Consider the following 47,399-nt stretch of genomic DNA (forward strand, 5'->3'; position numbering starts at 1 on the left):
TTCGCTAAATTGAGAGCGAGTAACTCTAACTTAAAAAGAACAATAGCTTTCACAGAAGCAGAAAGAGCTGACTTGAGTTAAGAAACACTTCTAGCGTTTTAGATTTTTATTCTTTATTCCGTTAGTGTTGCTTTTTTATTTCTTTTGTTTTTAAGTTGTTCTAGTTTGGGGTGTTGTGGGGTTTGTGTTTAGATTTTTAAAACCGATCTAAAAGAAAACTTTTTTCATCAAGTTTCTTTTTTAAAAAAACCTAAAAATTTCTTAAACACTTCTTTAGGATCGAATGCATCACACACCTTGCACCCATACATGCCAATTAAAATCACAAGCCAGCTCACATACACCCAGCTCATCAAAAACCACAAAATAGAAACGCTCCCATAAAGCTCATGGTAAGTGCGGTTATACAACACATAATAAGTGAAAGCCCATTTTAACATATGCCAAGAAACGCTCGTAAAAAACACCCACAAAAACACCCAAAAATAATGTTTAAACACCTTATTCGTGGGAATGGTAAAAAGGATCAAAAAAAACGCGTAAGTGCCTATCCATCTTAAAACATGCAACAAATTTGAATCTTTATCTTCAAAAAACACTTGGATCTTAATGTCAAAAAACACCACCAAAGGCAGAGCGAATAAAAACACTAAAGTCGTGCCAAACCCCCAAAATAAAAAGATTTCTTTACCCTTAAAATGCGCATAATCTCTGGGCTTTGCATCAAAAATTTTTGATGCGATGGAGCGGTAGTTTTCACAAAAAAGCACCAACGCCACCACAATGGACACCTCTTCAAGCGTGCCTAAGGTCATGTCTGTTTTTTTAAAATTTTCTAAAAAATCCTTAATCGCACCAATGAGTTTAGGAGCGTTAGGGAAAATCAAGGCTTCCATTTCACCGCTGTGCGCTTGCAAGTAATGAGACACAAAAAGACTAAACACAAACAACAAAATAGGCGATAAAGACAAAATCGTATAAAAACTCAAGCTGGAAGCGTAGTAAAACAATTCGCTCAAGCCTAAAAAGGCGTTTTGAAAGTGCTTGGGGAAAATCATTATAAGAAGGCGAAAAAACCCTCTAACGCTTTTAAAAAGTTCTCTCATTAATGACAGCTTGTCGCCATTGTCAAGCCATAAGAGAGCAGTTTTTCTATATCTTTTTTAGGGGCTTTGCCTTTGGTGGTCAAATAGTCCCCTAGCACCACCGCATTGATGCCGTATTCAAAAAGCTTGGCTTCCTGTTTGTCGTTATCTTTAAACACCACTTCACGCCCCCCAGCCACCATAAGCCTAGCGTTAGGCAAAAACTCTTTAGCCAAAAGCACGCATTCTAGGGCTTCATCCGCGCTTAAAGTCTCTGCCTCAATGGGCAATACCGGGTTTTTAATGAAAAAATTAATCGGCGTGGTGTGCGGGGAGAGCGAAGCTAACGCCCTAAGCATTTCAATTCGATCTTCCCAGCTCTCATTAAGCCCAAAAATCCCCCCGCTGCACAAGCCTAACCCCGCCCTTAAAGCGTTTTCGCATGTGATAAACCTTTCTTCCCATGTGTGCGTGGAACAAATCTTAGGGAAGAAATTTTGCGAAGTCTCTAAATTATGGTTATAGCTGTGGATGCCCGCATCTCTTAAAAACTCTAATTGCTCCAAATCCGCGCGCCCGCAGCATGCGATTAGATGCAAGCCCAATTCTTCTTTGTTGATGGCTTTAGCTAATTTGGCGATGTATTCGCATTTTTCATCGTCTAATTCGCGCCCTGAAGTAACCAGACAAAACCCTAAAGCCCCTAATTTCCTTAACGCTCTAGCCTCTTGTAAAACCACTTTTTCATCTTTAAATTTATAGCGCTTGATCGCTCCTTGGTGGTGTGAGCTTTGCGTGCAATAAGCGCAATCTTCCTTACAATCCCCACTGCGCACATTGGAAATAGAACATAAAAAAATCTCTTGCATAAAAATTCCTTTGTTTTAAAAAAGTTGGTTTTTTTAGACTGATTATAGCAAAGAAAAAGAATCGCTTTTGATTTTAAGGGCTTTATCCCATTAAATATTAAAACTAAAACTTTGTTTGATTTTAATTCAAGCTCGCGCCTCTAAAATCAATCTCAAAACTTTACGCTATAATTTCTTCACTTTTTCATTAAGGGATTTCATGCAAGATTCATTCATTCAAAGTTACCCCCCCCCCCCCCCCAATCAGCCATAAAAAATCATGCGTTAAATAACGCGCCCAATAATGAAGAAAATAATAAAGAAATAGATCTACCCACCCACATCACCAGTAATTTAAAAAAAGAGCTTAGAGATTACCAAAATCAAGCGATACACAATTATTTAGAAAAACGCCAATTTAACCCAACTCAAAAGCATTTCATGTTTGAAATGGCGACCGGTAGCGGTAAGACTTTAGTGATGGCGGGTTTGATTTTAGAATGCTACAAGCAAGGCTATCAAAACTTTATCTTTTTTGTGAACAGCACCAGCATTTTAGAAAAAACGAAATTGAATTTTACAGACAGCGTTTCATCAAAATACCTTTTTAGCGAGAATATCAATATCAATGATGAAAATATAGAAATTAAAAGCATCAATAATTTAAACGAGAGCCACAACAACGCTATCAACATTTATTTTAGCACCATTCAAGGCTTGTTTTCATTATTCACTAGAGCTAAAGAAAACGCTATCACCATAGAGGATTTAAAAGATCAAAAATTAGTTTTTTTAGCGGATGAAGCGCACCATTTAAACACAGAGACTAAAAAGAAATTAAATGATAGTGAGGCTAGCGAAAAACGCAACTGGGAAAGCGTGGTGAAATTAGCCCTAGAACAAAATAAAGACAATTTATTGCTGGAATTTAGCGCCACTATCCCTAAAGAAAAAAGCGTTAAAGAAAAATATGAAAACTTAAAGGCGATCACTTACACCTTAAAACAATTTAGCGAAGATAAATTTTGCAAAAACATCTACTCCCTTTCCTATGAAAACAAAGAATTAGAAACGCACTTTTTAGGGGCATGCGTTTCCAGTTTGTATAAAGAACTATTAGCCCAACACCACAATATTGAAAACTTTAAACCCTGTATTTTGTTTAAAAGCGAAAGGATTGAAGAGAGTAAAAAAATCAAGAGCGCTTCAACGCCTTTTTAGAAAATTTAAGCCCTTTAGATTTAGAAAATTTTTTCAATTACAGCCGCAACGATTTTTTTAAAGCCGCTAAAAACTTTTTTGATGAGAAAAATTACACCGCTAACCTTGTGGCATTCTTGCAAACGAAATTCAAAAAAAGCACCCAGATTAACACCAACAACGAAAAAGAATTAGAAAAAGGCATGCTTTTATTGAACTCCCTAGAAGACAGAGACAACCCTAAAAGAGTGATTTTTAGCGTGGATAAGCTCAATGAAGGTTGGGATGTGTTGAATTTGTTTGACATTGTCAGGCTTAAAAATAAAGCGAATCAAAAAGACACCATTAAAGACGCCCAGCTCATAGGGCGAGGAGCGAGATACTACCCCTTTAGCTATAACGATTTCAAGCCAAGCCGCATAGAGTTTTACCAACGCAAATTTGATCTTTCTAACCCCTTAAGCGCATTAGAGAGGTTAGACTACCATGCCATTTATAACAGCGAATTTATCGCTAAATTAAAAGAAGAATTACGAGAGTTAGGATTAGGATTTGTAAATGAAAAACAGACTATCCCTTTAACGCCCACCAAGCGTTTCAAATGCTACTATGCAAGCAATACAAAAGACAAGAATAAAAACCTATTCAATAAAGACTATTCAGGCCCTGTTGAAGCCACACTCCAAAGTTTGCATGTCCCCTTATTTGGCTTTATTGTGCGTGAAAAGAAAGTGGATTTTAAAGAAGAAAATAAAGACGATAGAACTTATTTTATACCCCACACTTTAGACAAAATCCCCCTAAACTATTTTTTAAAAGCCCTTAATTTAAAAAACCTGGATTTCAAAACGCTTAAAAAAGCCTTTAAAAAACATGCCTTTAACAATAAAGTGGGATTTATAGAGCGGTATGTCTCTTCATTACAAACAAACTTCCATAAAAGCCAAAAGTTTGACGACAACAAAACGCTTTTAAAACTCGCTGTTTATATCATTGAAAACTTAAAAGACACGCTTTTAAAAGAGCAAGATAAACCTAGCGTGAGCGCGTTAGAATTAAAAGAATTTGAAACGCATAATAAAAGCCTTAGCGCTAGCGAGTTGGAAAAAGACATTCCCTTTTATGAATGGCTGCTTTTTAAAGACATGCGAAAACTAGACAGCGATTTAGAAAGGGAGTTTTTAGGTTTTATCAACGACCATAAAGAGATTTTAGACAAGAAATTCAAAGAATGGTGCGTTTTAAGGAACGATCATTTCGCTGAATTAAAAGTTTTTTGCAATATAGAAGGCCCCTTTTACGCGCAAGGTTTTGAGCCGGATTTTATCCTTTTTGCCCAAACGCATGAAGATGAATTTTTAGGCTTCACTTGCTATATGGAAGCTAAAGGCGAACATTTAGAGCCTTCTAACGCTTGGAAAGAAGAATTTTTAGAAATGCTAGAAAACGCCACGCTTAAAAGCCATAACAAAAAACTCCATTTAAAAGGCTTGCCTTTTTTCACGCTCCATAATAGCGTAGTCAATGGCGAATTTCAAACCGCTTTCCATCAAACTTTTAAGGACAAAGAATGTTAAAAACCTCACTAAAAACCCTACTAGATGCTTTAATCAATCATTTCACTAAAGAACGATTAGTTACTTTAATCCTAACAGCTGATGAAAAGCTTTTAACTTTCATGCTTGAGCATGAAAACGCTAACGACTACAAAAACGCTTTTTTTAAAACGATCGCCAACACGCTTGTGTTTGATGAAAAAGCGCTATTAGAATGTTTAGAAATAAAAGAATTAGAAAAATCTTTCACAAGATTTAAAAATAAAATAGGCTTATTTTCGCAAGGGCGTCCTATCAAATCCAGCGGACTAGTGGTCTTGAATTTCCCTTTTAAAGACAATGTTTTACTCGGTAACGCTAAAGATAACAGCACCAAATCTAACGAGCTTTTTTACCATGAAATACTGCATAAAAAAGAAATTGACACGCTTTTAAGCCCGAAAGTGTTGTGCCGTTTTGAAATGCATGGACAAGGCGATCTAAAAAACGCTTTAAAAGATAAAAACACAAACTACCTTATCAAAGGGAATAACTTGATCGCTCTTCATTCTTTAAAAAAGAAATTCGCTAAACAAGTGAAATGCATCTACATTGACCCCCCTTATAATACCGGTAATGACAGCTTTAACTACAACGATAATTTTAACCACAGCTCATGGCTAGTGTTTATGAAAAACAGGCTTGAAGCGGCTAGGGAATTTTTAAGCGATGATGGGAGTATTTATATTAATTTAGATTATAATGAAGTGCATTATTGTAAGGTGTTAATGGACGAAATTTTTAAACGAGAAAATTTCAGAAGTGAAATTATATGGAGAATGGGTTTTTTATCGGGCTACAAAACGGCCGCAAAAAAATATATAAGAAACCATGATACAATTTTATTTTATTCTAAAAGTGATAATTATCTTTTTAATAAGACTTATATAGAAAATAAAGATTTTTTACAGCTATTAACAAAAAATGAAGTGTAAAATGCTTTTAAAAAATTTTCTTTTCCACAAGAAAAAGTAGATGATTTTTTAACTTTTATAAATCATGAAAATAGAGGTGAAAAATATCCATTAGAAGATACATGGAATAGTAATAAGTGGGATAAATTAAATTCAATTGCTATTGATAGTTCAGTTTCAAGAGTTGATGAAACTATAGTAATTGATGATGAAAATTTTAAAGGTCAAAAACCAGAAAGTTTAATTCAAAGAATCTTAGAGGTTTCTACCAACGAAAACGACCTTGTGTTGGACTTTTTTGCCGGGAGCGGGACGACTTGCGCGGTGGCACACAAAATGAAACGCCGCTACATTGGCATCGAGCAAATGGACTATATAGAAACGATCACTAAAGAAAGGTTAAAAAAAGTCATAGAGGGCGAGCAAGGGGGCATTTCTAAAAAATGCGGTTTTAAAGGGGGCGGGAGTTTTGTCTATGCTGAATTGAAAGAAGTGAATTTAGAAATTAAAAAACAAATCACTAACGCTAAAAGCGCGAGCGAATGCCTAAAAATCTTTAACGATCTTAATCTAAATGAGCGCATTTTAAAACGCGCCGATTGCAAGATTGGTGAAATTGATAGCGAAGAGTTCCACAATTTAGATTTAAACGAGCAAAAAAGGATTTGTTGCGCTTTTTTAGACTCTAACGAAGACTATTTAAACTTGGGTGATATTGACGAAGACGCATGGGAGATAGATGAGATCACTAAAAAATACAATGAAATTTTTTATTCTTAAGTTTAATCGTTCAACGCACGCCACTTAACGCATCAAAACGCTACGCCTATTTAGTGGGCAAAAATAAACAATATAGAATAAACAATATAGTTTAAAAGCTAGAGGAATTTAAAACGCTTGGGCTAAAAAATTTTTAGCTTTGTTTGACATAAGGATAACTAATCCGCTAACAGTAAGCATTCGCTCGCTATAAACTCGCTATAAAATAAAAAAGATCATTAAAAATAAACTATTAAAAATATTATTGTAGTATTCAAGCCAACCAACAAGGAGTAAAACATGAAAACCTTTAAAAACTGGCTCTGTTTTAGCCTGATCGCTATGAGTTGGCTCCAAGCGGACATGCTGGATAATTTCACTAAGGCCATTAACAGCTACACCACTAAAAAGCTTAATGAAATCAAGGATCAAGTCAATAGCGCTAACCCCGCTAAAAATCACAATCCCACTCATAACGCTAATGGCATGCTCACTAACATTGATTGTAAAGTCTTAAAAAATAACTTCTATTCGGTGTGTTATTCTAGCGAGTTGAAAAACCCTATTTATGGCGTGAGCGTGTTGTTTGGGGATTTAGTGGATAAAAATAATATTGAGAAACGCTATGAGTTTAAAACGGACACACGATTAGCCGAATACCAACAAGCCACGACACAAGATTACACAAGAAGCGGTTTTGATAGGGGCATTTTGTGGCGAATGACGCTTCTTTTGACTTTGCCTCTAACCCTTTAAGAGAGACTTACAGAATGACTAATATCACCCCTGAAGACAAAAACACCAACAGGCATTCTGTTTTATTGGTAGAAAAAGAGGGCCGTAATTTGGCCAGAAAATACCATCAAGTTTTAGTAGAAGAGCTCACCATCATCAAACAGGGTTATAGGACTTTCAGCTCTAAGAATATCGCTATCCCTAGCGGCTTTTGGTACCACTATGATACAAGCCTAACGGATAGCTATGAAAACGCTAAAAGCGAATGCTTTTATATCCCTAATGACAACCAAAACTATCCCTTACAAGAAATGAGAAGAGATTGTAAAGAATACGAGCGAGTTGAAAAGCAGGTGGTTTTTAAGAACAATAAAAACGCTGAGTTGAATGAATTGCCTAAGTATCTTAACAACGCTAAGAAGTATTAAAACCGCTCTTAAATACCCATAAAACACCAGTATTTTGGATAAAAGGTTTGAGAAAACAAATTTCTAAACGGCTTAAAACTGGTTTTTTATTAGAAGCGATAAAAGTTTTATGGGCGTTGGAGGAATGAGATGAAATTATGATTACAATTATGGCAAACACAACAATAGATCCGGATTTAAGATAATCTCTTATAGTTGTTTGCTGATTTGCTGGGTAAATCCATGCTATCTATCCATGCACCCCTAAAAACAACAATATACAAATTTTAAATTATTTTACATGAACTCCTGGAGTTTGTTCGCTTGCGCCATCCATTCTGCAAGGTTTTCATAATCGTTATTTTCTATCCAAGCCTTAGCTTGCGCGATTTCTTTTTCGCATTTTTCAATCGCTTCTAAGACATTGTCTCGGTTTTGTTTGAAAATATCTTTCCACATTAAAGGCGAGCTTTTAGACAAACGGCTCATATCCCTAAAACCCCCACCCGCTAAGGATAGAATCATCTCTGGGTCGTTTTGCTTTAAAACGCTATTGGCTAGAGCGTAGCTCAAAACATGGGGTAAATGGCTGATATAAGCCACATGGGTGTCATGCTCACTAGATTTCATTTTGATCAAGCGCGCTTTAATACCTAAAAAGATTTCTTTAGCGAGCTCTACTTGCTTGGTCCCTGAATCTTCTAAATCGCACAATATCACCAAAGCGTTTTCATACAGCCCCTTAACGCTCGCTTTAGGGCCATAAAACTCTGTCCCACACATGGGGTGCGCGGCGATGAAATTTTGACGAATGCTTTTAGGGATATTGTGAATGATTTGCGCTTTTGCCCCTCCTAAATCAATAATCGTTGCGCTTTTTTTAACGGGAGTCATTTTTTTCAAACATGCAATGATGCCCTCAACTGGAATGGCTAAAAAAATCACATCGCATTCTAAAATCTTTTCAAATCCCACGCACTCATCTACAAGCCCCAAAGTCAAAGCCAATTTAGCATGCAAAGCGTTATGATCATAGCCTATGATGCTTTTAAAACGCCCCCATTCTTGCAGGGCTAGCCCTAAACTCCCCCCCATAAGCCCTAAACCAACAATGCCTGCTTTCATGCCAACTTCTAAAGTAAGGTTTTTTCTAACACTTCAGCGATGTTTTTCACCGCAACGATGTTTAAATTCTCTCGCACTTCAGCAGGGATTTCATCTAAATCCCTTTCATAGTTTTTGACAGGAATGAGAGCGGTTTTAATGCCGGCTTTAAAAGCGGCGATCAACTTTTCTTTCAACCCTCCTATGGGTAAAACTTCCCCGCTTAAAGTCAATTCGCCCGTCATTGCCACTTCGCTTCTTGTAGCTCGGTCGCACAAAATGCTCGCCATCACGCTCGCCATAGCGATTCCAGCGCTTGGGCCGTCTTTAGGCGTAGCCCCTTCAGGGACATGCAAATGCAAATCATAAGCGTTATAAACTTTCAGCACTTTTTTCTTTTTCTTATTCTCTGCATCGGCCTCGCTAGGGATTTTAGGCGCTTTTAAGGTTTCGTTATCCAATAAGACTTTGACAACAGAAAAGGCAATAATAGCGGATTCTTTCATCACATCGCCTAAACTCCCGGTGAGTTTCAATTCCCCCTTGCCCCTGATCTTAACCGCCTCAATTTTAAGCACATCACCGCCCACTGGAGTCCATGCCAAACCATTGACGATACCGATTTTATTTTCTTCATCTATGGGGTCAATTTCAAACACCATGCGCTCTAAATACTCTTTAAGATTGCTAGGCGTGATAGAGACGCAGAAATCTTTGTTCTCGCCTTTTTTATCTTCGCTTTTTTGATCTTCGCCTTTTTTGGTCCGCCCTTTTTTGTGTGGGTTATCTTCTAGGTATTTTAAAGCCGCTTTACGCATAATCGTTGCGATTTGTCTTCGTAAATCCCTAACGCCCGCTTCTCTGGTGTATTTTTCAATAATGAGTTTCAAACACTCATGGCTAATATCCACTTCGCTAGGCTTTAAGGCGTGCTTTTCTAATTCTTGGGGGATGAGGTAGTTTTTAGCGATCTCTTCTTTTTCGCTAGGCGTGTAGCTGGATACGCTGATAAATTCCATTCTATCCCTTAAAGGGGCCGGGATTCTGTCAATATTATTGGCGGTAGCGATAAAAATCACTTGCGACAAATCAATGCTGAAATTCGCGTAATGATCCCTAAAAGCGATATTTTGCTCAGGGTCTAAAATCTCTAATAAAGCGCTCGCTGGATCGCCCCTAACGCTCCTATCCACCTTATCAATTTCATCTAAAACCATGACAGGATTCATCTTTTTAGCTTCAATAAGCCCTTGGACAATACGCCCGGGCATTGAGCCTATGTAAGTGCGTCTGTGCCCTCTTAGTTCATTCACATCTTCTAAGCCCCCTAAAGCGATCCGAACTAAAGGGCGCTCTATCGCTTTAGCGATGGAATTAGCCAAACTCGTTTTACCCACGCCAGGAGGCCCATAAAAGCATAAAATCGTGCCTTTAGCTTTGTCTTTTTTTTCTGGTTTTTTCTTGTGGCGCATTTCTAAAAGCTGCATGGTGGCAAAGTATTCTACAATGCGCTCTTTAGGCCTTTTTAAGGAATAATGATCGTTATCTAGTTGCTCTTTGACATGTTTAATGTCAAGCGCTTTTTTTTCATATTGCCCAAAAGGCACATCTAACATGGTTTCAATGTAATTTTGTAAAGTCGCGCTATCAGAGCTGTCCGCATGGGTTCGGCTTAATCGGTCAATTTGCTTTTTGATTTCCTTAAACGATTCTTCTTTTAAGAAAGGCTTGATGCTTTCTAGTTTTTGGTAGTATTGGTTTAAATCTTCATCTCGCTGTTTGTCTGTGCCAAGCTCTTTTTGGATTTGTTTGAGCTGCTCTTTTAAGAAATATTCCTTATTGGTTTGCTCCATTTTTTGATGGACTTTGGATTTGATTTCTTTTTGGAGTTTTTGGGTTTTAGTTTCTTCTATCACGATATCAATCAAATCCAACAAGCGCTGTTCGGTGTTGTTGTTGGCAAAAAGAGAATACGCTTGATCTTTTTTTAAATGCAAGGCCGCTGCGATTAAATCAGCGATGCGGTTAGGATCGTCGTTGTCTTCTAAGGCTTTGATCAGATCCGGAGGGAAGAGCGAGCTGACATTGGCTAGAGTGATCACCTTTTCTTTTAACACTTCCACGATCGCTTGAATGTTTTCTTTATCGTATTCTAAATATTCAATAGGGCTTATTTGAGCTTCTAAAAAGCCTTGCTCGTTTTCTTTGGCAGGCTCTAAAATACGCCCCTTAGCGATGCCATTAAAGAGCAATTTCACGCGCCCATTAGGCATGTTGGCTTCACGCATAATAGATCCAATCACCCCTACATCATAATAAGGGGCTTCATTATCGTTCAATTTGTCTTTTTGGCATGCAATAAAGACTAATGATTTATTGCTTTTAGCGTAAGCCACCGCCTTAATGCTCGCGTTATTTTGTAAGAAAATAGGGGCTATCATAAAGGGGTATAAAAAAGTGTCTTCTTCTACCAATAAAGGCAGAATTTTAGGAAAATCTTCAGTCATTTTTCATCTCTCTGTTATAAATTTGTATGGTTTTGAAATATCCTACCAATCAAAAATTAACACATACCAAGGCATGTGCGATGGTTTGGGTTTAGTCTCTTTTTCTAAAGTCTCATCTATTCTTTCTAAATAGCGTTTCACGCCCTCAGGCTTGTGGCGTTTTTTATAGACATTCGCAATCGCGCGATTGAGCTCATTTTGCCCTAAAATGAATTTGATTTGCATATATTCTACATAGGGGCGGTAACGGCTGTTAGGGTATTTTTCTATAAATTCGCCTAAACTCACAATAGCGTTAGAAATAAATTCCTGGTCTTTAGAATGGTTTTTGAAAGCGTAATAATGCGATTGCAGTTTCAAAAAGGTCAAATAATCCACATTGTCCTTAGTCCCAAAGCGCTTGATGTATTCATCAAAGTAAAAAGACGCTAAAACATACTCTTTCTTTTTCATGTGCGCTTGCCCTAAAGCCAGCATCGCTTCTGGGACAAGGGGGGAATTGATGTGTTCGCTCTGTAAAGAAGAATAATAATTGTCCGCCGTTTCTAAATTAGCAAAAAGGATTTCTCTCAAAATCCCTTGATACCAAAAAATCGCCGGTTTGTTGTATTCGTCTTTTTTTTTCTTTTTGTTCGCACAACCGGTGCCTATCACAATAATCGCCATTGCGATAAAAAGGAAAGTTTTAAAATGTTTTAAACGCATGCCACCTGTCTTATAAAATTAAATTTTTGAATAACTCATGGTTATTTTTTCTTTCTTATTCCCACCGAATAATGTCAGCACCATTTCTCCAAATCAAGCCCAACCGCACCAAAAAGGCACCACCCATCGCTAAAATGAGATTTACTAGGATTATTTTTCTTGATTTGTGGTTTTATTTTGCTCATTCCTCACTCCTTGTTGTATTTTATAATTCTTCAGTTAAACTTCCATCATGGTTAAGTTATTGGGATTATACCCAAAACTAGCAAAAATTGATTTTACCAAAATTGTTTGATATAATACAGAGTTTAGTTTAGAAATCATTGAGCGCTGGTTTTAAGGCGGTCTTTTATTCTTTAAGGAGAAGATTTTGTGCTTTTTTAAAGGGAATGCAATCGCCTATGATTTTTGATGTGAAAGCGCCTATATTAGGGTTTGAAACCATTCATAAAATGCACTTGCAAAAGGTTGATGAGATCTTTTTGCGTTTGAATAGCATAGAAGACAATTCTGTCGTGTCTTTCACGCTGGTGAATCCCTTTGCTTTAAGAAAATACGAATTTGAAGTGCCTACCCCCTTAAAAATCCTTTTAGAATTAGAGGGAGCCAAGAGCGTTTTGGTCGCTAATATCATGGTGGTTCAAACCCCCATTGAGCTTTCCACCGTGAATTATTTAGCCCCTTTAATTTTCAATTTGGACAAGCAGCTCATGGGGCAAGTGGTTTTGGATTCTAACAAATACCCACACTACCATTTAAGAGAGAATATTCTAAGCCACACGCATGAATGATGCATGAGCGGTGCATGGGTGGTGTTTGAATAAAGCGTTTCTTTAAACTTATGGCACAATGCATCGGTGTTTTTGCAAATGCAAGCGAGCGGTTTTCTTATGGTATAATAGCGGTTATTTTTTAGAATAACCAACGCTAAAAATGGCGCTTTAGTTGAATCCAAAACAAGGAGTTTATTTTATGGAACAAAGCCATCAAAACTTACAATCTCAATTTTTTATAGAGCATATCTTACAGATTTTACCTCACCGCTATCCCATGCTTTTAGTGGATAGAATTATAGAGTTACAAGCCAATCAAAAAATTGTCGCTTATAAGAATATCACTTTTAATGAAGACGTGTTTAACGGGCATTTCCCTAATAAGCCCATTTTCCCAGGCGTTTTGATCGTAGAGGGCATGGCGCAAAGCGGAGGGTTTTTGGCTTTCACTAGCTTGTGGGGGTTTGACCCTGAAATAGCCAAAACAAAAATCGTGTATTTCATGACGATTGATAAGGTTAAATTCCGCATTCCTGTAACCCCAGGCGACAGATTAGAATACCATTTAGAAGTCTTAAAGCATAAGGGCATGATCTGGCAAGTGGGCGGCACGGCTCAAGTGGATGGCAAAGTGGTCGCTGAAGCCGAATTAAAAGCCATGATCGCAGAGAGAGAATAAAAATGAGTAAGATTGCAAAAACAGCCATCATCTCTCCTAAAGCAGAGATTAATAAGGGCGTAGAGATTGGGGAATTTTGCGTGATTGGAGATGGCGTCAAACTAGATGATGGCGTGAAACTCCACAACAATGTAACCTTACAAGGGCATACTTTCATCGGGAAAAACACCGAAATTTTCCCTTTTGCCGTGCTAGGCACACAGCCTCAAGATTTAAAATACAAGGGCGAATACAGCGAACTGATTGTTGGAGAAGACAACCTTATTCGTGAATTTTGCATGATAAATCCCGGCACTGAAGGGGGGATTAAAAAAACCCTTATTGGGGATAAAAACCTGCTCATGGCTTATGTGCATGTCGCCCATGATTGCGTGATTGGAAGCCATTGTATTTTGGCTAATGGCGTAACTTTAGCAGGGCATATTGAAATAGGCGATTATGTCAATATTGGCGGTCTTACCGCAATCCATCAGTTTGTGCACATCGCTAAAGGGTGCATGATAGCCGGTAAGAGCGCTTTAGGCAAAGACGTGCCGCCTTATTGCACCGTAGAGGGCAATCGCGCTTTTATTAGGGGGTTAAACCGCCACCGGATGCGCCAATTATTAGAGAGTAAGGATATTGATTTTATTTATGCGCTTTATAAGAGGTTGTTCCGCCCTATCCCCTCTTTAAGAGAGAGTGCTAAATCAGAATTAGAAGAGCATGCCAATAACCCTTTTGTAAAAGAGATTTGCTCTTTTATTTTAGAGAGTTCTAGGGGCGTGGCGTATAAGTCAAGCGAATATTCTAGCGAAGAAAAACAAGAGGAATAACATGAATGAAACGCTTTATTGCAGTTTTTGCAAAAAACCAGAATCCAGAGATCCCAAAAAACGCCGCATTATTTTTGCGAGCAATCTCAATAAAGACGTGTGCGTGTGCGAATATTGTATAGATGTGATGCATGGGGAATTGCACAAATACGACAGAACGGATTCTTTATTGGCGCTCAAAAGAGACCGATTAAGAAGAATGGAATCTAGCGCTTATGAAGAAGAGTTTTTGCTCTCTCATATTCCAGCCCCTAAAGAGCTTAAGGCGGTTTTAGACAATTATGTGATAGGGCAAGAGCAGGCCAAAAAGGTTTTTTCCGTAGCCGTGTATAACCATTACAAACGCTTATCTTTTAAAGAAAAACTCAAAAAACAAGACAACCAAGACAGCAATGTGGAGTTGGAACATTTAGAAGAAGTGGAATTGAGCAAGTCTAATATTTTACTAATCGGCCCTACAGGATCAGGCAAAACTTTAATGGTGCAAACTCTAGCCAAGCATTTGGATATTCCTATCGCCATTAGCGATGCGACTAGCCTAACTGAAGCGGGTTATGTGGGCGAAGATGTGGAAAATATCCTTACAAGATTGTTGCAAGCGAGCGATTGGAATGTTCAAAAAGCCCAAAAAGGCATTGTGTTTATTGATGAGATTGATAAAATCAGCCGTTTGTCAGAAAACCGCTCTATCACTAGAGACGTTTCTGGCGAGGGCGTTCAGCAAGCGTTGTTGAAAATCGTTGAAGGCTCTTTAGTGAATATCCCCCCCAAAGGTGGCAGAAAGCACCCTGAGGGCAATTTCATTCAAATTGACACGAGCGATATTTTATTCATTTGCGCTGGAGCGTTTGACGGGTTAGCTGAAATCATTAAAAAACGCACCACGCAAAACGTGTTGGGTTTCACTCAAGAAAAGATGAGCAAAAAAGAGCAAGAAGCGATCTTGCATTTAGTCCAAACCCATGATTTAGTAACTTATGGGCTTATCCCTGAGCTTATCGGTCGTTTGCCGGTTTTAAGCACGCTAGATAGCATCAGTTTAGAAGCGATGGTAGATATTTTACAAAAACCTAAAAACGCTCTCATCAAGCAATACCAACAGCTTTTCAAAATGGATGAAGTGGATTTGATTTTTGAAGAAGAAGCGATTAAAGAAATCGCTAAACTCGCTTTAGAGCGAAAAACCGGGGCTAGGGGCTTAAGGGCGATCATTGAAGATTTTTGTTTGGATATTATGTTTGATTTACCCAAGCTTAAGGGATCGGAAGTGCGTATCACTAAAGATTGTGTTTTAAAACAGGCTGAACCTTTGATCATCGCTAAAACGCATTCTAAAATTCTTCCTTAAGGAACACGCTTATAAATTTAACGATAAAGGATTAGAAAGGGCATGATTTTTAGCAAATTGATCGGTTTGTTTTCGCATGATATTGCCATAGATTTAGGCACGGCTAACACGATCGTGTTGGTCAAAGGGCAGGGCATTATTATCAATGAGCCTTCTATTGTGGCGGTGCGCATGGGGTTGTTTGATTCTAAAGCTTATGATATTTTGGCAGTGGGGAGTGAGGCTAAAGAAATGCTAGGCAAAACCCCTAACAGCATCAGAGCGATTCGCCCCATGAAAGATGGCGTGATTGCCGATTATGACATTACCGCTAAAATGATCCGCTACTTTATTGAAAAAGCGCACAAACGAAAAACATGGATCCGCCCGCGCATCATGGTGTGCGTGCCTTATGGACTGACAAGCGTGGAAAGGAATGCGGTTAAAGAGAGCGCTTTAAGCGCTGGGGCTAGAGAAGTCTTTTTGATTGAAGAGCCTATGGCAGCCGCGATTGGAGCGGGCTTGCCGGTCAAAGAGCCGCAAGGGAGTTTGATTGTGGATATTGGCGGTGGCACGACTGAAATTGGCGTGATCAGCCTTGGGGGGTTAGTCATTTCTAAAAGCATTAGAGTGGCTGGGGATAAATTGGATCAAAGCATCGTGGAATACATCCGCAAGAAATTCAATTTATTGATAGGGGAGCGCACCGGCGAAGAGATTAAGATTGAAATCGGTTGCGCGATCAAATTAGATCCGCCTCTCACAATGGAAGTGTCAGGGAGGGATCAAGTGAGCGGGCTGTTGCACACGATTGAATTGAGCTCTGATGATGTGTTTGAAGCCATTAAAGATCAAGTGAGGGAAATCTCTAGTGCTTTAAGGAGCGTGCTTGAAGAAGTGAAGCCGGATTTAGCGAAAGACATTGTGCAAAATGGCGTGGTGCTTACCGGCGGTGGGGCTTTGATTAAGGGATTAGACAAGTATTTAAGCGATATGGTTAAACTCCCTGTGTATGTGGGCGATGAGCCTTTATTGGCGGTAGCCAAAGGCACAGGGGAAGCCATACAAGATTTGGATTTACTCAGCCGTGTGGGTTTTAGTGAATAATGCATGCGTTTTTATTTTAAATTCCTTTGGCTTTTAGGGATTTTTCTTATTTTTTATTTTTTAGACATTAAAGGCAGTTCTTCTTATATTAGCGACCGGATTAAAAACGCCTTGATGGGCGCTAAAAACAGCTTATTAGACAACATTCAAGCGTATTTTTTTCAAGCCCAAAACATTAAGGAATTTCAAAAAGAACGCTTGATTTTAGAAGCTTTAAAACTAGAAAACGCCGATTTGAAAGAGCGTTTGAATAGTATTTATCCTTTAGAAAATCCAAAAATGACTTATACCCCTACTTTCATGACTTCATTCATCAGTTTAGAAGACACGCACAGCATCTCTCTCCACCCTATTGCGGATTTAGAAGAAAATAAGATTTATGGCCTTGTCTCTCACAATCAAGCCATAGGCATTGCGGTGCTAGAAAAAGGGCGCTTGAACGGGTTTTTGAACGCTCACAAGCGGTGCGCTTATAGCGTGATGGTAGGCAAAAATCAAGTGCTAGGCTTCATAGGATCTAATTTTAGGCAAGAATTAATCGTGGATTTCATTGTCCCAAGCGCTGAAATCAACATAGGCGATCAAGTGCTAACGAGCGGGCTAGATGGGATTTTTGGAGCGGGGGTGTTTGTGGGTGAAGTTTCAAGCATTGAAGATCATTACACTTATAAAAGCGCGGTGTTGAAAAACGCTTTTTTAAGCGAAGCCAAACTTTTAAGGCATGTGTTTTTGAGCGATGTGAAAAACTAGCGCTCTGTTCAAGGCTAATTCAAGCGCCTTTTTAACCCCTTTCAATAAAATCAGGCTAATTGTTTTAGAAAAAAATCTTTTAATTCCCCTTCTTTAATCCAATCATTTCTATAACGCTCCCCCACACCATCCTTATTTCCATAAAATTTTAAAACCACTTTGATTTTGAAATGGGGATCGTCTTTAGGGTTAAAAATTTTATCTTTAAAAAGTTTATACGCATCTGCCTTATGTTCGTAATCAGTGTGTTTGCTCCCTTTAGGATCAATGAAGCAAATGATCTGCGTGCCACCTTTTTGTAGCCAAAAGATAAAATCAGGGAAAAATTTCCTTTCTGTAGCGCCGTTGTCTATATAAGGGATAAACAAATTGTCTAAATGCTCATCAATCTTGCTGAACGCCCAAAAATCATAGTTTTCTTGCAGCGTTTCTGTAATCTTTAACAACTCTTCTAAAAAATCGCTCTCGCTCTTTACTTTAACCACATGCTTAAGCCAATCGCAGTTTTTGGCTTTAATTAAAGGGGTGTAGTAATGCTCTTTGAGTTTTAACAGCTCTGCATCCTCTAGCTTAAATGTTTTGTTCTGTTTGTGTTTTTCTGTATCATAAGGATCGATCTCGCCTTGTGCGATTTTCATTCTTAGAGTTTCTTTATCCAAAGGCGCATACTCTTTCACTTCTTGGATGGTTTGAATCAATTTTTCTTTTTTATCCGCCTTAACTTTAACCCTTTTAAAATGCACGATTTTCTCGTTATCTAGGGCGTTAAACTCGTCTTTAGGCACTTTTTGATTGGGGTATAGCTTGCCTTTAATTTCAGAAATCATGTAATCTAAATCTTTATAATGCCAAGTTGATACCTTTTTAAAATGCGCTGTTTGTATCAAATCTTTTAACAGCGCGTAATCTTTAGGGTCATAAATTTCATGCTTTAAAATAAAATGCTTTTCACTCATTAAATGAAAATACTCTTTTAAATCCTTAAAATTTTTTTCGCTCATTTTAAACGAAGCGCTTGGAGAAATTTTAAGAGCGTTGGTTTGTTCTTTTCGGTAGCAAGGCACAAACAAGGCATGCTCTATGGGCGTTTTTTCTAATTTGATTTCACGCCAAGAACCTCTATTCTCGCCCCCACTTTCGCTCTCTTTTTGGAACTTTAAAATCGCTTCAAGGCTTGCATGGTTGGTGGGTATCACAAAAAGCGTTTCCAGCATTGCAGCGTTTGGTTTCAAGTTTTTTTTAATAGCTTCATCTATCTCTAAATACGCTAACCTTTGGCGTTGGTTTTTGACGCTTTCAATCCTTACGCCCCTGCCAAAAGATTGTTTCACCAACTTTTTAGCGTCATCATCAAGCCCTATATTTAAAAATAAAATCACGCTAGGCCTTGTGCTATCCCAGCCGGTGTCAAAAGTGCGAGACCCCACTAAAATATTGATACTGCTCTTATCAATCTGGCTGAAATAGCTCTCTTCTTTAAAGCTCAAATTCTTACTCACCACTTTCACGCTCTTTAATTTTTCATGGATCCATTCTGTAATATCGCCTATTCTAATCAAGCAAAAGACTTTATCGCTTGTGTTGAGCTTGAAAGCGATTTCTTGGTTGTTTTTAGGGTTAATAATGACTTCAATATGCCCGTTACCGGCATAAAAAACTTCTTCTTTTAAGCCTTTAAAATCCATATCGTTTAAACTTTCTTTAAAAACCTCAATTTTATAGTTTTGATCTTTGCCATCGCTAAAAAGGAATTCCGGTTTCTTTAATTCCTCTAATAAATCGTCTTTAGCCTTTAAAAAATCGCTTTCATCATCGTTTTCAATCACTCGCGCTAAAGTTTTAAAAAAGATTTCCGCATCGCTGTTTTCCACATTCACAGAATGCGTGAACACGAGCATTAAAGGGTCATGAAAATAGCCTTCTGTTTTATAGCGTTTTTGCATGCCTAAAAGCAATAACGCCTTTAAAAGAGCGATTTCTTTTTCCCTATCGTTTAAATCTTTCAATTCCTTAAAAGCGTTTAAGTTGTTTTTCTTCAACAAAACAGACTCTTTACCATAGCCAAGCTTCACCCACTCGCCCACGCTCAAATTATACACCGCAGTGATGAGATCGCTCTCTTCGGTGAAAGTGGCGCTAAAATTGAATAAAAACCCCTTTAAAGACAGCAGACTAAAAATCGCCTGCCTTTTGCTCTCAGTCTTGTTCCCCTTATGCGCTTCATCTAAAATCACATAATTTTCCCCATTATCCCAACAATCCTTATAATTTAAGAGGTTTTCCTTGCTTTCTTCATCATTCATTAAATCCGTGCGGTAATAAAAAAGAGCGATTTTTTGAAAAAAATCTTTTGAAGCGCGGTAAAAATCCTTATTCTTAACGCTTTTAAGGTTTTTGAAATCAATTTGTTTGGAATAGTCTTTATTGCGGTTGTATTTTTCAATTTCTTTTTCAAATTGCTTGATTAAATGCTCGTTCGCACTAAAAAACATGATATTTTTCTTAGGGATCAAACCCATTCCCATAGCCACGCTTAAAAGCTCTACCAGTTTGATGATGACAATCGTTTTACCGCTCCCTGTGGCCATGTAAAAGGCTAGGCGGTTGATAAAATTTTCAAAACGCACGCAACCATTTTCTACCTTAAAAGAGTTCTTCAACAAATCGTTGAGTTTCTTTTTAGCGAAATCGCAATTGGCGAATGAATAATGTTTTTGATAAAATGCGTAAAATTCTTTTTTATTTTCTTTGAAATCCCTAAAATAAGCAATAAGCATTCTAAAAGCGTTGATCAAAGCTTGCTGTTGGTAATCTAAAAGCTCCTTATTGCTATCAAAGCTTTTAAAGTCTAGCATTTCTAACGGATCGTTAATCTCGTTAATATTCAATTCCTCTTCAGCGAGTTTTTGAGCGACAAAAATTTCGTTATCGGTGGTTAAATCTTTTTTCTTTGCCATGATTTTCTCCTTACCAAATGAGCGCTTCTTTTAAGGCTTTTAAGATCTCTACTTCTTTATCATTCCCTTTAAATTTCACCACCTTTTCATTAAAAAACTCCACTCCAACGCCGTGTAAATTTTCCAAAGTCTCCTTAATATCCACGCCCATTTTTTCTAGCACTTCCACATTGAGCGTGTAAGAATGTTCTTTACGCTCCACGAAATCGCTGTATTGTTCATCATACGCTAAGGGTTTGTCGTTGTCTTCATATTTGATTTTCCTTAAAATCTCTTCATAGCTTTCCAATGCATAAACTTTGACTACCCCACCTCCATTAAATTCTTTAATTGCACCGCTTTTAAAACCGCCTATAACCTTTTTAAGGCGAGGCAAAATCACGCTCTCAAAATGCTCCCCCATTTCAACACCGATATACTTTCTCTTCAACTTGTGCGCCACCGTGCAAGTCGTCCCGCTCCCAGCGAAAAAGTCCAACACGAGATCGTTTTCTTTTGTGGAAATTTCTAAAATTCTTGAAATTAGGGCTTCGGGTTTGGGGGTGTCAAAAAGTTTTACATTATTAAAGAGAGCTAGCAATTGTTTTGTGGCGTCTTGATTATGTCCTACTTCTGTATATTTCCATATTGTTAAAGGTGTTGTGCCTTGCTTGACTTCACTTAAAAAGCGTTTCAAACTAGGAACATTGTCTCCATTTCTTCCAAAATAAATACGATTATCATCTACAAGTTTTTGAAAATTTTCTTTTGAAGTCATCCAACACCGCCCTTTTGGTGGCGTTACAACTTTTCCACTTGGTGTAGTGATAGGATAATCATAACTCGCCATATAAGTTTTTACCAAACAATCACTAGGTTTCCACGCACCCCTTTCATCGTTATCTAAATTTTTATAGCGTGCATTCATCTCGCTTGTGCGTGGTAATAAATTAGGCCGCCAAATTCCTTTATCTTTGGCATATAGTAAAATAAAATCGTGGTTATCAGAGAACCATTTCGCATCATTTTGTGGAGAATACTTTTTTTCCCAAATAATCGTGTTTACAAAGTTATCACCCCCCCCCATTAAACACTTCGTCCATTAAAGCTTTGCAATAAGCCTGTTCGTTGTCATCAATGCTCACAAACATCACGCCTTTATCATTCAATAAGGCATGCGCAAGCTCTAGGCGGTTTTCCATCATAGCGAGCCAACTGGAGCGCTTGAAATTATCCGCATAAACAAATTCATTGTTTTGCGTGTTGTAAGGCGGATCAATGTAAATGCAGTCTATTTTTTCTTTATAGCGGTTTTTAAGGGAGTTTAGGGCTTGGTAGTTTTCGCTTTTAATGAGCGTGCCGTTGATTTCATTTTCACTGAATAAGCTTTTAACCTCTTCTTCTAAATCTTTAAAATAAATAGTGTCTAGAGGCAAAAACTCGTTTTCTAAAAGATTGTCTGTGATTTTTAAATTCAAATCTTGCCATTCTTTAACTTGTTTGTGGTAGTTTGGGTGGTTTGTGATTTTATTCAAATCGTAGTTTTTGGCTTCTAATTGGTCTAGACTCACAATGAAATGCGAGTTTAACACAAAGCGGGGTTTGTTCCAAATCTTACAAAGTTCGTTTTCAAATTCGCTCACTAACACAATCACTTCTAAAGCCACTTCCTTAATGGTATTGATTTCATTAAGGCGTTTAACATCAAATGCAGTCATTTCTTTAAAAAGGTATTCAAACAGATACAAATCCAACTGCTCTTTTAAAAACCCTAGTGCGTTTTTATGGATAAAATAATCCATACTGCCTTGCTTTTTGAATTTCACAAACGCTTTTTTTAACACTTCTTCATCAAGTTTGACGCCTTGATTGAAACATTTTTTTATGATTTCATTCGTTTTTGTTTGAGTCCCCTTACTGCTAAGAGTAACGCTAAAGTTTAGGGTGTTAGTTTTTGTGTCTATATCTTTTAAATCAAAGACTAAATCCACTTTTTCATTATATTTTTTGCTCTCCAGTGAAGAAGTATCAAAGTTAAAAAGAATGTTTTCTAGTTCAAAGCAAAAATCCTTATAAATCGTTTCGCTTTTCACATAATAGAGATCTTTAGTTTTATAAAATAAGGCGGTATCTTTTTTAAGGGAGCATTTTTCATAATCGCTTTTGGTATAAAGGCTGTCATAAAGGGGCGTGTCGTTGAAATAAATCCCTCCATTAGCGCTGAAATAACGCTTGAAAAAGCTATAGAGTTTGTCAAACAATTCTTCTTTGAGATCGTTGTTGTTTTGGCATTTTGAATCAATGAGTTTTTTTAATTCTTGTTTTTTATGGTGGTAATACTGGCTTTTAGCTTTCATGAGGTTGATCATGCCGCTTTTGATTGCTTTAGGGCTAGGATTTAAAAGGCTTTCTTGCTGGTCTTCAATCTTAACGCCTATGAAAAGGTTTTCTAAAACTTCATAAAATTGCGCTTCGTTCGTTTTCATTATCACGCTCCTTAAAAATATGGAAAGTATTATAACAAAGCCCACCCATTAAGTGCTACAATACCCCCATGCAAAAAAAGATTTTTTTACTAGAAGATGATTACCTTTTAAGCGAGAGTATCAAGGAGTTTTTGGAGCATTTGGGCTATGAAGTGGTTTGCGCTTTTAATGGGAAAGAGGCTTATGAAAGGCTTTCGGTTGAACGCTTCAACCTCTTGCTTTTAGACGTGCAAGTGCCTGAAATGAATAGCTTGGAATTATTCAAGCGCATCAAAAACGATTTTTTAATCTCTACGCCTGTGATTTTTATCACCGCCTTGCAGGATAATACTACCTTAAAAAACGCTTTTAATTTAGGAGCGAGCGATTATTTGAAAAAGCCTTTTGATTTGGACGAATTAGAAGCGCGCATTAAAAGGTTTTTCAATGATGATCCCATAGAAATCATGCCTAACATTTTTTATCACCAACACTCTTTAAATATTAAAGGGAAAAAGGAAATCCTAGCGCCCAAAACCGCACAACTTTTAGAATACTTTTTAGAGCATAAAGGGCAAATCATCAGCTCTCAAGCGTTAGAAAACAACTTATGGGAGCAAGCGATTGATGATTCCACCTTACGCACTTACATTAAAGTGTTGCGCAAGCTTTTGGGGAAAAATTGCATAGAAACGCATAAGGGGGTGGGCTATCGCTTTAACCCACTATGAAAAAAAATCCCTCAAGCTCTTTTTGGGGACTTATTTAGGCTCTTCGTTTGTGTTAATGCTGGTGATTAGCGTTTTAGCGTTTAATTATGAAAAAAACGAAAAAATCAAAATGATACGCATGGACATGGACAAAATGGCTTCTAAGATCGCTAGTGAAGTGATTGCCCTACACATGCAAACGCATGGGGATTACCAAAACGCTTTAAACGCTCTCATATCACGCTATAAAGACGCTTCCATAGCCCTTTTTGATAGTAAAAAGCGTGTTTTATATTCTAATATCCCTGAAAGCGCAAATTTGATTAAGAACCATAAAGAAGCGGGCTTTTTTAGTTTTAAGGGGGAATATTACTTATTCAGCGATGAAACTTTCGCCCATTTAGGCGTGGCTAAAATGCTTTTTAAAAATTCTAAACCCCTTCATTTTTCTTCTTTGTATCGTAATATTGTTTTAGTGTTTGTCGTAGCGTTTTTATGCGTGATAGGGGTTTCTGTGTTTTTAGGGCGTTTGTTTTTAAAGCCCATTAGGAATGAAATCACGCGCATCGATCATTTTTTAAAAAACACCACGCATGAATTAAACACCCCCATGAGCGCTTTAGTCTTGTCTTTAAAAACCCTAGAAGACAGCCAACAACACCGCCGCATTAAAATCGCTATCCAGCGCATGAGTTTTTTATACCGCTCGCTCTCTTATTTAGTGATGCAAGATATTGAGCACGAATCCTTTGTGCTTTTGGACTTAAAAGCCTTAATTATTAAAGAAAACACGCTTTTTAGCGAGATGATAGACTACCACAAGCTGGAATTTAAAAGCGATCTAGTGGGAGTGGAATTGAAGGCTAAAGAACAGGATTTTATTTCGCTTTATAGCAATTTGCTCATGAATGCGATCAAATACAGCGTCATGCATGGGTATATCCACATAGAGCTAACGCACGGGTTTTTGAAAGTGAAAAATTTAGGGTATGAAATCCCTAAAGACAAGATTAAAGAATTAAGCGTTCGTTACGCGCGTTTCAATTCTAGCGTGTTGGGTTATGGTATAGGGTTGGATTTAGTGAAAAAAGTGTGTGAAAAGTATAAAATGCGTTTAGAAATTCATAGCGAACCCTCTTTAAAGGGATCGTTTCATGAAAATTCGTTCTGTATTCATTTTCAAGGATAAAAATGCTTTCAGTGTATGAAAAAGTGGATGCCCTAGACAAAAGGGCGCTTGAAGAATGGCTTTTAAGCGAAGACATTCTAATGGAAAACGCCGCTATGGCTTTAGAAAGGGCGGTTTTACAAAACGCTTCTTTAGGCGCTAAGGTCATTATCCTTTGTGGGAGTGGGGATAATGGGGGCGATGGCTATGCGTTAGCCAGGCGTTTAGTGGGGCGTTTTAGAACGCTAGTTTTTGAAATGAAATTAGCCAAAAGCCCCATGTGCCAATTGCAAAAAGAAAGGGCTAAAAAAGTGGGGGTAGTCATCAAAGCATGGGAAGACAATCATAAAGATTTGGAATGCGATGTTTTAATAGATTGCGTGGTAGGGAGTAACTTTAAAGGCGAATTAGAGCCGTTTTTAGACTTTGAAAGCCTTTCTCAAAAAGCGCGCTTTAAAATCGCTTGCGACATTCCTAGCGGGATCGATTCTAAAGGCAGGGTGGATAAGAGGGCGTTTAAAGCGGATACGACTATCAGCATGGGCGCTATCAAATCATGCTTATTAAGCGATAGGGCTAAAGACTATGTAGGGGAATTGAAAGTGGGGCATTTGGGGGTTTTTAATCAAGTTTATGAGATCCCAACAGAGACTTTTTTACTAGAAAAAAGCGATCTGAAACTGCCCTTAAGGGATAGAAAAAACGCTCATAAGGGCGATTATGGGCATGCGCATGTGCTTTTGGGTAAGCATAGTGGGGCGGGATTATTGAGCGCTTTAAGCGCGTTAAGTTTTGGATCTGGGGTGGTGAGCGTTCAAGCGTTAGAATGCGAGATAACTTCTAATAACAAGCCTTTAGAATTGGTTTTTTGTGAAAATTTCCCTAACCCATTAAGCGCGTTCGCTCTTGGCATGGGGTTAGAGGGTTTTCCAAAGGATTTTAACAAGTGGCTTGAATTAGCCCCATGCGTTTTAGATGCGGGCGTTTTTTACCATAAAGAGATATTGCAAGCTTTGGAAAAAGAAGTGATTTTAACCCCTCACCCTAAAGAGTTTTTATCGTTGTTAAAATCAGTGGGGATCAATATAAGCATGCTAGAATTATTAGACAATAAACTAGAAATCGCAAGGAATTTTTCTCAAAAATACCCCAGGGTGGTTTTGCTTTTAAAGGGGGCTAATACCCTAATCGCTCATCAAGGGCGAACTTTTATCAACAATTTAGGGAGCGTGGCTTTAGCCAAAGCAGGCAGTGGCGATGTGTTAGCGGGGCTGATTGTAAGCCTACTTTCTCAAAATTATACGCCTTTAGACGCCGCTATTAACGCAAGCCTAGCGCACGCCCTAGCGGGTTTGGAATTTAAGAATAATTACGCTTTAACGCCCTTAGATTTGATAGAAAAGATCAAACGACTATAAAAGGATAAAAATGGATCATTTAAAGCATTTGCAGCAATTGCAAAACATTGAAAGGATCGTGCTTTCAGGCATTGTGTTGGCCAACCATAAGATTGAAGAGGTTCATAGCGTTTTAGAGCCTAGCGATTTTTACTACCCGCCTAACGGCTTGTTTTTTGAAATCGCTTTAAAACTGCATGAAGAAAATTGCCCCATTGATGAGAATTTTATCCGCCAAAAAATGCCTAAAGACAAGCAAATCAAAGAAGAAGATCTGGTCGCTATTTTTGCAGCAAGCCCTATAGATAATATTGAAGCTTATGTTGAAGAGATTAAAAACGCTTCCATTAAACGAAAACTTTTTGGCTTGGCTAATACCATTAGAGAGCAAGCCCTAGAAAGCGCGCAAAAATCCAGCGATATTTTAGGCACTGTGGAGCGAGAAGTCTATGCGTTATTGAACGGCAGCACGATAGAGGGCTTTAGGGATATTAAAGAAGTGCTTGAAAGCACGATGGATCTTATTGTAGAAAACCAAAGAAAAGGGAGTTTGGAAGTTACTGGCATACCGACTGGCTTTACTCAATTGGATAATTATACGAGCGGTTTTAATAAAGGGAGTTTAGTCATTATAGGGGCAAGGCCGTCTATGGGTAAAACCAGTTTGATGATGAACATGGTCTTAAGCGCGCTCAATGACGATAGGGGGGTAGCGGTTTTTAGTTTAGAAATGTCTGCGGAACAACTCGCTTTAAGGGCACTATCGGATCTCACTTCTATTAATATGCATGATTTAGAGAGCGGGAGGCTTGATGATGATCAATGGGAAAATTTAGCCAAATGCTATGATCACCTTTCTTGCAAAAAACTCTTTTTCTACGATAAAAGTTATGTGAGGATAGAGCAAATCCGCTTGCAACTACGAAAGCTTAAATCCCAACACAAGGAATTGGGTATCGCTTTTATTGACTATTTGCAACTCATGTCAGGGAGTAAAGCCACTAAAGAACGCCATGAACAGATCGCTGAAATTTCAAGGGAGCTTAAAACTTTAGCTAGAGAATTAGAAATCCCTATCATAGCGTTAGTGCAACTCAACCGCAGCCTAGAAAACCGAGACGATAAACGGCCCATTCTTTCTGATATTAAAGACAGCGGAGGGATTGAACAAGACGCTGATATTGTTTTATTTTTGTATAGAGGTTATATCTATCAAATGAGGGCTGAAGACAACAAAATAGACAAGCTCAAAAAAGAAGGCAAAATTGAAGAGGCGCAAGAGTTGCACCTAAAAGTCAATGAAGAAAGGCGTATCCATAAGCAAAATGGCAGTATTGAAGAGGCTGAAATCATTGTGGCTAAAAACAGGAATGGGGCTACAGGAACGGTTTATACGCGCTTTAACGCTCCTTTCACACGCTATGAAGACATGCCCATGGATTCTCATTTAGAAGAAGGACAAGAAACTAAAATTGAAATGCCCATAACTTGAAAGATAAAACTTTTCAGGGGGCGTTTGAACTTCTTACAACCCCCAAAGAATACTTGTTGTGTGGGGTTATTTTAAGCCTTTTGTTAGCGTTCAATCTTTATTTAGAGTATTTGAATTACCAAAAGCTTGATTTTTCAAAACCTACAAGCCTGAACGCTCAAATCTTGTTGCAATACCCTAAAACTAAAGATCAAAAAACCTATTTTGTTTTAAAGCTCCAATCAAAGGGCATGATCTTTTACACCACCATTAAAGAGCCTTTAAAAAACCTCCAATACCGCTACGCGCAATTTTTTGGCAAAATCAAACCTTGCTCGTTCTTAGAGTCTTTAAGATCATGCTTTTTTCAAACTTATTCTTTTTCTTTAACACGAAAACAAGATCTCAAATCGCATTGGCGCCGTTTCATTGACAGCGCTCATTCAAGCGCTTTAGTGGGTAATTTATACCGAGCGTTGTTTATAGGGGATAGCTTGAATAAAGACTTAAGAGATAGGGCTAACGCGCTAGGGATCAACCACTTACTAGCCATTAGCGGATTCCATTTAGGGATTTTGAGCGCGAGCGTGTATTTTATTTTCTCTCTTTTTTATACCCCCTTACAAAAACGCTATTTCCCTTATAGGAACGCTTTTTATGATATAGGAGTTTTGGTGTGGGTTTTTTTGCTAGGGTATTTATTGCTATTAGATTTTTTACCCTCTTTTTTCAGGGCGTTTTTAATGGGCTTGTTAGGGTTTTTGGCATGCTTTTTTGGGGTAAGGCTTTTGAGTTTTAAACTTTTGATTTTAGCGTGCTGTATCGCTATAGCGTTACTCCCTAAATTGCTTTTTAGCGTGGGGTTTTTGCTTTCTGTTTGTGGGGTGTGGTATATCTTTTTGTTTTTAAAACACACTCAAGCCTTTTTTAAAACCTCTTCTTTTTTGGTGCGATCTTTTCAGGTCATAAGCTTAAGCGTGCTGGTGTTTTTGAACATGCTCATCATTGCGCATGCCTTTTTCCCTATGTTTTCGCCCTACCAACTCTTTAGCATTCCTTTAGGCTTGATTTTTATCGTGTTTTTCCCTTTGAGTTTGTTCTTGCATGCTGTGGGTTTGGGGTCTTTGTTGGATGGTATTTTAAACATGCCTTTAATGATCCCTACGATTTCGGTTTTTTCGCCTTTATGGCTTTTGGGGGTGCATTTATTTTTAACGATTCTAAGCACGCGTTTTTTTAAAGTTTATTTAAGCATGAATGTTTTAAGCGTGGGCTTTTTCTTGTATTGTTGCTATCAATATATTATAATGCCTAGTTTAATTGTAGGTTAGAAAAGTCATTTTATTAGGGATCAAATAATTGCTTAAAAAAATCACGCATAAAATCAAAGCTTTAAGCGAATTGGTCGCTTTGGAGCATACGATATTTTCTAGCATGTTTTTACTCATGGCTATGGTCATAAGCTCCTATCAAAAAAATCAAACGCTCTTTTTTGGGTTAGAAACCTTAATCCTTTGTTTTTTAGCCTTATTAGGGGCAAGAAACTTCGCTATGGGGTTTAACCGCCTAGTGGATAGAGATATTGATAAGGATAACCCAAGGACGAAAAACCGTCCGAGCGTGGATGGTAGGATCAGCGTTAAAGGCATGGTGGTTTTTAGCTTTTTAAACGCTCTTTTATTCGTGGTGGTGAGCTATTTCATTAACCCTTTAGCTTTCAGGCTTTCGTTCCCTTTTTTAATCATTTTAGGGGGGTATTCGTTCTTCAAGCGCTTTTCTTCTTTGGCGCATTTTATCGTGGGTTTGGCTTTGGGTTTAGCCCCCATTGCTGGGAGTGTGGCGGTTTTAGGGGATATTCCTTTATGGAATGTCTTTTTGGCTTTAGGGGTGATGTTATGGGTGGCTGGGTTTGATTTGCTCTATTCTTTACAGGATATGGAGTTTGATAAAGAAAGGGGCTTGTTTTCCATCCCTAGCCAATTAGGGGAAAAGTGGTGCTTGAATCTTTCAAGGCTCTCACACCTTGTAGCGCTTGTGTGCTGGCTTTGTTTTATCAAATGCTATCATGGGGGGCTTTTTGCGTATTTAGGATTAGGGGTTTCAGCCTTGATTTTACTCTATGAGCAGATCTTAGTGGCTAGGGATTATAAAAACATTCCTAAAGCCTTTTTTGTGAGCAATGGCTATTTGGGGGTGGTGTTTTTTATTTTTATTGTCCTTGATGTGGGATTTAAGCATGCATGAGTTGGTTTTAAGATCTCAAGCTTTAGGGTTTGAAACGCGCCTAGTCCAATGCGATTTATCGTTCTCTTATGAAAGGTTCATCTCTAAAACCACACGCTCTTTAGCGGTATTAGAAGAATTTGATTGGTTGGGTTCTGGCTTTGATTTTTCACGCTTGAATGTTGAAAATGACACTCTGGAATTACTCAAAGCGCTGTATTTTAAATTAGAAAAATTAGAGAGCCTGCTTTTAAAAGAAAATTTACTTGAATTAGAGCAAAAGGATCGCATCACCGCTTTAGGGCATGGGTTGATTTGTATCAAAAAATCAAGCCTGATAACGCCTCAAACTTATTACGGGCGTTGTGTGTTAGAGGGGAAAATCCTAGCCTTTTTTGGCGTGGCAAGGGATAAAAATTTTTTAGAAATCACTCGCATGCACGCCTTAGACATTAAGCGTTATGATTCTTTCATTGTCCATAGCGAAAGGAAAGGCTTGAAATTATGAACGGGAGCAATCATGTTATCTTCTAATGATTTGTTTATGGTCGTTTTAGGGGCGATTTTGTTGGTGTTGGTGTGCTTGGTGGGGTATTTGTATCTTAAAGAAAAAGAGTTTTACCATAAAATGAGGCGTTTAGAAAAAACCTTAGATGAATCCTATCAAGAAAATTATATCTATTCTAAGCACTTGAAAGAATTAGAGGGGCGTTTAGAAGGCCTTTCTTTAGAAAAAAGCGCTAAAGAGGATAGCTCATTGAGAACGACCCTTTCACACCTTTATAACCAGTTGCAAGAAATCCAAAAATCCATGGATAAAGAGCGCGATTATTTAGAAGAAAAAATCATTATTTTAGAAAACAAATTCAAAGACATGGGGCATTATGCCGCTAGCGATGAAATCAACGAAAAACAGGTTTTGAAAATGTATCAAGAAGGCTTTAGCGTGGATTCTATTTCTAAAGAACTTAAAGTGAGTAAGGGCGAGGTGGAGTTTGTATTGAACATGGCAGGGTTAAAATGATAGCTTTAAGCAACGCTCTTTCAAGACTTTTTGGCTCTGTCGCTGGCTATGAATTCCCTTCTTTTATCCAAAAAGGCATCAACGCCCTTTATGTTAAGATCTTTAAAATTGATTTGAGCGAGTTTGAGCCTTTAGAAAATTATAAGAGTTTGAACGCTCTTTTCACGCGCTCTTTAAAAAAAGAACGCCCCTTTGACAAAGCCCCTAACGCATGCATTGCACCTTGCGATGCTTTGATCACTGAATGCGCTTTTTTAGACAACGATAGCGCTTTACAAATTAAAGGCATGCCCTATAAAGCGCATGAATTAGTGGGTGAAATCAATCCCTTAAGCCCTTCTTTTTTCTATGTGAATTTTTACCTTTCGCCCAAAGATTACCACCACTACCACGCCCCTTGCGATTTAGAAATTTTAGAGGCTCGTTGCTTTGCGGGGAAACTACTGCCAGTCAATAAGCCCTCATTACACAAAAACAAAAATCTGTTTGTGGGCAATGAAAGAGTGGCGCTTGTTGCAAAAGACATTCAAGGCAATAGGTTGTATTTTATAGCGGTGGGAGCGTTAAATGTGGGTAAAATGCGTTTTAATTTTGATAAGAATATCCAAACTAACGCTAAAGCCCATTTCACGCAAACCTACTCTTACAACCCTCCAATTAAGGTTAAAAAGGGGGATAATTTAGGGAATTTTGAAATGGGCTCTACGATCGTTTTATTCATTCAAAACACCGCTTTTAAAGATTTGAAAGAAAAAAGCGTGAAGTTTGGGGAAAGTATAGGGGAATTTCATGCCAACTGATAACGATTTAAAAACTTCTATTTTGGAATTGTTGCGCGATTTAGACGCGCTTTTAGTGGCTCATTTTTATCAAAAAGATGAGATTGTAGAGTTAGCCCATTATACAGGCGATAGCCTGGAGTTAGCTAAAATCGCAAGTCAAAGCGATAAAAACCTCATCGTGTTTTGCGGGGTGCATTTTATGGGGGAGAGCGTGAAAGCCCTAGCCTTCAACAAACAAGTGATCATGCCCAAACTCTCATGCTGTTCTATGGCGAGAATGATTGATAGCCATTACTACGATAGAAGCGTTCATTTATTAAAAGAATACGGCGTTAAAGAGTTTTACCCTATCACTTATATCAATTCTAACGCTGAAGTGAAAGCCAAAGTCGCTAAAGATGGTGGCGTGGTTTGCACGAGTAGGAACGCTTCTAAAATCTTTAATCACGCTTTAAAACAAAATAAAAAAATCTTTTTTCTACCGGATAAATGCTTGGGTGAAAATCTAGCCCTAGAAAATGGCTTAAAAAGCACGATTTTAGGCGCAAATAGCAAAGAAGAAATTAAAAACGCTGATGTGGTTTGTTATAACGGCTTTTGTTCGGTGCATCAGCTTTTCAAATTAGAAGACATTGAATTTTACCGCCAAAAATACCCGGATATTTTAATCGCTGTCCATCCAGAATGCGAGCCTAGCGTGGTTCAAAATGCTGATTTTAGCGGATCAACGAGTCAAATCATAGAATTTGTAGAAAAGTTAAGCCCCCATCAAAAAGTCGCCATAGGCACTGAAAGCAATTTAGTCAATCGCTTGAAAGCCAAGCGCAACCATCAAAACACTTTCATTCTTTCTAGCACGCTCGCCCTTTGCCCTACCATGAATGAAACGACTTTAAAAGATTTGTTTGAAGTCTTAAAGGCTTATAAAAACCACAGGGCTTTTAATGCGATTGAATTAAAAGATGAGGTGGCGCATCTGGCCAAACTCGCTTTAACTAAAATGATGGAGTTATCCTAATGGAGATTAAAACCTTTTTAGAACGCGCTTTAAAAGAAGATTTAGGGCATGGGGATTTGTTTGAAAGGGTGTTAGAAAAAGACTTTAAAGCCACAGCCTTTGTTAGGGCTAAACAAGAGGGCGTGTTTTCAGGCGAAAAATACGCTTTAGAGTTGTTGGAAATGACTGGCATTGAATGCGTTAAAACCATTAAGGATAAAGAACGCTTCAAACCTAAAGGCACTTTAATGGAGATTAGGGGGGATTTTAGCATGCTTTTAAAGGTGGAGCGCACCCTTTTAAACCTTTTGCAACACAGCAGCGGGATCGCTACTTTAACGAGTCGTTTTGTGAAAGCTTTAAACTCCCATGAAGTGCGTTTGTTGGATACACGAAAAACCAGACCCCTTTTAAGGATCTTTGAAAAATATTCCGTGCTTAATGGGGGAGCGAGCAACCACCGCTTAGGGCTAGATGACGCTTTAATGCTTAAAGACACGCATTTAAAGCATGTCAAAGATCTCAAAAGCTTTTTAACGCATGCCAGAAAAAACTTGCCCTTCACGGCTAAAATTGAAATTGAATGCGAAAGCTTTGAAGAGGCCAAAAACGCCATGAATGCGGGAGCGGATATTGTGATGTGCGATAATTTGAGCGCTTTAGAGACTAAAGAAATTGCCGCTTATAGAGATTCGCATTATCCCTTTGTTTTATTGGAAGCGAGCGGGAACATTTCACTAGAGAGCGTCAACGCTTACGCCAAAAGCGGCGTGGATGCCATTAGTGTAGGGGCTTTAATCCATCAAGCCACTTTTATTGACATGCACATGAAAATGGCTTAAAGGCTTTAAAAGGGGTTATTAGCATGCTAAAAGAATATTTAGAAAGCATTAAAGATCTTACGCCTGAAAAGAATGAACTCGCACACCGCTCCTTTCTACAAAACTTGCTTAATCGGTTAAAAGACCATTTCAATAAAGAATTTAAGATTGAACATGAACCTAACAGAGACAAACAAGGGGGTCAGCCTGATTTTCGCATTTCTTTCCAAGGGCTTAACATTGGCTATATAGAAAATAAAAGGGTAGGGACTAATCTTAGCCAGCTCTTAAAAAGCGATCAAGTTCTTAAATATTTAGAATTAAACCCTAATCTCATGCTCACGGATTACCTTAATTTCGTGTGGGTAGGGAAAGATGAAAATAATGAGCCTTTAATTAAAAGAGAAATTTCTATCGCTAGCCTTGATGAACTCTCTAAACCCCTAAAACCCAAACCGCAAACCGAGCGCGATTTAATTGAATTGTTCAAAAGCTTTTTCAATCACGAAGCAGCGCCTATCGCTAACGCTAAAGATTTTGCAACGCGTTTAAGCACGCCCACCAGGTATTTAAAAGACGCTCTAATCACATACCAAAAAGACACGCAAGTTTCTAGCATTTTTAACAATTTTAAAGAATATCTTTATGAAGAATTGAGTTTTGAAGACTTTAGCGATGCGCTCGCTCAAACGCTCACCTACAGCCTTTTTCTGGCCAAGCTCAACCACCCTTTTGAAAAAATCAATTTGGATAATGTGAGAAGCTCCATTCCTGAAAATTTCGCTGTGATCAGAGAAATGGCGGACTTTTTAAAGAAGCTTGATGCAATCAAAAAAATCCAATGGCTTTTAAATGAAATTTTAAGCTCGATAAATCATGTTGATATGGATTCTATCCTTAAAGATTTGAATGACGATAAAGACCCTTATTTGCACTTTTATGAAACCTTTTTAAGCGCTTATGACCCTAAATTGCGAGAGAAAAAGGGCGTGTATTACACCCCAGATTCTGTGGTGAAATTCATCATTAACGCTTTGGATAGCCTGCTTAAAACGCATTTCAAAGACGCTCCCTTAGGCTTAAAAAGCACTTTAGATAACGAAAACATCAAGCTCTTAGATTTTGCCACCGGCACCGGCACTTTTTTATTGGAAGCGTTTAGAAAGGCGTTAGAAACGAAAAAAACAAGCGATGGAGGCACCTCCACTAAAGAGGACAAATACCAAAACCTCTTGAAGCAATTCTATGGGTTTGAATACTTGATCGCTCCTTATGCGATCGCTCATTTGAATCTCAGCCAAGCCTTTAAGGAGGAATTTAAAAAATCTCTCAAAGAAAACGACGCGCTTAAAATCATTTTAACCAACACCCTCATACAGCCTAGTGAGATCGTTGCTTATCGTGGGCTAAGCCCGATTTTTGAAAAAGAGCTTTCAAACGCCCAAGAAATTAAAAAAAATGAAAATATCCTTATCATCACCGGTAACCCCCCCTTATAGCGGGGCGAGCAGTAATGAGGGCCTGTTTGAATGGGAAGTGAAAGCCACTTACGGCATAGAGCCTAAGTTTCAAACCATAGAAATTGAAAAAAACATTAAACTCACCGATAAAATCCAAACGCTTTTAAACAACATTCAAAAACAAAAAGAAAGCGGCAGTAAAAACGCCCTAAAGGAACTTAAAAATCTCCATTCCAAATACAAACTGCAAAAGGAGAAAAACCCTAAATGGCTCTTAGACGATTACGTGAAATTCATGCGTTTCGCTCAAAACAAGATCGAATCATTAGGGCATGGCCTTTTTGGCTTTATCTCTAACAACGCCTTTTTAGACAACCCGACTTTTAGGGGGTTAAGGCGCTCTCTTTTAGAATGCTACGATGAGCTTTATATCTTAAATTTGCATGGAAATGCGAGGAAAAAGGAGGAAACCCCACAAGGCGCAAAAGATGAAAATGTTTTCAATATCATGCAAGGTGTGTCCATTAACCTCTTTGTCAAAAAGGCACAAGCCACCAAAAAAATCTGTTATTATGATGTGTATGGCGAAAGGGCTGAAAAATACGCTTTTTTAGCCCAAAACGATTTGAATAGTATTGAGTGGCTTGAGATTGCCCCAAGAGCGCCTTTTTACTTGCTCATACCCCAAGAAACGCCCTTGTTAGAGGAATACGAGCAAGGCTTTAGCGTCCAGGAGATGTTTCAAGTTGGAAGTGTGGGGATTGTTACAGGAAGAGACCATGTCGTTTTCCATAAAGACAAAGAAAGCTTATTAAAGCTTTTAAAAGATTTTTCAACCCTAGAACCCAGTGAATTACGCAGAAAGTATGATATTGGCGATGATAGTAGGGATTGGCGTTTAAACAATGCTATCAAAGAAGTTAAGACTAATATTAAGCGTTTAGAAGAATACATTGTTTCGTGCCAATACCGCCCCTTTGATTATCGTTGGACTTATTATACCGGTAAATCAAAGTCTTTTATCGCTTATCCACGAGGCGAAGTTTTTAAGCACATGTTACCCCCCACAACAAACCCTAAAACACCCCATCAAACGCGCAAAAATGTCGCACTAAACACCCCACGACAACTAAAAAACAACGATAAAAGTTGGACGCAATGCTTTATAAGCTCTCATATTAACGATCAAGGGTTAAGCTCTGGGGGCAATGGAGCTGGGGTTAATTACCCCCTTTATCAATTCAAACACCCCAACTACACCGAAAATTTTACGCCAGAGTTTAGAAGCTTCATAGACAAGCATTATAGCCACCATTTTGAGCCGCTAGAGGTTTTAGGCTATATCTATGTGCTATTGTATTCCCCAAATTACCGCAAGCGTTATGAAGACTTCCTTAAAATCGATTACCCTAAAATCCTTTTCACAAACAATAAAGATTTGTTCAGGGCTTTAAGCCTTTTAGGGGTTGAACTAATCGGCTTGCATGTCTTAAATAAAGAAAGCCTAAATTACAGCTTTGAAAAATTAAAAGACGCCACCATAGGCGAATCCTACTACAAAGAATCGCATGATTGTAACCCCATTATCAAAAAACCCACTCATAACGAATCAGAACAACGCCTTTATATCAACCATAGCGCTTATTTTAGTGGGGTGAGTGAGGAAATTTATCATTACATGATAGGGGGGTATGGCGTTTTAGACAAGTATTTAAAAAGCCACAAAGACGAGCCTTGCGACTTTGATCATGTAACAAACATCATTAAAGTCATTGCGCGCACGATTGAAATCCAAAAAACGCTGGGTATTTTGACGAGCGATTTGCCCCATTTAAAAGGGAATGACAAAGGGAATGACGACAGCAAAGCCTTAATACAAGAAATCTTGCAAAACCCCCCCCCCCCCCCCCCCCGTTTAATGCCAATATCGCTCTTATCTTATCGCGCCAAGCCAAAGCCATCGGAGATTTTGACTTTGATGCCGCATTCATCAGCACAAAAGCAAGCGACAACAATATCTACCGCAGAGGCGGAGGTTCAGCCTTCCCTTTATTCTGTATTACCTAATCTCGCTCTCATTTGCGATAGAGGCTCTAAAGTAAGCCCCATTTCTAATGTTTTTGTAACGGGCATGCTTTGTGATTTGCATGTGAACGGATCGGGGAGTTATGCGTTTTTGTTGTATCGTTTAAAATAGGTGGGGATAGATAGATTCTATCATTTGATGCATTTGATGAGAACAAAGCTAAAGATTAAACATTAAGATAGCCTTAAAACGCTTGTGTTAAAATGGCTAGAGTAGCAGATATAAAAGGTTAATTAATCATGGATTTTTTAAAAGAAAACTTAAACACTATCATAGAGGGGGATTGTTTAGAAAAGTTAAAAGATTTTCCTAACAGAAGCGTTGATTTTATCTTTGCTGACCCCCCATATTTTATGCAAACAGAGGGGGAATTGAAGCGTTTTGAAGGCACAAAATTTCAAGGCGTTGAGGATCATTGGGATAAATTTGGCTCTTTTAAAGAATACGATACCTTTTGTTTGGGTTGGTTAAAAGAATGCCAAAGGATTTTAAAAGATAATGGCAGTATTTGTGTGATAGGGAGTTTCCAAAATATTTTTAGAATTGGTTTTCATTTGCAAAATTTAGGGTTTTGGATACTCAATGATATTATTTGGCACAAGAGCAATCCGGTGCCTAATTTTGCTGGCAAGAGACTATGTAACGCCCATGAAACGCTTATTTGGTGCGCTAAACACAAAAACAGCAAAGTTACCTTTAATTATAAAACAATGAAGTATCTTAATAATGATAAACAAGAAAAATCGGTCTGGCAAATCCCTATTTGCATGGGTAACGAAAGATTAAAAAACGCGCAAGGCAAGAAAGTGCATTCCACGCAAAAACCAGAAGCGCTTTTAAAAAAAATCATTTTAAGCGCGACTAAGCCTAAAGATATTATTTTAGATCCCTTTTTTGGCACAGGCACAACAGGGGCTGTGGCTAAATCTATGAATAGGTATTTTATTGGCATTGAAAAAGATTCTTTTTATATCAAAGAAGCGGCAAAACGCCTGAATAACACTAGGGATAAAAGCGATTTTATCACTAATTTAGATTTAGAAACCAAACCCCCAAAAATCCCTATGAGTCTTTTAATTTCTAAACAATTATTAAAAATTGGAGATTTTTTATACTCATCTAACAAAGAAAAAATTTGTCAAGTTTTAGAAAACGGACAAGTGAGGGATAATGAAAATTATGAAACTTCTATTCATAAGATGAGCGCTAAATATTTGAATAAAACCAACCATAATGGCTGGAAATTTTTTTATGCGTATTACCAAAATCAATTTTTATTGCTAGATGAATTGCGCTATATCTGCCAAAAGGAGTTTTAATGGATTATCAAACCTTTAACGAGATTTTTAATCGTTTTGTCTTTGGAACATCTAAAGCGAAATTACTTGAAAATATTGCTGAAAACCCTGAACGCTATTTGGGGATTTTTAGACCCACTAAACCCAAAACAAAACTATTACAAAATTTATTGACTTCCCATGAGATTAAGTTTGGCGATGCGTTTGAATATTTAATAGAAGAGTATTTAAAAGAGCATAACTTTTCGCCTTTATCTAAAAAAATTCCTTATTATAATAAGGGTAAAGAAAAAATGGAATCTTTAGAATTAGATCAGTTTGCTAAAAAAGATAACACATATTATTTTATAGAACAAAAAATGCGAGATGACCATGACAGCACCAAAAAGAGAGGGCAAATAGATAACTTTGAAAGAAAATTAGAGGCTTTAATCCATCATTATGGCGAAAACATTCAAGGCTATTTTTACTTTATAGATGAGAGTTTGAATAAAAATCAAAATTATTATAAAGAAGAATTGCAAAAATTATCTGTTGGTTATGGCGTGCCTTTGAAATTGTGCTATGGTAAGGAGTTGTTTGAAAAACTTAATATCTTGCAAGTTTGGGCTGAGGTTTTAAACCATTTAGCGCGATGGCGTGAAACCTTACCTGATTTACCCAGTTTGAATTTTGATGAAAATCCTTTAGAGAGCTTTGAAGAAATCAAAGATTTAGCGCCAAGCGTTTATAGAAAACTTTTGGATAATGATGGAATTTTCAATCTTGTGTTAATCTTATTCCCAGAACAAAAAGTTTTAAAAATGTTAATAGAGTATTTTAAACAACAGAATAAAACGATTTATCAGCAATTAGCGTCAAAGTTAGAAGAAAAGTTATTGTCTTTGCGATAGAGGCTCTAAAGTAAGCCCCATTTCTAATGTTTTTGTAACGAACATGCTTTGTGATTTGCATGTGAATGGATCGGGGAGTTATGCGTTTTTGTTGTATCGTTTAGGCTCAAAATGAGTGAATGAATGGGCATATTATCTAAATTTTAGATAGAATAAACGCAAAAAATTGAATAAAACCTTAAAGGTGATTCTTTCTAATCTCAAAAATGGGTGGTGCTATTAACAATGACAAAACGACTTTTTAAAGGGTTGTTAGCGATTTCTCTTGCTGTGAGTTTACATGGTGGTGAAGTTAAGGAAAAAAAGCCGGTCAAGCCGGTTAAAGAAGATCCGCAAGAATTAGCGGCTAAAAGGGTGGAAGCGTTCAGTCGTTTCTCTAATGTGGTTTCAGAAATTGAAAAAAAGTATGTGGATAAAATCAGTATTTCTGAGATCATGACTAAAGCGATTGAAGGCTTGCTCTCTAATTTGGACGCGCATTCAGCGTATTTGAATGAAAAGAAGTTTAAGGAATTTCAAGCCCAAACCGAGGGCGAATTTGGGGGGCTTGGGATCACGGTGGGCATGCGCGATGGCGTTTTGACCGTTATTGCTCCCTTAGAAGGCACTCCCGCTTACAAGGCTGGGGTTAAAGCGGGCGATAATATTTTAAAAATCAATAACGAAAGCACGCTGAGCATGAGCATTGATGATGCAATCAATCTCATGCGTGGCAAGCCAAAGACCCCTATTCAGATCACCGTCGTAAGAAAAAACGAGCCAAAACCCTTGGTGTTTAACATTGTTAGAGACATCATCAAAGTCCCATCTGTCTATGTGAAAAAGATTGAAAAAACCCCTTATTTGTATGTGAGAGTCAATTCTTTTGATAAAAATGTTACCAAATCGGTTTTAGACGGCTTAAAAGCTAACCCTAAAACTAAAGGGATCGTGTTGGATTTAAGAGGTAATCCTGGAGGGTTGTTAAACCAAGCGGTGGGCTTGTCTAACTTATTCATTAAAGAGGGGGTTTTAGTCTCTCAAAAAGGCAAAAATAAAGAAGAAAATTTAGAATACAAGGCTAACGGCAGAGCCCCTTATACCAATTTGCCTGTTGCGGTGTTAGTCAATGGCGGTTCAGCGAGCGCGAGCGAGATCGTCGCAGGGGCACTGCAAGATCACAAACGGGCCGTGATTATCGGTGAAAAAACCTTTGGTAAGGGAAGCGTGCAGATACTGCTCCCTGTCAATAAAGACGAAGCCATTAAGATCACGACCGCACGCTACTATTTGCCGAGCGGGCGCACCATTCAAGCTAAGGGGATCACGCCTGATATTGTGATTTATCCAGGTAAAGTACCAGAAAATGAAAATAAATTCAGCTTGAAAGAAGCGGATCTAAAACACCATTTAGAGCAAGAGCTTAAAAAGATTGATGATAAAACCCCTAATTCCAAAGAGGCGGATAAAGACAAGAAAAATGAAGAGGAAAAAGAGGTTACTCCTAAAATGATCAATGATGATATCCAGCTAAAAACCGCTATTGACAGCTTGAAAACCTGGTCTATCGTTGATGAGAAAATGGATGAAAAAGCGCCTAAGAAGAAATAAAAACTCATGGGGTTTTTATTTGAAAAATCGTTAATGAGTTTTTTCGCTCATCCAATCAAAATCCTTAAAATCATCAGCTTGATTTTAAGCTTTTGGGTAAGCTTTTTGGTTGCTGAAAACACTTCTGAGTCAGAAGAAATCAAGGCTAAAGTGGTTTATGTGAAAATTCCTCGATTAGAAGATTTGGAAAACAACCCGGTTTATATCGGTCAAACTATAGGCGTAACTTATGATTTATTGCTGTTTGACGCTGAGTTTTTGGAAGCTAAAATCAAAGACGAGCTGGATAAAACCCAAATTGAGCTTTTAAGCAAAATGCCTAAATGGAAAAAGGTGGAAAAAGAGCTTTTCAGAGCGACTTATTATTACAAGATTAAGGGCATAAAAGCGAGCATTCCGCCTTTAGAAGTGAGCGCGTTTTCTAATAAAGACAAGTATATAGATTATTCCATAGCCCCAAAAGTTACTTTGCAGGTAACGGATTTATCTAAAAACCCTCGTTACGCGAATGTCATGGCTAAAGATTTACAAGTTGTGCAATACAAAACCAAAGATTATGACGATAAAAACAATATTTTGGTGGTGGAATTAGCGTTCAAAGAAGCCACTTGGGAAGATTTTCACATCAAAGAAGCGCTAAAACAAGGGTTTGATGACGCCTCTTTAAACCAAATCAAGGCTAAAGAAGGGAGCGTTTTTTATTATTGCGTGTTGCCTAAAACCATTCAAAACCTTTCTTTTGATTATTTTTCGCTTTCAAATAGGCAATTTAAAACCTTATCTTTTTCAACCATTCCCACTCAAGACACTACCGGTATTCAAAGCGATCTCATCCCTAAAAACAATTTTTTAGTCTTTTCTAATGTGGCGCTGCTCGCTTTGTGCGTGTTTTTCTTGGTGTTGTTTTTCATTTTTGGGCGCAAGCTCATTTTTTTAGGGCTTGGGATTTTGTGCTTAGGGTTTGTTTTGTATAACCTTTTATTCACGCAAAAATCAGCCCTTTTGCTCGCTCATAAAAAAATCCGCATTCTGCCCACGCAAAATTCCACCATTTTAGGGCTTTCTAAAAATGAAATGCCGATTAAAATCTTAGGTTCGCATGATGATTATTATAAAATCCTAACGCCGCATGAGCAAATAGGGTGGGTCAAAAAAGATGAAGTCAAATAGTTTAAGAGCGATTTATAGAGCTTTAGTGATCGCTATAGGTTTAGCCGTTATCATTGTTTTCAATTATTTTAACCGAAAAAACAATAACGCCCGCTCCAGCCGTAGGGCTTGTTCGTGCTTTTTTCCCCTTACCGGGGTTAATTTAGAAAAAATAGGCGCTTTTGATACGGACGCTAAACTCATTGTCTTAAACCACCAAAGCTTACTGGATATTATTTATTTAGAAGCCTACCACCCTAGCAATATTTGCTGGATCGCTAAAAAAGAGCTGGGCGAAATCCCCTTTTATGGGCATGCCTTAACGGATACGGGAATGATTTTAATTGACAGAGAGGATAAAAAGGGGATTGTGAGCCTTTTGAAAGCGTGTAAAGAAAAGCTAGATCAAAACCGCCCTTTAGTGATTTTCCCTGAAGGCACTAGAGGCAAAGGAGGAGAAAAATTCCTCCCTTTCAAGCAAGGGGCTAAAATCATCGCCGAAAAATTCCAGCTCAAAATCCAGCCCATGGTGTTAATCAATTCCATTAAAATCTTTAATTCCAAGCCCCTAGAAGCCTATAAAGCCCGCACCCGTCTAGTCATGCTAGAAAGCTATACGCCCAATTTTAGCTCGCCCACCTGGTATGAAGAATTACAAGAGCGCATGCAAAAAGAGTATTTAAAACACTACCATGAATTAAACGCATGAAGCTTTTTGACTGCGCTCCTTTAAGTTTGGCTTGGCGGGAGTTTTTGCAAAGCGAATTCAAAAAGCCTTATTTTTTAGAAATAGAAAAACGCTACTTAGAAGCCCTAAAAAGCCCTAAAACCATTTTCCCTAAAAGCTCTAATCTGTTTTATGCGCTCAATCTAACATCCCCTAGTGCGGTTAAAATCATCCTTTTAGGGCAAGATCCCTACCATTCCACCTACCTAAAAAATCAACAAGAATTGCCTGTGGCGATGGGCTTAAGCTTTAGCGTGGAAAAAAACGCCCCCATCCCCCCAAGCTTAAAAAATATTTTTAAAGAATTGCATGCGAATTTAGGCGTGCCTGTGCCTTGTTGTGGGGATTTGAGCGCATGGGCTAAAAGGGGCATGTTATTATTGAACGCCATTTTAAGCGTGGAAAAAAACCAAGCCGCTTCACACAAACGCATCGGTTGGGAAGCTTTTAGCGATCAAATATTGATGTGCCTTTTTGAAGCCAACGCTCCCTTGATCGTGGTGCTGTTAGGAAAGATCGCCCAAAAAAAGATCGCTCTAATCCCCAAAAACAAACACATCATCATCACGGCCCCTCACCCTAGCCCATTATCTAGGGGGTTTTTAGGGAGTGGGGTTTTTACAAGCATCCAAAACGCCCACAGAGAGATTTATCGTAAGGATTTTGATTTTAGTTTATGATTGATGCTTAATGAGACAGAACCCCTTAAGAATGCCTTTATTTAAGGGCATTTGTGATAAAATGGTGATTTTTAAATAAAGGGAAAACATGCCAATTAGAATCGCTATCAATGGGACTGGGCGCATCGGTTTGTGCGCTATAAGAGTTGCCAGTCAAAGAAAAGATGTAGAAATCGTTGCTATCAATTCTACCGCTGAAACAGAAACTCTTTTGCATTTGATACGCCATGATAGCGTGCATGGGCATTTTGAAGCCAAATTAAACGCTGATAGAACCCTAAATATCGGGCATAGTAAAAATATTTTAGTGTTGAGCGAACGAGACATTAACAAGCTTGATTTTTCTATCGCTAACGCAGAAATCATCATAGAATGCACCGGGAAATTCAATTCATTAGAAGCTTCAAGCGCTCATCTTAAAAACAGCGTGAAAAAAGTCATCATCTCCGCTCCCGCGCAAAACGCCCCCACCTTTGTCTATGGGGTGAATCACAAGAATTACCATAACGAAAGCGTGATTTCTAACGCCTCTTGCACGACTAACGCTAGCGCTCCTTTATTAAAAATCCTAGATGAAGCCTTTAAAGTAGAAAACGCGCTTTTAACCACCATCCACAGCTATACCAACGATCAAAACCTTTTAGACACCAAGCACAAAGACATCCGCCGCGCTAGAGCGGCTGGTTTAAACCTTATCCCCACAAGCACCGGCGTGAGCAAAGCCATTTCGCTAGTCTTACCGCATTTAGGCCCTAAGATCACAGGCCTTGCGATTAGAGTGCCTACCCCTAATGTGAGCTTAGTGGATCTGTCTTTAAACTTTAAAAAATCCGTGAGTAAAGCGAGCGTTCAGCATGTGCTTAAAGACGCTTGCAAGCATGCCTTTAAAGGGGTTGTGAGTGTTGATGAAGAAAGGCTTGTTTCAAGCGATTTTATTTCTTCGCCTTTTAGCACGATTGTGATTGATGATCAAATCATGACAATAGGCGAAAAAAATGCTAAAGTATTGGCATGGTATGATAATGAAATGGGTTATAGCGAGCGCTTGATAGACATGGTGCAATATATAGCGCAAAATTAAAAGAAAGGATTTTTCATGTTAGCTAAAATGTCGTTTATGCAAAATGTTAAAAACATTCAAGAAGTGGAAGTGGGCCATAAAAGGGTGCTTATTAGAGTGGATTTTAATGTGCCTTTAGATGAAAATTTGAATATTACCGATGACACGCGCATTAGAGAGAGCTTGCCTACTATCCAATTTTGTATTGACAATAAGGCTAGAGATATTATTTTAGTGAGCCATTTGGGCCGCCCTAAAGGGGTTGAAGAAAAATTGAGCTTAAAGCCCTTTTTGAAACGCCTTGAAAGGCTCTTAAACCATGAAGTGGTTTTTTCTCAAAACATCGCACAACTCAAGCAAGCCTTAAACGAAAACGCACCCACAAGGATTTTTCTTTTAGAAAATATCCGCTTTTTAAAGGGTGAAGAAGAAAATGATGAAAATCTGGCTAAAGATTTAGCGAGCTTGTGCGATGTGTTTGTGAATGACGCTTTTGGCACAAGCCACAGAAAGCATGCCAGCACTTATGGCACCGCTAAATTCGCCCCTATTAAAGTGAGCGGGTTCTTACTCAAAAAAGAAATCGATTCGTTTTATCAAGCGTTTAACCACCCTTTACGCCCTTTATTGTTGATTGTAGGGGGGGCTAAGGTCAGCTCCAAACTCACCCTATTAAAAAACATTTTAGATCTCATTGACAAGCTCATCATTGCCGGAGCGATGAGCAACACCTTCTTAAAAGCCTTGGGCTATGATGTGCAAGATTCTCCTGTAGAAGACGCTTTGATAAAAGACGCCTTAGAATTATTGCAAAGCGCGAAAGAAAAAAAAGTCAAAGTCTATTTGCCCATAGACGCTGTAACCACTGATGACATTCTTAACCCCAAACACATCAAAATTTCACCCGTCCAAGACATTGAGCCTAAACACAAGATCGCTGATATAGGGCCTGCGAGCGTGAAATTATTTTCTGAAGTCATAGAGAGCGCGCCCACGATCATATGGAATGGCCCCTTAGGCGTGCATGAAAAACAAGAATTCGCTAGAGGCACAACCTTTCTAGCCCACAAAATCGCTGACACTTACGCTTTCTCGCTCATTGGTGGGGGCGATACCATTGATGCGATCAACCGCGCGGGCGAAAAGGATAACATGAGCTTTATTTCCACCGGTGGGGGAGCGAGTTTGGAATTGTTAGAGGGCAAGATTCTACCTTGTTTTGAGGTTTTGGATAAACGCCATTAACTCTAAGGATCGCTTATGGTGAATGTGTTTTTCAAACAGCAAAAATTTGTCATTAAAAAACGCTTTAATGATTTTAATGGCTTTGATATAGAAGAAAATGAGGTTTTATGGTTTGAGCTCATCAACCCTACGCCCAATGAATTGGCCACTCTAAGCCAAGAATACGCTATCCACTACAACACAGACCATTCCCAACGAGTCTCATCAGTTACCAAATATTGGGAAGACAGCTCCAGCGTTACGATCAACGCTTTTTTCACTAACCAGGATGAAAATGAAACTTTCCACACGGAAATGGCGACCTTTATTTTGTCTAATAACATTCTTTTCACGATTTATTACGGGACTTTAGAAATCTTTGATTCTATCCAAAAAAAGGTTTTGGCTAGCCCTAAAAAATTTGAAGACGGGTTTGATATTCTAACCAAAATCTTTGAAGTGTATTTTGAAAAAGGCGTGGAATGTTTGGAGTGGATCAACAAACAAACGAGCCTGCTGCGCAAAAACATCATTTTTAAAGAAACTTCCACGCCTACGCATGAAAATGTTTTGATGCGCTTGTCCAATTTGCAAGAATTTAATGTGGCTTTAAGGGATTCCTTTTTTGACAAACGGCGCATTATTACCGCTTTATTAAGGAGCAATAAAGTGGATAGCGATACTAAAAATAATTTAAATATCATTTTAACCGATTTCAGCTCTTTAGTGGAGTCTACAACGGTCAATCTCAACTCCCTAGACAACATTCAAAACCTGTTCGCTTCTCAAGTCAATGTGGAGCAAAATAAAATCATCAAGCTCTTCACGGTGGCGACCATGGCGATGATGCCCCCCACTTTGATCGGCACGATTTACGGCATGAATTTTAAATTCATGCCGGAGTTAGAATGGCAATATGGGTATTTTTTCGCGCTGATTGTCATGGCGATTTCTACGATTCTCCCAGTGATTTATTTTAAAAAGAAAGGCTGGTTGTAGCCTTTCATGGAATTTTTATCCTCACTATTAGACGCTCTTTCCACAACGCATGGCATAGTCTCCTTGACTACGCTCACGCTTTTAGAAATCATTTTAGGGATTGATAACATCATTTTTATCACGGTGATGGTCTATAAACTCCCCAAACACCAGCAAAATAAAGCCATGATTTTAGGCTTGGGTCTGGCTATGCTCATGCGCATAGGGCTTTTAGGGAGCTTGTTTTTTATCAGCCATTTGCAAAAGCCTTTATTCACTTTAGCAAGCATGAGTTTTTCATGGCGTGATGTGGTGCTGCTTGTAGGGGGGGCGTTTTTGGCTTTTAAAGCGTTAGTGGAATTAAAAGAGCAGATCTGCCCTAAAGAAAAACACCAAGAAAAAGCGTTTGGCTTTTTCATCACTTTAATAGAAATCATGTTTTTAGACATTGTCTTTTCTTTAGACTCCGTGATCACGGCTATTGGGATCGCTAAACACCTAGAAGTCATGGCGCTTGCTATCATTTTATCTGTAATCGTGATGATGTTTTTTTCCAAAATCGTTGGCGATTTTATTGAAAGGCATTATCGCATCAAAACTTTAGCCTTTGTGTTTTTGCTCGTTGTGGGCGTGTTTTTGTTTTTAGAAGGCTTGCATTTGCATGTTGATAAAAATTATTTGTATGCGGGTATTGGTTTTGCCTTGCTCATAGAATGCTTGAATATTTTCATAGAAAAGAAAATGAAAAAAAATTAAAAAGCGTTTTTTAAAAGGCTTTCATGTTTTTATGAACAACTAAATTTTAATCAAAACTCATAAGCGCATAGGGGCATTTCGCAATGAAGCCCCCTTAAAAAGAGAATTTGCACCACCTAGTAAGCAAACACATAATTGAGGAAAAGGCTATACATCCTTCGGTATTCTAGTTTAGCGCCCATGAAAGAGTAATA

General features: G+C 38.2%; 35 protein-coding genes and 6 pseudogenes. 33 read left to right on the plus strand and 8 right to left on the minus strand.

Translation table 11 applies throughout. The features are described 5' to 3' along the window. Positions 1-227: 227 nt before the first annotated feature. Positions 228-1,106 carry a YihY/virulence factor BrkB family protein gene (locus DBU79_RS06660; RefSeq protein WP_154411931.1) on the minus strand — a complete coding sequence of 293 codons (879 nt, stop codon included), beginning with the start codon at positions 1,104-1,106 and terminating at the stop codon, positions 228-230. Then, the gene (locus DBU79_RS06665; RefSeq protein ID WP_154411932.1) at positions 1,106-1,954 is read right to left on the minus strand and encodes a biotin synthase; all 849 of its coding nucleotides are present in this window, start codon (positions 1,952-1,954) and stop codon (positions 1,106-1,108) included. Before DBU79_RS06665 ends, DBU79_RS06660 begins: the two co-directional genes overlap by 1 nt. Before the next feature lie 115 nt (positions 1,955-2,069). Between DBU79_RS06665 and DBU79_RS07965 the strand changes: the two genes are divergently transcribed. From DBU79_RS07965 to DBU79_RS07810, 4 genes and pseudogenes are all read left to right on the plus strand, one after another. Then, entirely contained in the window at positions 2,070-2,207 is a 138-nt protein-coding gene (locus DBU79_RS07965; protein WP_229764035.1) for a type III restriction endonuclease subunit R, read from the plus strand. 116 nt (positions 2,208-2,323) lie between these two features. Beyond that, positions 2,324-4,710, plus strand: a pseudogene (locus DBU79_RS06670) (DEAD/DEAH box helicase family protein). Beyond that, positions 4,704-6,422: pseudogene (locus DBU79_RS06675) on the plus strand (DNA methyltransferase). The pseudogenes DBU79_RS06670 and DBU79_RS06675 overlap by 7 nt, the downstream one beginning before the upstream one ends. 279 nt (positions 6,423-6,701) lie before the next feature. Then, positions 6,702-7,564, plus strand: a pseudogene (locus DBU79_RS07810) (DNA/RNA non-specific endonuclease). Between the two features lie 276 nt (positions 7,565-7,840). Here DBU79_RS07810 and DBU79_RS06695 read toward each other — a convergent pair. The 3 genes from DBU79_RS06695 to DBU79_RS06705 are packed head-to-tail and all read right to left on the minus strand — an operon-like array spanning position 7,841 to position 11,859. After that, positions 7,841-8,668 carry a prephenate dehydrogenase gene (locus DBU79_RS06695; RefSeq protein ID WP_154411935.1) on the minus strand — a complete coding sequence of 276 codons (828 nt, stop codon included), beginning with the start codon at positions 8,666-8,668 and terminating at the stop codon, positions 7,841-7,843. An 8-nt stretch (positions 8,669-8,676) separates the two neighbouring features. After that, on the minus strand, positions 8,677-11,154 hold the full coding sequence (lon, locus tag DBU79_RS06700; protein ID WP_154411936.1) for an endopeptidase La: 2,478 nt from the start codon (positions 11,152-11,154) through the stop codon (positions 8,677-8,679). A 42-nt stretch (positions 11,155-11,196) separates the two neighbouring features. Next, complete coding sequence (locus DBU79_RS06705; protein ID WP_001237299.1) at positions 11,197-11,859, minus strand: outer membrane protein assembly factor BamD; 663 nt, start codon at positions 11,857-11,859, stop codon at positions 11,197-11,199. Between the two features lie 401 nt (positions 11,860-12,260). Here DBU79_RS06705 and fliW point away from each other — a divergent pair, with 401 nt between their 5' ends. Beyond that, positions 12,261-12,650, plus strand: coding sequence for a flagellar assembly protein FliW (gene fliW / locus DBU79_RS06710; RefSeq protein WP_121017142.1), 390 nt, complete (start codon positions 12,261-12,263; stop codon positions 12,648-12,650). Here fliW and DBU79_RS08065 read toward each other — a convergent pair. Further along, a complete protein-coding gene (locus tag DBU79_RS08065) occupies positions 12,608-12,784 on the minus strand; it encodes a flavoprotein oxidoreductase (RefSeq protein ID WP_120970884.1) in 177 nt (58 codons plus the stop codon). The genes fliW and DBU79_RS08065 overlap by 43 nt on opposite strands. A 47-nt stretch (positions 12,785-12,831) precedes the next feature. Here DBU79_RS08065 and fabZ point away from each other — a divergent pair, with 47 nt between their 5' ends. From fabZ to mreC, 5 genes are read left to right on the plus strand one after another with little or no spacing between them, the layout of a single operon-like run. Next, a complete protein-coding gene (gene fabZ, locus DBU79_RS06715) occupies positions 12,832-13,311 on the plus strand; it encodes a 3-hydroxyacyl-ACP dehydratase FabZ (protein ID WP_000438071.1) in 480 nt (159 codons plus the stop codon). Positions 13,312-13,313: 2 nt separating this feature from the next. Beyond that, a complete protein-coding gene (gene lpxA, locus DBU79_RS06720; RefSeq protein ID WP_154411937.1) occupies positions 13,314-14,126 on the plus strand; it encodes an acyl-ACP--UDP-N-acetylglucosamine O-acyltransferase in 813 nt (270 codons plus the stop codon). Between the two features lies 1 nt (position 14,127). Beyond that, the gene (gene clpX, locus DBU79_RS06725; protein WP_154411938.1) at positions 14,128-15,474 is read left to right on the plus strand and encodes an ATP-dependent protease ATP-binding subunit ClpX; all 1,347 of its coding nucleotides are present in this window, start codon (positions 14,128-14,130) and stop codon (positions 15,472-15,474) included. 42 nt (positions 15,475-15,516) lie between these two features. After that, positions 15,517-16,560 carry a rod shape-determining protein gene (locus tag DBU79_RS06730; RefSeq protein WP_000577744.1) on the plus strand — a complete coding sequence of 348 codons (1,044 nt, stop codon included), beginning with the start codon at positions 15,517-15,519 and terminating at the stop codon, positions 16,558-16,560. Between the two features lie 3 nt (positions 16,561-16,563). Continuing rightward, complete coding sequence (gene mreC / locus DBU79_RS06735; protein ID WP_154411939.1) at positions 16,564-17,310, plus strand: rod shape-determining protein MreC; 747 nt, start codon at positions 16,564-16,566, stop codon at positions 17,308-17,310. Positions 17,311-17,360: 50 nt separating this feature from the next. Here mreC and DBU79_RS06740 read toward each other — a convergent pair whose 3' ends face one another. Further along, entirely contained in the window at positions 17,361-20,267 is a 2,907-nt protein-coding gene (locus tag DBU79_RS06740; RefSeq protein WP_154411940.1) for a DEAD/DEAH box helicase family protein, read from the minus strand. 10 nt (positions 20,268-20,277) lie between these two features. Then, positions 20,278-22,732: pseudogene (locus tag DBU79_RS08110) on the minus strand (site-specific DNA-methyltransferase). A gap of 68 nt (positions 22,733-22,800) precedes the next feature. On the opposite strand from DBU79_RS08110, the gene crdR reads away from it, so the two are divergent. From crdR to DBU79_RS06855, 23 genes and pseudogenes are all read left to right on the plus strand, one after another. Continuing rightward, entirely contained in the window at positions 22,801-23,442 is a 642-nt protein-coding gene (crdR, locus tag DBU79_RS06750; RefSeq protein ID WP_120907413.1) for a copper response regulator transcription factor CrdR, read from the plus strand. Beyond that, positions 23,408-24,610: a copper-sensing histidine kinase CrdS gene (gene crdS, locus DBU79_RS06755; RefSeq protein ID WP_154411941.1), complete on the plus strand. Its 1,203-nt coding sequence runs from the start codon at positions 23,408-23,410 to the stop codon at positions 24,608-24,610. The genes crdR and crdS overlap by 35 nt, the downstream gene beginning before the upstream one ends. 2 nt (positions 24,611-24,612) lie before the next feature. Next, positions 24,613-26,007, plus strand: a complete 1,395-nt coding sequence (locus DBU79_RS06760) for an NAD(P)H-hydrate dehydratase (protein ID WP_154411942.1) — start codon at positions 24,613-24,615, stop codon at positions 26,005-26,007. Between the two features lie 10 nt (positions 26,008-26,017). Next, on the plus strand, positions 26,018-27,478 hold the full coding sequence (locus DBU79_RS06765; protein WP_154411943.1) for a replicative DNA helicase: 1,461 nt from the start codon (positions 26,018-26,020) through the stop codon (positions 27,476-27,478). Then, complete coding sequence (locus DBU79_RS06770) at positions 27,475-28,788, plus strand: ComEC/Rec2 family competence protein (protein WP_195834244.1); 1,314 nt, start codon at positions 27,475-27,477, stop codon at positions 28,786-28,788. The genes DBU79_RS06765 and DBU79_RS06770 overlap by 4 nt, the downstream gene beginning before the upstream one ends. Positions 28,789-28,858: 70 nt before the next feature. Further along, positions 28,859-29,701 carry a menaquinone biosynthesis prenyltransferase MqnP gene (gene mqnP, locus DBU79_RS06775; protein ID WP_229764036.1) on the plus strand — a complete coding sequence of 281 codons (843 nt, stop codon included), beginning with the start codon at positions 28,859-28,861 and terminating at the stop codon, positions 29,699-29,701. Then, positions 29,694-30,188 carry a hypothetical protein gene (locus DBU79_RS06780; protein ID WP_017281584.1) on the plus strand — a complete coding sequence of 165 codons (495 nt, stop codon included), beginning with the start codon at positions 29,694-29,696 and terminating at the stop codon, positions 30,186-30,188. Before mqnP ends, DBU79_RS06780 begins: the two co-directional genes overlap by 8 nt. Positions 30,189-30,200: 12 nt before the next feature. After that, positions 30,201-30,704: a DUF6115 domain-containing protein gene (locus DBU79_RS06785; RefSeq protein ID WP_154411946.1), complete on the plus strand. Its 504-nt coding sequence runs from the start codon at positions 30,201-30,203 to the stop codon at positions 30,702-30,704. Then, positions 30,701-31,504: a phosphatidylserine decarboxylase gene (locus DBU79_RS06790; RefSeq protein ID WP_154411947.1), complete on the plus strand. Its 804-nt coding sequence runs from the start codon at positions 30,701-30,703 to the stop codon at positions 31,502-31,504. The genes DBU79_RS06785 and DBU79_RS06790 overlap by 4 nt, the downstream gene beginning before the upstream one ends. Continuing rightward, the gene (nadA, locus tag DBU79_RS06795) at positions 31,494-32,504 is read left to right on the plus strand and encodes a quinolinate synthase NadA (protein ID WP_154411948.1); all 1,011 of its coding nucleotides are present in this window, start codon (positions 31,494-31,496) and stop codon (positions 32,502-32,504) included. Before DBU79_RS06790 ends, nadA begins: the two co-directional genes overlap by 11 nt. Then, positions 32,504-33,325 carry a carboxylating nicotinate-nucleotide diphosphorylase gene (gene nadC, locus DBU79_RS06800; protein ID WP_154411949.1) on the plus strand — a complete coding sequence of 274 codons (822 nt, stop codon included), beginning with the start codon at positions 32,504-32,506 and terminating at the stop codon, positions 33,323-33,325. Before nadA ends, nadC begins: the two co-directional genes overlap by 1 nt. A gap of 23 nt (positions 33,326-33,348) precedes the next feature. Further along, positions 33,349-36,961, plus strand: a pseudogene (locus DBU79_RS06805) (type ISP restriction/modification enzyme). Positions 36,962-37,089: 128 nt separating this feature from the next. Further along, positions 37,090-38,169, plus strand: coding sequence for a DNA-methyltransferase (locus DBU79_RS06810; RefSeq protein ID WP_154411950.1), 1,080 nt, complete (start codon positions 37,090-37,092; stop codon positions 38,167-38,169). After that, complete coding sequence (locus DBU79_RS06815) at positions 38,169-39,041, plus strand: HpyAIV family type II restriction enzyme (RefSeq protein WP_154411951.1); 873 nt, start codon at positions 38,169-38,171, stop codon at positions 39,039-39,041. The genes DBU79_RS06810 and DBU79_RS06815 overlap by 1 nt, the downstream gene beginning before the upstream one ends. Further along, a pseudogene (locus DBU79_RS07970) lies at positions 39,031-39,156 on the plus strand (DNA methyltransferase); the annotation flags it as partial. The gene DBU79_RS06815 and the pseudogene DBU79_RS07970, both read left to right, overlap by 11 nt. 110 nt (positions 39,157-39,266) lie before the next feature. Next, the gene (locus DBU79_RS06820) at positions 39,267-40,631 is read left to right on the plus strand and encodes a S41 family peptidase (RefSeq protein WP_167599550.1); all 1,365 of its coding nucleotides are present in this window, start codon (positions 39,267-39,269) and stop codon (positions 40,629-40,631) included. Between the two features lie 6 nt (positions 40,632-40,637). Beyond that, positions 40,638-41,801, plus strand: a complete 1,164-nt coding sequence (locus DBU79_RS06825) for an SH3 domain-containing protein (protein ID WP_154411952.1) — start codon at positions 40,638-40,640, stop codon at positions 41,799-41,801. Next, positions 41,788-42,489: a 1-acyl-sn-glycerol-3-phosphate acyltransferase gene (locus tag DBU79_RS06830; protein WP_154411953.1), complete on the plus strand. Its 702-nt coding sequence runs from the start codon at positions 41,788-41,790 to the stop codon at positions 42,487-42,489. The genes DBU79_RS06825 and DBU79_RS06830 overlap by 14 nt, the downstream gene beginning before the upstream one ends. Beyond that, positions 42,486-43,187: a uracil-DNA glycosylase gene (gene ung / locus DBU79_RS06835; protein ID WP_154411954.1), complete on the plus strand. Its 702-nt coding sequence runs from the start codon at positions 42,486-42,488 to the stop codon at positions 43,185-43,187. Before DBU79_RS06830 ends, ung begins: the two co-directional genes overlap by 4 nt. Before the next feature lie 88 nt (positions 43,188-43,275). After that, positions 43,276-44,268 carry a type I glyceraldehyde-3-phosphate dehydrogenase gene (gap, locus tag DBU79_RS06840; RefSeq protein ID WP_154411955.1) on the plus strand — a complete coding sequence of 331 codons (993 nt, stop codon included), beginning with the start codon at positions 43,276-43,278 and terminating at the stop codon, positions 44,266-44,268. Positions 44,269-44,283: 15 nt separating this feature from the next. Further along, on the plus strand, positions 44,284-45,492 hold the full coding sequence (locus DBU79_RS06845; RefSeq protein WP_154411956.1) for a phosphoglycerate kinase: 1,209 nt from the start codon (positions 44,284-44,286) through the stop codon (positions 45,490-45,492). A 15-nt stretch (positions 45,493-45,507) separates the two neighbouring features. Continuing rightward, positions 45,508-46,470 carry a magnesium/cobalt transporter CorA gene (gene corA, locus DBU79_RS06850; protein WP_000248529.1) on the plus strand — a complete coding sequence of 321 codons (963 nt, stop codon included), beginning with the start codon at positions 45,508-45,510 and terminating at the stop codon, positions 46,468-46,470. Between the two features lie 6 nt (positions 46,471-46,476). Next, a complete protein-coding gene (locus DBU79_RS06855; protein ID WP_154411957.1) occupies positions 46,477-47,205 on the plus strand; it encodes a TerC family protein in 729 nt (242 codons plus the stop codon). Positions 47,206-47,399 lie beyond the last annotated feature (194 nt).

This window comes from Helicobacter pylori, assembly GCF_009689985.1.
Lineage (GTDB): Bacteria > Campylobacterota > Campylobacteria > Campylobacterales > Helicobacteraceae > Helicobacter > Helicobacter pylori_CG.

Coding starts and splice junctions, on each gene's coding strand:
- lpxA (WP_154411937.1), top strand. CDS start 13,314: ATGAGTAAGATTGCAAAAACAGCCATCATCTCTCCTAAAGCAGAGATT.
- DBU79_RS06780 (WP_017281584.1), top strand. CDS start 29,694: ATGCATGAGTTGGTTTTAAGATCTCAAGCTTTAGGGTTTGAAACGCGC.
- DBU79_RS06830 (WP_154411953.1), top strand. CDS start 41,788: ATGAAGTCAAATAGTTTAAGAGCGATTTATAGAGCTTTAGTGATCGCT.
- DBU79_RS06785 (WP_154411946.1), top strand. CDS start 30,201: ATGTTATCTTCTAATGATTTGTTTATGGTCGTTTTAGGGGCGATTTTG.
- DBU79_RS06845 (WP_154411956.1), top strand. CDS start 44,284: ATGTTAGCTAAAATGTCGTTTATGCAAAATGTTAAAAACATTCAAGAA.
- DBU79_RS06820 (WP_167599550.1), top strand. CDS start 39,267: ATGACAAAACGACTTTTTAAAGGGTTGTTAGCGATTTCTCTTGCTGTG.
- DBU79_RS06855 (WP_154411957.1), top strand. CDS start 46,477: ATGGAATTTTTATCCTCACTATTAGACGCTCTTTCCACAACGCATGGC.
- nadA (WP_154411948.1), top strand. CDS start 31,494: ATGCCAACTGATAACGATTTAAAAACTTCTATTTTGGAATTGTTGCGC.
- corA (WP_000248529.1), top strand. CDS start 45,508: ATGGTGAATGTGTTTTTCAAACAGCAAAAATTTGTCATTAAAAAACGC.
- crdR (WP_120907413.1), top strand. CDS start 22,801: ATGCAAAAAAAGATTTTTTTACTAGAAGATGATTACCTTTTAAGCGAG.
- nadC (WP_154411949.1), top strand. CDS start 32,504: ATGGAGATTAAAACCTTTTTAGAACGCGCTTTAAAAGAAGATTTAGGG.
- mreC (WP_154411939.1), top strand. CDS start 16,564: ATGCGTTTTTATTTTAAATTCCTTTGGCTTTTAGGGATTTTTCTTATT.
- DBU79_RS06810 (WP_154411950.1), top strand. CDS start 37,090: ATGGATTTTTTAAAAGAAAACTTAAACACTATCATAGAGGGGGATTGT.
- DBU79_RS06740 (WP_154411940.1), bottom strand. CDS start 20,267: ATGGCAAAGAAAAAAGATTTAACCACCGATAACGAAATTTTTGTCGCT.
- DBU79_RS06765 (WP_154411943.1), top strand. CDS start 26,018: ATGGATCATTTAAAGCATTTGCAGCAATTGCAAAACATTGAAAGGATC.
- fabZ (WP_000438071.1), top strand. CDS start 12,832: ATGGAACAAAGCCATCAAAACTTACAATCTCAATTTTTTATAGAGCAT.
- lon (WP_154411936.1), bottom strand. CDS start 11,154: ATGACTGAAGATTTTCCTAAAATTCTGCCTTTATTGGTAGAAGAAGAC.
- DBU79_RS06760 (WP_154411942.1), top strand. CDS start 24,613: ATGCTTTCAGTGTATGAAAAAGTGGATGCCCTAGACAAAAGGGCGCTT.
- DBU79_RS06695 (WP_154411935.1), bottom strand. CDS start 8,668: ATGAAAGCAGGCATTGTTGGTTTAGGGCTTATGGGGGGGAGTTTAGGG.
- DBU79_RS06705 (WP_001237299.1), bottom strand. CDS start 11,859: ATGCGTTTAAAACATTTTAAAACTTTCCTTTTTATCGCAATGGCGATT.
- DBU79_RS06660 (WP_154411931.1), bottom strand. CDS start 1,106: ATGAGAGAACTTTTTAAAAGCGTTAGAGGGTTTTTTCGCCTTCTTATA.
- DBU79_RS06825 (WP_154411952.1), top strand. CDS start 40,638: ATGGGGTTTTTATTTGAAAAATCGTTAATGAGTTTTTTCGCTCATCCA.
- fliW (WP_121017142.1), top strand. CDS start 12,261: ATGATTTTTGATGTGAAAGCGCCTATATTAGGGTTTGAAACCATTCAT.
- gap (WP_154411955.1), top strand. CDS start 43,276: ATGCCAATTAGAATCGCTATCAATGGGACTGGGCGCATCGGTTTGTGC.
- DBU79_RS06815 (WP_154411951.1), top strand. CDS start 38,169: ATGGATTATCAAACCTTTAACGAGATTTTTAATCGTTTTGTCTTTGGA.
- ung (WP_154411954.1), top strand. CDS start 42,486: ATGAAGCTTTTTGACTGCGCTCCTTTAAGTTTGGCTTGGCGGGAGTTT.
- DBU79_RS06730 (WP_000577744.1), top strand. CDS start 15,517: ATGATTTTTAGCAAATTGATCGGTTTGTTTTCGCATGATATTGCCATA.
- DBU79_RS06665 (WP_154411932.1), bottom strand. CDS start 1,954: ATGCAAGAGATTTTTTTATGTTCTATTTCCAATGTGCGCAGTGGGGAT.
- DBU79_RS06790 (WP_154411947.1), top strand. CDS start 30,701: ATGATAGCTTTAAGCAACGCTCTTTCAAGACTTTTTGGCTCTGTCGCT.
- clpX (WP_154411938.1), top strand. CDS start 14,128: ATGAATGAAACGCTTTATTGCAGTTTTTGCAAAAAACCAGAATCCAGA.